56 protein-coding genes and 1 pseudogene (1 of these 57 running past the window's edge) are annotated in these 57,671 nt (G+C 33.1%); 14 read left to right on the top strand and 43 right to left on the bottom strand.

The features are described from left to right. The 4 genes from ACUSJC_RS14000 to ACUSJC_RS13985 all read left to right on the top strand — a co-directional run. Positions 1–374, top strand: the 3' portion of a protein-coding gene (locus ACUSJC_RS14000; RefSeq protein WP_449270184.1) for a CoA transferase subunit A. 328 nt of this gene lie to the left of the window's left edge; only the last 374 of its 702 coding nucleotides appear in the window; the start codon falls outside the window, past its left edge; its stop codon occupies positions 372–374. A gap of 16 nt (positions 375–390) precedes the next feature. Next, positions 391–1,347 carry a hypothetical protein gene (locus tag ACUSJC_RS13995; RefSeq protein WP_449270183.1) on the top strand — a complete coding sequence of 319 codons (957 nt, stop codon included), beginning with the start codon at positions 391–393 and terminating at the stop codon, positions 1,345–1,347. 40 nt (positions 1,348–1,387) lie between these two features. Beyond that, entirely contained in the window at positions 1,388–2,047 is a 660-nt protein-coding gene (locus ACUSJC_RS13990) for a CoA transferase subunit B (protein ID WP_449270182.1), read from the top strand. Positions 2,048–2,182: 135 nt separating this feature from the next. After that, on the top strand, positions 2,183–3,346 hold the full coding sequence (locus ACUSJC_RS13985; RefSeq protein ID WP_449270181.1) for a class I SAM-dependent rRNA methyltransferase: 1,164 nt from the start codon (positions 2,183–2,185) through the stop codon (positions 3,344–3,346). Between the two features lie 137 nt (positions 3,347–3,483). On the opposite strand, the gene ACUSJC_RS13980 is transcribed toward ACUSJC_RS13985, so the two are convergent. The 9 genes from ACUSJC_RS13980 to ACUSJC_RS13940 all read right to left on the bottom strand — a co-directional run bounded on the left by ACUSJC_RS13980 (position 3,484) and on the right by ACUSJC_RS13940 (position 11,844). Further along, positions 3,484–4,149, bottom strand: coding sequence for a hypothetical protein (locus ACUSJC_RS13980; protein ID WP_449270180.1), 666 nt, complete (start codon positions 4,147–4,149; stop codon positions 3,484–3,486). Between the two features lie 216 nt (positions 4,150–4,365). Beyond that, on the bottom strand, positions 4,366–5,970 hold the full coding sequence (locus ACUSJC_RS13975; RefSeq protein WP_449270179.1) for a fumarate hydratase: 1,605 nt from the start codon (positions 5,968–5,970) through the stop codon (positions 4,366–4,368). A gap of 281 nt (positions 5,971–6,251) precedes the next feature. Then, positions 6,252–6,803: a transposase gene (locus tag ACUSJC_RS13970; protein WP_449270178.1), complete on the bottom strand. Its 552-nt coding sequence runs from the start codon at positions 6,801–6,803 to the stop codon at positions 6,252–6,254. A gap of 46 nt (positions 6,804–6,849) precedes the next feature. Beyond that, on the bottom strand, positions 6,850–8,289 hold the full coding sequence (locus ACUSJC_RS13965) for a nucleoside recognition domain-containing protein (protein ID WP_449270177.1): 1,440 nt from the start codon (positions 8,287–8,289) through the stop codon (positions 6,850–6,852). A 136-nt stretch (positions 8,290–8,425) separates the two neighbouring features. After that, a complete protein-coding gene (locus tag ACUSJC_RS13960; RefSeq protein ID WP_449270176.1) occupies positions 8,426–8,749 on the bottom strand; it encodes a GIY-YIG nuclease family protein in 324 nt (107 codons plus the stop codon). Between the two features lie 75 nt (positions 8,750–8,824). Next, on the bottom strand, positions 8,825–9,538 hold the full coding sequence (locus ACUSJC_RS13955) for a 3'-5' exonuclease (RefSeq protein WP_449270175.1): 714 nt from the start codon (positions 9,536–9,538) through the stop codon (positions 8,825–8,827). 58 nt (positions 9,539–9,596) lie between these two features. Continuing rightward, entirely contained in the window at positions 9,597–10,754 is a 1,158-nt protein-coding gene (locus ACUSJC_RS13950; protein WP_449270174.1) for a serine hydrolase domain-containing protein, read from the bottom strand. Between the two features lie 79 nt (positions 10,755–10,833). Then, positions 10,834–11,304, bottom strand: a complete 471-nt coding sequence (locus tag ACUSJC_RS13945; protein WP_449270173.1) for a methylated-DNA--[protein]-cysteine S-methyltransferase — start codon at positions 11,302–11,304, stop codon at positions 10,834–10,836. 66 nt (positions 11,305–11,370) lie between these two features. Next, a complete protein-coding gene (locus ACUSJC_RS13940; RefSeq protein WP_449270172.1) occupies positions 11,371–11,844 on the bottom strand; it encodes a DUF1573 domain-containing protein in 474 nt (157 codons plus the stop codon). A 114-nt stretch (positions 11,845–11,958) separates the two neighbouring features. Between ACUSJC_RS13940 and ACUSJC_RS13935 the strand changes: the two genes are divergently transcribed. Both ACUSJC_RS13935 and ACUSJC_RS13930 read left to right on the top strand, forming a co-directional pair. Next, on the top strand, positions 11,959–13,230 hold the full coding sequence (locus ACUSJC_RS13935) for a sensor histidine kinase (protein ID WP_449270171.1): 1,272 nt from the start codon (positions 11,959–11,961) through the stop codon (positions 13,228–13,230). Further along, complete coding sequence (locus ACUSJC_RS13930; protein WP_449270170.1) at positions 13,223–13,906, top strand: response regulator transcription factor; 684 nt, start codon at positions 13,223–13,225, stop codon at positions 13,904–13,906. Before ACUSJC_RS13935 ends, ACUSJC_RS13930 begins: the two co-directional genes overlap by 8 nt. A gap of 4 nt (positions 13,907–13,910) precedes the next feature. On the opposite strand, the gene ACUSJC_RS13925 is transcribed toward ACUSJC_RS13930, so the two are convergent. Continuing rightward, positions 13,911–14,318 carry a c-type cytochrome gene (locus ACUSJC_RS13925; RefSeq protein WP_449270169.1) on the bottom strand — a complete coding sequence of 136 codons (408 nt, stop codon included), beginning with the start codon at positions 14,316–14,318 and terminating at the stop codon, positions 13,911–13,913. A 152-nt stretch (positions 14,319–14,470) separates the two neighbouring features. On the opposite strand from ACUSJC_RS13925, the gene ACUSJC_RS13920 reads away from it, so the two are divergent. Together ACUSJC_RS13920 and ACUSJC_RS13915 are read left to right on the top strand one after the other, a co-directional pair. Further along, complete coding sequence (locus ACUSJC_RS13920; RefSeq protein ID WP_449270168.1) at positions 14,471–15,463, top strand: HU domain-containing protein; 993 nt, start codon at positions 14,471–14,473, stop codon at positions 15,461–15,463. Positions 15,464–15,581: 118 nt separating this feature from the next. Next, positions 15,582–16,094 (top strand): acyl-CoA thioesterase, encoded by a 513-nt coding sequence (locus ACUSJC_RS13915; RefSeq protein ID WP_449270167.1) that lies wholly within the window; start codon positions 15,582–15,584, stop codon positions 16,092–16,094. Between the two features lie 126 nt (positions 16,095–16,220). Here ACUSJC_RS13915 and ACUSJC_RS13910 read toward each other — a convergent pair whose 3' ends face one another. Next, a complete protein-coding gene (locus tag ACUSJC_RS13910) occupies positions 16,221–16,844 on the bottom strand; it encodes a hypothetical protein (protein WP_449270166.1) in 624 nt (207 codons plus the stop codon). A gap of 1 nt (position 16,845) precedes the next feature. After that, positions 16,846–17,181 carry a PadR family transcriptional regulator gene (locus ACUSJC_RS13905; protein WP_449270165.1) on the bottom strand — a complete coding sequence of 112 codons (336 nt, stop codon included), beginning with the start codon at positions 17,179–17,181 and terminating at the stop codon, positions 16,846–16,848. A gap of 255 nt (positions 17,182–17,436) precedes the next feature. On the opposite strand from ACUSJC_RS13905, the gene ACUSJC_RS13900 reads away from it, so the two are divergent. Beyond that, on the top strand, positions 17,437–18,489 hold the full coding sequence (locus ACUSJC_RS13900; RefSeq protein WP_449270164.1) for a 2Fe-2S iron-sulfur cluster-binding protein: 1,053 nt from the start codon (positions 17,437–17,439) through the stop codon (positions 18,487–18,489). Positions 18,490–18,501: 12 nt separating this feature from the next. On the opposite strand, the gene ACUSJC_RS13895 is transcribed toward ACUSJC_RS13900, so the two are convergent. Next, a complete protein-coding gene (locus ACUSJC_RS13895) occupies positions 18,502–19,539 on the bottom strand; it encodes a glycosyltransferase family 9 protein (RefSeq protein WP_449270163.1) in 1,038 nt (345 codons plus the stop codon). Between the two features lie 7 nt (positions 19,540–19,546). Beyond that, positions 19,547–20,152 carry a DUF4254 domain-containing protein gene (locus ACUSJC_RS13890; RefSeq protein ID WP_449270162.1) on the bottom strand — a complete coding sequence of 202 codons (606 nt, stop codon included), beginning with the start codon at positions 20,150–20,152 and terminating at the stop codon, positions 19,547–19,549. Between the two features lie 70 nt (positions 20,153–20,222). On the opposite strand from ACUSJC_RS13890, the gene upp reads away from it, so the two are divergent. After that, positions 20,223–20,876: a uracil phosphoribosyltransferase gene (upp, locus tag ACUSJC_RS13885; protein WP_449270161.1), complete on the top strand. Its 654-nt coding sequence runs from the start codon at positions 20,223–20,225 to the stop codon at positions 20,874–20,876. Here the strand turns inward: upp and ACUSJC_RS13880 are convergent. Next, the gene (locus tag ACUSJC_RS13880) at positions 20,871–21,800 is read right to left on the bottom strand and encodes a DUF6427 family protein (protein ID WP_449270160.1); all 930 of its coding nucleotides are present in this window, start codon (positions 21,798–21,800) and stop codon (positions 20,871–20,873) included. The genes upp and ACUSJC_RS13880 overlap by 6 nt on opposite strands. A 46-nt stretch (positions 21,801–21,846) precedes the next feature. Between ACUSJC_RS13880 and ACUSJC_RS13875 the strand changes: the two genes are divergently transcribed. Continuing rightward, positions 21,847–22,077 (top strand): DUF6341 family protein, encoded by a 231-nt coding sequence (locus tag ACUSJC_RS13875; protein WP_449270159.1) that lies wholly within the window; start codon positions 21,847–21,849, stop codon positions 22,075–22,077. A 59-nt stretch (positions 22,078–22,136) separates the two neighbouring features. Here ACUSJC_RS13875 and purD read toward each other — a convergent pair whose 3' ends face one another. Then, positions 22,137–23,408 carry a phosphoribosylamine--glycine ligase gene (gene purD / locus ACUSJC_RS13870; RefSeq protein ID WP_449270158.1) on the bottom strand — a complete coding sequence of 424 codons (1,272 nt, stop codon included), beginning with the start codon at positions 23,406–23,408 and terminating at the stop codon, positions 22,137–22,139. A 132-nt stretch (positions 23,409–23,540) separates the two neighbouring features. Here purD and ACUSJC_RS13865 point away from each other — a divergent pair, with 132 nt between their 5' ends. Further along, complete coding sequence (locus tag ACUSJC_RS13865) at positions 23,541–24,851, top strand: phenylacetate--CoA ligase family protein (RefSeq protein WP_449270157.1); 1,311 nt, start codon at positions 23,541–23,543, stop codon at positions 24,849–24,851. A gap of 17 nt (positions 24,852–24,868) precedes the next feature. Here the strand turns inward: ACUSJC_RS13865 and ACUSJC_RS13860 are convergent, their stop codons facing one another. From ACUSJC_RS13860 to ACUSJC_RS13750, 23 genes and pseudogenes are all read right to left on the bottom strand, one after another. Beyond that, on the bottom strand, positions 24,869–25,618 hold the full coding sequence (locus ACUSJC_RS13860) for a glycosyltransferase family 2 protein (protein WP_449270156.1): 750 nt from the start codon (positions 25,616–25,618) through the stop codon (positions 24,869–24,871). After that, positions 25,618–26,976 (bottom strand): undecaprenyl-phosphate glucose phosphotransferase, encoded by a 1,359-nt coding sequence (locus ACUSJC_RS13855; protein ID WP_449270155.1) that lies wholly within the window; start codon positions 26,974–26,976, stop codon positions 25,618–25,620. Before ACUSJC_RS13855 ends, ACUSJC_RS13860 begins: the two co-directional genes overlap by 1 nt. 9 nt (positions 26,977–26,985) lie before the next feature. Then, entirely contained in the window at positions 26,986–27,969 is a 984-nt protein-coding gene (locus ACUSJC_RS13850) for a UDP-glucuronic acid decarboxylase family protein (protein ID WP_449270154.1), read from the bottom strand. After that, positions 27,966–29,294, bottom strand: a complete 1,329-nt coding sequence (locus tag ACUSJC_RS13845; protein WP_449270153.1) for an O-antigen ligase family protein — start codon at positions 29,292–29,294, stop codon at positions 27,966–27,968. The genes ACUSJC_RS13850 and ACUSJC_RS13845 overlap by 4 nt, the downstream gene beginning before the upstream one ends. Continuing rightward, positions 29,230–30,345 carry a DUF1972 domain-containing protein gene (locus tag ACUSJC_RS13840; protein WP_449270152.1) on the bottom strand — a complete coding sequence of 372 codons (1,116 nt, stop codon included), beginning with the start codon at positions 30,343–30,345 and terminating at the stop codon, positions 29,230–29,232. The genes ACUSJC_RS13845 and ACUSJC_RS13840 overlap by 65 nt, the downstream gene beginning before the upstream one ends. Before the next feature lie 50 nt (positions 30,346–30,395). Further along, a complete protein-coding gene (locus tag ACUSJC_RS13835) occupies positions 30,396–31,511 on the bottom strand; it encodes a glycosyltransferase family 4 protein (RefSeq protein WP_449270151.1) in 1,116 nt (371 codons plus the stop codon). Further along, positions 31,508–32,701, bottom strand: a complete 1,194-nt coding sequence (locus ACUSJC_RS13830) for a hypothetical protein (RefSeq protein WP_449270150.1) — start codon at positions 32,699–32,701, stop codon at positions 31,508–31,510. The genes ACUSJC_RS13835 and ACUSJC_RS13830 overlap by 4 nt, the downstream gene beginning before the upstream one ends. A 35-nt stretch (positions 32,702–32,736) precedes the next feature. Then, positions 32,737–33,414 carry an acyltransferase gene (locus ACUSJC_RS13825; RefSeq protein WP_449270149.1) on the bottom strand — a complete coding sequence of 226 codons (678 nt, stop codon included), beginning with the start codon at positions 33,412–33,414 and terminating at the stop codon, positions 32,737–32,739. Between the two features lie 57 nt (positions 33,415–33,471). After that, positions 33,472–34,545 carry a glycosyltransferase family 4 protein gene (locus ACUSJC_RS13820; protein ID WP_449270148.1) on the bottom strand — a complete coding sequence of 358 codons (1,074 nt, stop codon included), beginning with the start codon at positions 34,543–34,545 and terminating at the stop codon, positions 33,472–33,474. Further along, on the bottom strand, positions 34,542–35,801 hold the full coding sequence (locus ACUSJC_RS13815) for an oligosaccharide flippase family protein (RefSeq protein WP_449270147.1): 1,260 nt from the start codon (positions 35,799–35,801) through the stop codon (positions 34,542–34,544). Before ACUSJC_RS13815 ends, ACUSJC_RS13820 begins: the two co-directional genes overlap by 4 nt. A 47-nt stretch (positions 35,802–35,848) precedes the next feature. Beyond that, on the bottom strand, positions 35,849–36,415 hold the full coding sequence (locus tag ACUSJC_RS13810) for a hypothetical protein (protein WP_449270146.1): 567 nt from the start codon (positions 36,413–36,415) through the stop codon (positions 35,849–35,851). A gap of 82 nt (positions 36,416–36,497) precedes the next feature. Continuing rightward, positions 36,498–37,238, bottom strand: coding sequence for a head GIN domain-containing protein (locus ACUSJC_RS13805; protein WP_449270145.1), 741 nt, complete (start codon positions 37,236–37,238; stop codon positions 36,498–36,500). An 81-nt stretch (positions 37,239–37,319) separates the two neighbouring features. Continuing rightward, positions 37,320–38,426 (bottom strand): acyloxyacyl hydrolase, encoded by a 1,107-nt coding sequence (locus ACUSJC_RS13800; protein WP_449270144.1) that lies wholly within the window; start codon positions 38,424–38,426, stop codon positions 37,320–37,322. Between the two features lie 2 nt (positions 38,427–38,428). After that, positions 38,429–39,346, bottom strand: coding sequence for a dTDP-4-dehydrorhamnose reductase (gene rfbD, locus ACUSJC_RS13795; RefSeq protein WP_449270143.1), 918 nt, complete (start codon positions 39,344–39,346; stop codon positions 38,429–38,431). Then, positions 39,340–39,891: a dTDP-4-dehydrorhamnose 3,5-epimerase gene (gene rfbC / locus ACUSJC_RS13790; RefSeq protein WP_449270142.1), complete on the bottom strand. Its 552-nt coding sequence runs from the start codon at positions 39,889–39,891 to the stop codon at positions 39,340–39,342. The genes rfbD and rfbC overlap by 7 nt, the downstream gene beginning before the upstream one ends. A gap of 62 nt (positions 39,892–39,953) precedes the next feature. Further along, entirely contained in the window at positions 39,954–40,811 is an 858-nt protein-coding gene (gene rfbA, locus ACUSJC_RS13785; protein ID WP_449270141.1) for a glucose-1-phosphate thymidylyltransferase RfbA, read from the bottom strand. A 40-nt stretch (positions 40,812–40,851) separates the two neighbouring features. After that, positions 40,852–41,216: pseudogene (locus ACUSJC_RS13780) on the bottom strand (four helix bundle protein). A gap of 57 nt (positions 41,217–41,273) precedes the next feature. Next, positions 41,274–42,287, bottom strand: coding sequence for a dTDP-glucose 4,6-dehydratase (rfbB, locus tag ACUSJC_RS13775; RefSeq protein ID WP_449270140.1), 1,014 nt, complete (start codon positions 42,285–42,287; stop codon positions 41,274–41,276). After that, the gene (locus tag ACUSJC_RS13770) at positions 42,288–43,259 is read right to left on the bottom strand and encodes a hypothetical protein (RefSeq protein ID WP_449270139.1); all 972 of its coding nucleotides are present in this window, start codon (positions 43,257–43,259) and stop codon (positions 42,288–42,290) included. A 9-nt stretch (positions 43,260–43,268) separates the two neighbouring features. Then, complete coding sequence (locus ACUSJC_RS13765; RefSeq protein ID WP_449270138.1) at positions 43,269–44,963, bottom strand: DUF6909 family protein; 1,695 nt, start codon at positions 44,961–44,963, stop codon at positions 43,269–43,271. 141 nt (positions 44,964–45,104) lie between these two features. Next, positions 45,105–49,421: a M43 family zinc metalloprotease gene (locus ACUSJC_RS13760; protein WP_449270137.1), complete on the bottom strand. Its 4,317-nt coding sequence runs from the start codon at positions 49,419–49,421 to the stop codon at positions 45,105–45,107. A 137-nt stretch (positions 49,422–49,558) separates the two neighbouring features. Then, the gene (locus ACUSJC_RS13755) at positions 49,559–51,049 is read right to left on the bottom strand and encodes a GH3 auxin-responsive promoter family protein (protein WP_449270136.1); all 1,491 of its coding nucleotides are present in this window, start codon (positions 51,047–51,049) and stop codon (positions 49,559–49,561) included. 3 nt (positions 51,050–51,052) lie between these two features. Further along, the gene (locus tag ACUSJC_RS13750; protein WP_449270135.1) at positions 51,053–51,919 is read right to left on the bottom strand and encodes a murein hydrolase activator EnvC family protein; all 867 of its coding nucleotides are present in this window, start codon (positions 51,917–51,919) and stop codon (positions 51,053–51,055) included. A gap of 129 nt (positions 51,920–52,048) precedes the next feature. On the opposite strand from ACUSJC_RS13750, the gene tatA reads away from it, so the two are divergent. Continuing rightward, positions 52,049–52,246 (top strand): twin-arginine translocase TatA/TatE family subunit, encoded by a 198-nt coding sequence (gene tatA, locus ACUSJC_RS13745; protein ID WP_449270134.1) that lies wholly within the window; start codon positions 52,049–52,051, stop codon positions 52,244–52,246. A 242-nt stretch (positions 52,247–52,488) separates the two neighbouring features. Here tatA and ACUSJC_RS13740 read toward each other — a convergent pair whose 3' ends face one another. The 4 genes from ACUSJC_RS13740 to rpiB all read right to left on the bottom strand — a co-directional run bounded on the left by ACUSJC_RS13740 (position 52,489) and on the right by rpiB (position 57,398). Continuing rightward, positions 52,489–54,621: a Tex family protein gene (locus tag ACUSJC_RS13740; RefSeq protein WP_449270133.1), complete on the bottom strand. Its 2,133-nt coding sequence runs from the start codon at positions 54,619–54,621 to the stop codon at positions 52,489–52,491. 97 nt (positions 54,622–54,718) lie between these two features. Then, on the bottom strand, positions 54,719–55,855 hold the full coding sequence (locus ACUSJC_RS13735) for an ATP-binding protein (protein ID WP_449270132.1): 1,137 nt from the start codon (positions 55,853–55,855) through the stop codon (positions 54,719–54,721). A 126-nt stretch (positions 55,856–55,981) separates the two neighbouring features. Beyond that, positions 55,982–56,890, bottom strand: a complete 909-nt coding sequence (locus ACUSJC_RS13730; RefSeq protein WP_449270131.1) for a cation diffusion facilitator family transporter — start codon at positions 56,888–56,890, stop codon at positions 55,982–55,984. Positions 56,891–56,966: 76 nt separating this feature from the next. Continuing rightward, positions 56,967–57,398: a ribose 5-phosphate isomerase B gene (gene rpiB, locus ACUSJC_RS13725; RefSeq protein WP_449270130.1), complete on the bottom strand. Its 432-nt coding sequence runs from the start codon at positions 57,396–57,398 to the stop codon at positions 56,967–56,969. A gap of 83 nt (positions 57,399–57,481) precedes the next feature. On the opposite strand from rpiB, the gene ACUSJC_RS13720 reads away from it, so the two are divergent. After that, the coding region (locus ACUSJC_RS13720; protein ID WP_449270129.1) for a hypothetical protein at positions 57,482–57,671 on the top strand (190 nt) is incomplete at its 3' end.

Below are 57,671 nucleotides of genomic sequence, written 5' to 3'. Positions count from 1 at the left end.
CTGCTCAAATGGGAATTCCTGCTTTCTTTACCCCTGCCGGTTACGGAACCGAAGTGGCCGAAGGAAAAGAAACTCGTGAATTCAACGGAAAAATGTACATTATGGAACACGCTTTTCAAGCCGATTTTGCCATCGTTAAAGCTTGGAAAGGTGACGAAGCTGGAAACTTAATTTTTAAAGGAACCGCTCGTAATTTTAATGCGCCTATGGCCGGTGCCGGAAAAATCACTATTGCCGAAGTAGAAGAATTGGTTCCTGCCGGAACTTTGGACCCTAATCAAATTCACATTCCTGGAATTATGGTCAATCGTATTTTCCAAGGCGAGAAATTTGAAAAACGCATTGAACAACGTACAACCCGTAAAAAATATTAATTAATTCTATAAAAAAATGAAAAAAAAATTATTATTAATGATTGCTCTTATGGCAATCACATTACCCTATTCTTGTTCAAAAGACGACGTAAATAATGACGAAAGCAATAATCAAGAAAATAACAATGAAGGAAACAATAACGAGGAATCACAATCACAATGTGCATCTATTCAAAACTTCACAATTTCTCAAAATGGAGAAGACATTAATATAGCCATTTTGAGTACAAACACTCTGGCTATGTATTACGAATTATCAGTAATGCAAACTAATTCCGGTAACAATCCTGACTACGGACAGATTACAGCTGTTACAGAATTAAATAGCGTACAAAACAATCAAGATATAGGTCTTTATGCAGGGAGTACTTATGTAACCTATGTAAGAGCTGTTTGTACAGATGGCTCAAAAAGTAACTGGTCAACGCCAAAAGCTATCACAATAAATGAAATTTGTTATAAACCTTACGACTTACAAGCTTATGCTACTTCATTAACATGGGATAGTAATTACTCTTCAAATTCTTTGTATCAAATGCAATATGGTGTAAGTGGTTTTACTCTTGGTACAGGAACTACTTATCAAACCAATAATGAGTACTATAACGACTTTCCAATGCAAGCGAATACTACTTATGATTTTTATGTACGTGTATTTTGTAGCGACACAAATGGCTGGAGTAGCTGGTCAAATGTAAAAAGCTATTACAACCAAACAGTTCAAAATATGTGTACAACCCCTTCTAATGTTGTTTTTTATAATGAAGGAAGTGGTTATAAAAGAGCTCAATGGAATACAAATGGAGAATATAATTTTGAATATGTTATAGGTAGTTTATCAGGAAATATAAACACAATAAGTTCAGGATATTGGCCTGTATTCTATGCGCCTTCACAGACAAGTTTTTACGTAAGGGCGGTTTGTGCAAATGGAGATAAGACAGCTTGGTCAGGTCCTTGGTACACAAATTAATCAATCGTTAGTAAATTAAGTAATTGATAAACTAATTAAAATGGCACTAGATAAAAATCAAATTGCAAAACGAATTGCGAAAGAAGTAAAAGATGGTTACTACGTAAATCTAGGAATTGGAATCCCTACATTGGTGGCCAACTTTGTTCGTGAAGATATTGCTGTAGAATTTCAATCGGAAAATGGTGTTTTAGGTATGGGTCCATTTCCTTTCGAAGGTGAAGAAGATGCCGACATCATCAATGCTGGAAAACAAACCATCACAACATTACCGGGAGCTAGTTTCTTTGATTCTGCTTTTAGTTTCGGAATGATTCGTTCTCAAAAAGTAGATTTAACCATTTTAGGTGCTATGGAAGTAGCCGAAAACGGAGATATTGCCAACTGGAAAATTCCGGGTAAAATGGTAAAAGGAATGGGTGGTGCTATGGATTTAGTCGCTTCAGCCGAAAATATTATCGTTGCCATGATGCACGTGAATAAAGCAGGCGAATCGAAATTATTAAAACGTTGTTCTTTACCATTAACAGGTGTAGGTTGTGTGAAAAAAATCGTAACCGAATTAGCCGTTATTGAAGTAACACCACAAGGATTCAAACTTTTAGAAAGAGCTCCGGGTGTTTCTGTAGAAGAAATTAAAAAAGCAACTGAAGGAACACTTATCGTAGAAGGTGAAATTCCTGAAATGGTTTTAGACTAAAAAACATTTGTCATTTCGATGAACGTAGTGAAGAAAAATCACATTATGTTTGAAAGGACAAGAAAATAAAACAGCCTACAAGTAATTTAAACCTTGTAGGTTTTTTTCAATTATCAAATTGACATATTTTAAACAATGAATCCAAAAGTAATTTTAAAATCAGGCAAAGAAAAATCAATATTAAGAAGACATCCATGGGTATTTAGTGGTGCTGTTTATGGCGTTACCGAAGAACTTACCGATGGCCAATTAGTAGATGTCGTAGATAGTAACCAAAAACATTTGGGCACTGGTTTCTACAGCGATAGAGGAAGTATTGTTGTTCGATTATTGACTTTTGGAAACGAAAAATACACCGAAAACTTTTGGGCAGAAAAACTACAATCGGCTTGGGAATTACGAACTAAATTATTGAATTTGGACGTAACCAATGCTTTTCGTGTTATTCACGGTGAAGGCGATGGTATCCCCGGATTAATCATCGATTTTTACAACAACTGTTGGGTTATTCAAGCGCATTCTTCCGGGATTTTTCAGGAAATGGAAAAAATAGCAGCCGCTATTCAAGCTAATTTTTCAGATAATTGCGAAACCATTTATTGCAAAAGCTCGGGAACTTTACCGAATACCGGAACCGACTATTTTTTATTTGGAGCCAAAGAAAGCACTGTAGCCAAAGAAAACAACATTCAATTTCACGTGAATTGGGTAGAAGGTCAAAAGACAGGTTTCTTCTTAGATCAGCGCGATAACCGAAAACTATTAGGCAAATTTTCGAAAGACAAAAAAGTACTGAACACTTTTTGTTATACCGGAGGTTTTTCGATTTATGCCATGAGCGCCGGAGCCGAATTGGTAACTTCAGTAGATATTTCACAAAAAGCAGTTGATTTAGCCGCTCAAAATATGGAATTAAACTTTCCGGGAGCCAATCATAAAGCGGTTGCCGATGACGTTTTCAATTTCATGAAAGAAAACCATCAAATTTATGATGTCATTGTGTTAGATCCGCCGGCTTTCGCCAAAAGTATTAAGAGCAAACACACCGCAACGCAAGCCTACAAACGCTTAAACATTGCCGGATTAAAAGCATTAGCACCCAAAGGAATTTTGTTCACGTTTTCGTGCTCGCAAGTTATTGACGACGTCTTGTTTTACAACACCGTTGCTGCTGCTGCCATTGAAACTGGAAGAACCATTCGTGTATTACACAAATTATCACAAGGACCCGATCATCCAACGAATATCTACCATCCGGAAGGACATTATTTGAAAGGATTGGTTTTGTATGTGGAGTAGGCTTTAGTAATCAGTGGTCAGTTAAGAGTGCTTAGCATTTTTAAGATAGTTTGTCACTTCGAGCGGAGTCGAGAAGCCTCATGCATTACTTAATTCTTTATGAGATTCCTCCTCTCGTCGGAATGACAAACATTTCGCTAATTTTTTAATTCATCATCTTTTACAATTTTATCTATTTCCCATTTATCCATTTTTTCAGAATACTTACAAAAGACATGATATGTTCCGTACCATTTTAAAATTGAAAAGAATGAGTTCTGCTTATCAGGTGTGATTAAAACTCTCGTAGGAAATAAAACAGGTTTATGTGTTTCTCTATCTTTTCCTTCAAATGTTTCCGAACTTGAAACAGTTTTAATTTTCAAATTACATTTTAAAAAATCACTATGTTTTATACCTCTATTATCTAAAGAGTCAAACATATAAACATTTGTTTCTATTTTTAACTTTTCTACAAATCGAAGAGTATCAATAACAGATTGTTCATATTTTTTAAATTTATCAATTTCAATCAAAGCAATTTTTATTGCTTCTTTTTGATTTTTTCTATATTCATCCCATTCAATATCAATTTGCCTAGCAATACTATCAACCTGAAGAGAATCATAAATCTTTTCGAGATTTCTCTCGGGTAAAGGTGGTGGAGGTGGAAATAAAAGCCAAAAAGAATTGTTTAGCTCGTATTTTGTAATATCTGGCAAAACATCACTTAAAACTTCAGCTTCAAGTTCTTCATATGTTTTCTCTTTCTTTTCGCAAGAAAAAATAGAAATTGATAGTAGAATGACAAAAATGTTTTTCATAAAAACTCAACATCAAATATAAAGCCAAAATAAAAAATTAGTTTGTCACTTCGAGCATTTGATAGTAAGAGGAGTAAACAAAGTTTACGGTTATAGAAGTCTCAATCTCTTAATGAGATTCCTCCTCTCGTCGGAATGACAAAAAACATAAAAAAACCTGCTAGCTTTCACTAACAGGTTTTTACTCTATATCCTTTTCTCTTTCTTCTGAAAAAATTATTTCAAATCAACAAAGAAGTCGTTTCCTTTATCGTCAGTAATAATGAACGCAGGGAAATCTTTCACTGTAATTTTACGAACTGCTTCCATTCCTAATTCCGGGAAATCAACTACCTCAACATTCAAGATATTTTCTTTAGCTAAAATAGCTGCTGGTCCACCAATTGAACCCAAATAGAATCCTCCATATTTGGTACACGCATCCGAAACTTGTTTAGAACGGTTTCCTTTAGCCAACATCACCATGCTTCCACCGTGTTTTTGGAACTCTTCTACATACACATCCATACGTCCGGCAGTTGTGGGTCCAAAACTTCCCGATGGCATTCCTTCCGGAGTTTTAGCAGGCCCGGCATAATAAACCGGGTGATTTTTGAAGTATTCCGGCATGGGTTGTCCCGCATCCAACATTTCTTTAATCTTAGCATGCGCAATATCACGAGCAACAATCACTGTTCCGTTTAATTTCAAACGAGTTTTAACCGGATATTTAGTCAATTCGGCTAAAATATCTTGCATTGGTCTATCCAAATCAATAGTAATTGGTTCTTCCAAATGTGGTGCAACTTCCGGCATAAATTGTCTTGGATTGGTTTCCAATTGCTCTAAGAAAATACCGTCTTTATTTATTTTCGCTTTGATATTTCTATCAGCAGAACACGAAACGCCTAATCCAACCGGACAAGATGCAGCGTGACGCGGCAAACGAATAACACGAACGTCATGTACAAAATATTTACCACCAAACTGTGCGCCAATTCCGCTTTCGTGACAAATTTGCTTCACTTTCTCTTCCCATTCTAAATCACGGAAAGCCTGACCTCCCATGTTTCCAGAAGTTGGTAAATTATCATAATATCCGGCAGATGCTTTCTTAACCGCAGCTAAAGTCGCCTCAGCAGAAGTTCCTCCAATAACCAAAGCCAAGTGGTACGGCGGACAAGCCGATGTTCCTAAATCTTTGATTTTAGTTTTTACAAATTCCGTTAAGGTTTTATCGTTCAACAACGATTTGGTTTGTTGGTACAAAAATGTTTTGTTGGCAGAACCTCCACCTTTTGCTAAAAACAAAAATTCGTACGAAGCTCCTTTTTTAGTATAAATATCAATTTGAGCCGGTAAGTTTGAACCTGAGTTTTTCTCTTCAAACATACTGATGGGCACAATTTGAGAATAACGTAAATTTTTCTTTTGGTAGGTGTTAAAAATACCTTTCGACAACCACTCGGCATCATCCGTTCCGGTGTACACACTTTCCCCTTTTTTAGCCACAACAATCGCTGTTCCGGTATCTTGACAAGATGGCAATTGCCCTTCTACCGCCACCGAAGCGTTTTCTAATAAATTGTACGCCACAAAACGATCGTTATCCGTCGCTTCCGGATCGTCTAAAATGTTTTGTAAACTTTTCAAGTGTTTGGTACGAAGCATAAACGAAACATCGGTCATTGCTTCTTCGGCTAAAAGCTCTAATCCTTTGGGGTCAACCACTAAAATTTCGCGATCGCCTAATTTTTCAACAGTAACGTAATCTGAAGTAATTTTTTTGTATTGGGTGTCGTCCTTTTCAATAGGAAACGGCTCTTGATATATAAAATCCATTGTGTTTGTGTTTTGTTGCGTAAAGTTAAGGATTCTGTAATTTTGAGAAAAAGTTTTGTGTGGTTATTTGGTATATGTTTTTTAGAAGCACACATTTTAGTTTACAACTCAACAGTCGTCCCGCTATTCGCTATATCTTTTTATTTCCCTCTCGACTCCGCTCGAGGTGACAATAAAAAGGATATCGCTGCTATCGGGGCTATGAAAGACGTATAGGAATTCTAAGTAAAAATTATATTTGGTTTCATACCTGCAAGGTCTGCCTCGACCTTGTTGGTATGTTATTCTAACAAGAATTTGTTTTCTAATACTTTTTGTTTTGCATCGTGACAAAAAATATAATTTTCAACATCCGTAAAAAATACTAAAACCTCATCTTTAGCGACCAGTGTTTCTTCATGTGCTAAAACTGATTGATACGATGAAAAAGGAAATCTTTTAAAATCAATATTCAAATGATTTGCTGGATTTAGATGAACATAAACAATTACATTTTTTAAGTATTCTTCAGAATCCAATTTTATTCTTCTAAAATGTTTTTCAAACAAACTTCCTGTTCTTTTTTGTTGCTTGTTAAAGGCTTTCGCATAAGCATTAAAAAGATTAGAAAAAGCTTGAGTCACTACTTTTTCATCTTCTACAACCTGAATCACAAAGTGGAAATGATTATCCATCAAACAATAAGCATAAATGGCTACTTTATCTTTTAAATGTTTAGCCATTAGCTTTAAGAAATAAGACTTGTTTTCGTTAGAAACAAAAATAGCAGTACTATTAATTCCTCTGTTGTAGATATGATAAAACTTCTCTCTTTGTAATGTTTCTAATTTCATCTTCTCAAGTTACATACCTACAAGGTTCGGGAAACCTTGCAGGAAATCAAAAAAACCAACTTGCCACAAAAATAGCTGTTAACACACAAATTAAATCAACTAGTAACATCATCCAAAGCGTGTAACGCGTATCCTTGATATTTACCGAACCAAAGTAAACTGCAATAACATAAAACGTGGTTTCGGCACTACACTGAAAAATACAACTCAAACGTCCGGCAAAAGAATCGGGACCATACACACGCATAGCATCAATCATAAATCCGCGCGAACCACTAGATGCAAACGGACGCAACATGGCAACCGGCAATGAATCGATAATTTCTTTATGTACGCCTAAATGCGAGAAAACGAAAGCAATTCCGTGACTTATCAATTCAAACAAACCGCTGTTTCTAAACAAAGAAATTGCGACTAACATTCCCATTACATAAGGAAAAATCATCGCTCCGGTTTTTAATCCGTTGTTGGCTCCAACTACAAAAGTGTCGAACAAATTGGTGTTTTTTTCAATAAACTTCTTCTCATTTACAAATGAAAAAACCAACGTAAAACCAATAATTACCAATAATAAAACACCTGATAAATTCGCTGTAAAATAATTTTTACCGATTAAATCTAAAGTATTTACGTAAAATAACAACCCTACAATTGCTCCAATCAACGCCATCAATCCTGCTAATAACGAAGCACTTTTAAAGTTGATACGTTGCTTTATACCGACTAAAATAAATGCAGCAATGGTTCCTACAAAAGACGTAATGATACAAGGTAACATGACATCGGCTGGATTGGCAGCATTTTCGGCAGCGCGATATCCAATAATTGATGTTGGAATTAACGTTAAACCGGCTGCATGCAAACACATAAACATAATTTGTGCATCACTCGCTTTGTCTTTATCGGGATTAATTTCTTGCAGTTTTTCCATGGCTTTTAATCCAAATGGTGTAGCCGCAGAATCGAGCCCTAGAAAGTTGGCCGCAAAATTCAAAGTCATATAAGAAATAGACTCGTGATTTTTTGGAATGGAAGGGAAAATTTTGGCAAATGCCGGACTCAAATAACCAGCTAATTTTTCAGAAGCTCCTGAAATAATAAGCAATTCCATAATTCCGCAGAAAAAAGATAAATAGGCAATCAATGGAAGAATTAAATCCAATAAACTGCTTTTTGCCATAGGCAACAAACCATTAGCTTGCTGTTTTCCGCTGTAGATTTTTACCGTTTGCTTGTTGTAAACATACGTTGTATCAGCATCAGAAGTGACTTTGTTTAAAACATACTCCTTGTTCTCTGAGGCTTGTAAACTGTCTTGAACAAATTTTGGGATTTCGTTTAAATACTTTTCACCAATTAAAAGCGGTTCACCTTGTTCGCCATTTAATACGTAATCAATAGAATAATACTGATTGGTAAACAACCCTGTGATAATAAATGCAATAGAACAAACGAATATAACGAGCCAAAATCTGCTTAAAACCATGTTTTTTTCTTCTCGACTCCGCTCGAGGTGACACTATCACTCGACTAAAGTCTTATTAGATTAATACTTAATTATAAACTTCTCGACTCCGTTCAAAGTGAAAACAAGAACTTATTTATTCTTACTCTATGTCAGGTCAAGCGGAGTCGAGACCCTTATTTTTAAAATGTGAATTATTTTTACATTCTGAAAGCAAAGGTAATAAATCATAATCATCATTAATCAATGCTTCTTTCTTAGCTTTACTCCATTTCTTTATTTTCTTTTCAAAATAAATAGCTTGGTTAGGCTCAACAAAATCTTGATCACAAACTAGTTTAACAGGTCTTCTCCTAAAAGTGTATGCATCAGAATCTGTTCCAATATTATGTTGCATAACTCTTTGTTCTAAATTTGGATGTAAAACCAACAAATAGGTTTCATCTGAACATTTTAGTATGTAAACATAATATAACTTCATAATTTTTGTATTCTCGACTCCATTCGAACTGACAAAGCTCTCTTCATATTGTCACATCGATCTTAATCGAGATATTTAAACATGCGTAATCTCATCTTCAATTAATAAATCTTCTCTACGGAAGCGAAGGAAAATTTGAGCTACAGCAATAACATCTTTTTCGCAATAGGTTATGATGCGATCGATATCTTTTTCAATGTAAAACACTCGGGCAACTTCGCTACCGTCGATATCGTCTTTTGGTGATGGAACGCCTAATACTTTGGTCAACAATTTCAGCGAGGTAAAGTGTTTATAATCACCAAATTTCCACAATTCTAAAGTATCCAAATGAGGAACTTCCCATGGTTTCTTCCCAAATAAATTGAGTTTATCGGGCAAAGCAATTCCGTTGATAATCATTCGGCGCGCAATAAAGGGAATATCAAATTCCTTAGCGTTATGTCCGCATAAAACATGAGCTGCCGAGCCAAAATGATTGTTCAGTGTATTAGAAAAGTCTTGTAAAATTTTGGGTTCTTCTCCCCAAAAACTGGTCACTCTGAAATTTCGGATATCGGCTTTATTGGTAAAATAGCCAACAGAAATACAAATAATTTTTCCAAACTCAGCCCAAATGCCCGCGCGTTCATAAAAATCTTCGGCAGTAACCTCATCCCGACGTTGATATTGCGTTTTTTGCTCCCACAATTTTTGTGTTTCATCATCCATTCCCATATACGAATCGTATTGCGGAACGGTTTCTATATCTAAAAATAGAATGTTGTTGAGTTGAATTTTTTCGAGCATAATTTTTATAGTTGATGTTAATTCTATTCTCTTTCTTCTTTTCTCTATTTTCTGTCGTCTATTTTCTTTCTGCTAACATCTTATACGCTTCGTCTACATAAACATACAAATCATTACTATGTGGATCTTCTTTAGTTTGCAATCCTTTTAAATGTCCTAAACGAACAATAATTACATTGTCTTCCGGAATTACAATAACGAACTGTCCTAAATGTCCACGCATATAATATAATTTCTTACCGCTAACAGTATGCAACCACCAACCGTAACCATATTGCGGACTTTCAGTAAAACGTGGGGTTACACATTTTTGAACAAAAGCAGAATCTAAAATTTGTTTTCCGTTCCAATTTCCATCTTGTTTCATCAGTTTTCCAAAACGTGCAAAATCGCGTGCGTTACTCGCAAAGCAACAATACGCTTTTTCAATTCCGTCGCCTTCATGATCTAATTGCCAAAACGCTTCATTTTCAGCACCTAAAGGTTTCCAAAATTTCTCTGAAACGTAATCCGAAAGATATTTGCCCGTTGCTTTTTCAATACACATGGCTAACAATTCGGTTGCACCGCTTAAATATTCAAACGATTGTCCCGGCTTTTTATTGACTTCTAATCCTAAAATCACTTTCTTTAAATCATCGTCAAAATAGGCACGAGTAACTATTGAAAATGGACTATAATAATGTTCGTCCCAACTTAATCCTGATGCCATTGATGATAAATCACCTACTGTTACTTCTTTGGCAAACTCTCCTTTTAATTCCGGAAAAAAATCAGCTACTTTTTGATCTAAACTGGTAATTTTTCCTTCCATAATTGCTTTTCCTAAAGCCAAGGTTACAATACTTTTGGCCATTGAAAAGGAATTAGATTTTGAATCTTTTCCGTAGCCATCATAATAACTTTCGTGCCAAATACTATCATTTTTAATAATCATATAAGCAACCGTTTGCAATTCCTTATGTGTTTTTTCCAGAGTTTCTGTAACCGGAACCGAATTATAATCTTTGGCTATTGCCCAAGGTTGAGCAGTTCCGTTTTTCACTTCCCTGTTAGGAAAATAATGATAGTCGTCTAAAAAAGCCGTATTATGACCATTAAGATAAACCGTTCGAACCGCTCTAAAAAGATAATCGACATCAAAAATATACATTAGAGCCACTAAAATTAAGATTGGAATAATAGCCCATTTTGTTAGTTTGTTGAGAAACTTCATATTTTAGGAAAGTTATAGGTTCGTTAGTATACGAATGTACTAATTTTTTGATTGAATTGAAATGAGTTGAAATGAGAATTTAGAATAGCGTTTGCTGTTTTTGTCCCAATTCGTGTTCCAATAACCATTGCTTGCGCCAAAGTCCTCCGGCATAACCCGTCAGCGATCCGTCAGAACCAATAACCCGATGACAAGGAACAACAATCCAAAGCGGATTTTTTCCGTTAGCAGAAGCAACTGCTCGAATAGCTTTAACATCACCTAACTTTTTAGAAAGTTCTAAATAAGAAGTTGTTTTTCCATAAGGGATATTCAAAAGTTCTTGCCAAACCTTTTGTTGAAATTCAGTTCCTGAAGGATTCAATTTGAAATCAAAAGTTTTTCTAGTTCCCGCAAAATATTCTTGAAGTTGCATCATTGCCTGAAGTAAACTTTCTGGGATTTTGGAAGAAACAGATTCTTCATAACCAATAGAGATTTCGGAAATTCCATCTTGATCTCCTACTATTTTAGCAATGCCCAATGGTGTTTCAAAAAAAGCGTATTCCATAAAAATAAAAAACCACCTTAAAAACTAAGGTGGCTTTCGTAAAGATATTAAAAAGTTGTTTTTAATTTACTTCAATAAGATTGATTTTTCTTCAGATTCAGGTTTTTTAACTGTTCCTTTGATGATTAACACTTTTGGAGCAGCACCTTCTTCGTTAGTAGTTACTGTAACTGTTTTGTGGAAATTTCCTGGAGCAGCCGCATTGTAAGTTGCTGTAACAGTCCCTTTTTCACCTGGTTTTACAGGAGTTTTTGTATAATTGGTTGCAGTACATCCACAAGAAGCTTTTACATTTGTCAACAAAACTGTTTGTTTTGAAGTGTTCGTAAAAGTAAATTCATAAGAAACTGGTTTTCCTTTTTCAATTTCACCAAATTCATGAGTTTCAGTTTCCCATTTTAATTCAGATGGTTTTGTAGGTTTAGCTGCTGTCGTAGCTGCCGGTTTTTGCTGAACCTCTAATTTTTTAGCCTGTGGTGTTTGAGCAATTGATAATGCTGAAACAAATAAAGCAACAATTGATAATTTTAATGCTTTCATATTTACAATTTTTAGTTATTATTAATTTTGTTTCACAAATTTAAAAAAACAAATAGTAGATTTGTTGTTAATCAAAATGTAATGATTGTTAATGACTTGTTAACAGGTGTGTAAATGAAGTTAAGCAAACTCAATATTGTAATATTTATCGGATTTTTAGCAATAATAGGCGTCCTTATTATGCAACTTTTTTTATTGAGTCAGGCTTTTAGATTTGAAAAAAGAGAACTTGATGATAAAATTCATTTTGCCTTGCAAGATGTAGTCAAAAAAATTTATAGTGATAATCAATCCAATCTTCCGATTACCAACCAGATTAAAAAAGTTTCTGACAACTATTATATTGTAAATGTTAACGATGTTTTTGAAAACAACATTTTAGAACACTATCTAAAAACAGAATTTAATAAAGTAAAACTTGATCAGGATTTTGAATATGCCATTTACAATTGCGCTACCGATGATATGTTGTATGGTAATTACATTTCTGCAAACGGAGAAACGGAAAAGAAATGCAAAGACTGTTTTACTAAAAACAATGAGCTTATCTATTATTTTGCCATTCGTTTTCCCAAACTAAAACAAACCTATGTTCTCAACTTACAACAATATTGGATTTTTACTTTTGTTCTGGTTATTGTTTTAATTATATATGTGTATTCTGTCATTTTACTGCTCAAGCAAAAACATTACACTGCTTTACAAAATGACTTTATCAATAACATGACGCATGAATTCAAAACGCCTTTGTCTTCTATTTTAATTGCTTCCAATTATGCTCATTCTCAAAAAGAAATCATCGAAAACAAAAAACTAAGCCGTTACATTCAAATCATTATTGATCAGAGTAATAAGCTGAACCAACACATAGAACAGATTTTATCATTAGCAAAAGCCGATAGTAATCAAATACAATTGCAAAAAGACTGGGTTGAGATACAAAAAACTCTTGATCTTGTTAAAGAAAATATCGGTTTAAAACATCATAAAAATGTACTGTTTCACTTTAAGGAAACTCAAAATCATAAAATATTTGCTGATGTTTTTCACTTTTATAATTTACTTTTTAATTTAGCGGATAATGCCGTTAAATATGGAAATGACCATCCTGAAATTTCAGTCTCTGTTCAAAAAGAGATTAAAAATTATGTCCTGACGATTTGTGATAACGGACCGGGAATTCCCAAAGAAGATTTGCCTTTTATTTTTGATAAATTTTATCGCGTGAGTCGAAAAAATAACGAAGAGATTGAAGGTTTTGGAATCGGGTTAGCTTATGTTAAAAAAATTTGTGATTTACATCACTGGAAAATAAATGCTGTAAATTCCGGAACCGGACTTTGTATTGAAATAAAAATACCTCTTAAATATCTTAGCAATGGATAAGAAAAAAATACTATATGTAGAAGATGATGAAACTTTAGCTTTTTTAACAGCTGATAATTTGGAACAACATTTTGAAGTAGTTCATTGCAGTAATGGGAAAAAAGCCTTGGATCTTTTTTCTCAACAAGATTTTGATTTATGTGTTTGCGATATTATGCTGCCTGAAATGAACGGTTTTGAGTTGGTTGCTAATATTCGTAAACGAAATGGTGATATTCCTATCATACTTCTTTCTGCTAAAACCATGAAAGAAGATCGAATCAAAGGTTTGAAGTTAGGTGCCGATGATTATTTAGTAAAGCCTTATTCGATTGAAGAATTGATTTTAAAAATAGAGATATTTTTAACCCGAAGTCAAAAAAATAACGAAAAAACCTCTAAAAACTATAGTTTCGGTTCTTTTGATTTTGAACCCGAAAATTATATTCTGCACAAAGGAGAAAAAACTATTTCTTTAACCGAAAGAGAGGCCGCATTATTAAAACTTTTTTTAGACAATCCGAATGCTGTTTTGAAAAGAGAAAAAATATTAACTTCTTTATGGGGTACAGATGATTATTTTTCAGGTAGAAGTCTAGATGTTTTTATTTCGCGTTTGCGAAAAATTATAAAAGAAGAAACCCACGTACGAATTGAAAACATTCCGCGCGTAGGTTTTAAAATGGTTTTGGAATAAAAAATTAAAAACTTTCGATATACGCTTCTAAAGCTTTTAATTCTTCCTCCTTCATTTGTTTTGTAATGGCAAAATTGGCTTTCATCACTTCAAACTGAGTAGGGTCAACTAGAGGCTCAGCTTCTCCTTTTAGAAAAGTAACAATGCTTGCACCTTTTTCTTTATAGGTTGCCGAGATATCTTTTAAACTCGGGCCAACTACTTTAGTCGAAGGTTGATGACAAGCTACACAAGTTCCTTTGCCTTCAAAAATTTCCTTTCCTTGATCTACCAAAGGATTAGTCTCAGTAGTTGTTTCTGTTGTAGCTGATTCTTCAGTTGATTTCCCAAAGGGTTCTGCTTCTTTTTTATCGCCACAACTAACCAATGCCAAAACGGCTATAGCAGCGAATCCTAATTTAACTTTTTTCATTTTGTTTTGTATTTTGCAAACTAACACTCAAAAATAACAACTATTCCTTTAACCGAAAGTGACTTTTGTCACACATTGCACTATTTTAAGATTGTTAATAAAATTTGTTGATAAAATTTTGAAGTGCATATTGTTTGCTTAAATTTGTGTTTATGATGATTGACAAATACATATCCGATTTACTGTATCGCTATCAGTGTGTTACTATTCCCGGTTTTGGTGCATTTATTACAGAAATAGCATCAGCTCAGGTTAGCGGTAGCGCTTCAACTTTTCTTCCGCCAAGAAAATTGGTTTCCTTTAATCCTAACATTAAAAATAATGATGGATTATTAGCCCATCATATTGCGCAACAGGAAAAAATTTCTTTTGAAAAAGCAACTGAAGTTATTGCTCAAAAAGCGGCTTTCTGGACTGGCGAGTTACAACAACGCAATAGTGTTTCTTTTCCAAATGTAGGAACAATTAATGCTATGGGCGAAGAACTAAATTGGGTTTTTACTCCGGTAAATTCAGTCAACTATCTTACGAGTTCTTTTGGATTAACAAGCTTTGTTTCGCCTGAAATTAAACGCGAAGTTTTCAAATCTTTAGAAGAACAACCTGTTATTGCTAAAATTACAGCTGAACCAAAAATTGTTGAAACTAAAGTTGAAGAGCCTAAAGTTGTTCCGTTAGAAACAGTAGCTTCAACACCCAACAAATCTTTTGGTTGGGCAAAATACGCTGTGGCTTCTGTGATGTTGCTTTCCGTAATGGGAACGTATGGTTACAAAATGTATTACGATCAGCAGATAGAAGCACAAACACTTTTAGTACAAAAACAAGTACAAGAAGAAGTTCATAAGAAGATTCAGGAAGCTACTTTTATGATCGATGTTCCTTCGGTAAATGTTGAATTGGCTGTAGCCGAAGAAAAAATGCCGTACCACTTAATCGCCGGAGCTTTTAGAAGTGACGAAAATGCAGACAAGGCAGTAAATCTATTAAAAGAGCAAGGTTTTAAAGCGCATAAATTAGAGCGTAACAAATATGATTTGGTTCCCGTGGCTTATGGAAGTTATAGCACTTTAGAAGAAGCGGAAGCCGAAAAATCAAAGCTTCAGAAAGAAGTTAATGCCGAAGCTTGGTTATTTATTGAGTAAAACCTATCTATATATTTTGTATGTAAAAGAGGCTGACTGAAATATTTTTAGACAGCCTCTTTTATTTTTACTGATTTTAACTATTCAATCCATTTTTTATCTTTGTGCTATGAGAACTATGCAACCTAAAAAACCTTCTGAATCGGTTACTATTTTAACTGATTTAGTTTTACCGGGCGAAACCAACCCTTTCAACAACATGTTTGGTGGTGAGCTTTTGGCACGTATGGATCGTGCGGCAAGTATTACCGCTAGTCGTCATTCAGGACGCGAATGTGTAACGGCTTCTGTAAATCACGTGGCTTTTAACAGACCTATTCCTTTGGGTGACATTGTTTCTGTAGAAGCTAAGGTCTCAAGAACTTTTAATACATCGTTAGAAATTTTTATTGACGTATGGACCGAAGACCGAAAATCAGGTATTAAAGTAAAAGCAAATGAAGCTATTTATACTTTTGTAGCTCTTGATGATGATGGAAAACCTACTCAAATTCCTGTTTTAATTCCCGAAACAGTACTGGAAAAACAACGCTACGAAGCGGCACTAAGACGTAAACAATTAAGTTTGATCCTTTCGGGAAAAATGAAACCAAGCGAAGCAACAGAATTGAAAGCTTTGTTTTCGGAATAAAAAATTGTCATTCTATTTGTTTAAATAAACTAATTTTAGAATGACAATCTCTTTATTTTCACACTCAGGATAAGTTTTCCTTTAAATACTAATTTGTTTCAATAGTATAAAATATATAAAGTATTTTCATTGAAATAACACTTTATTTTTCTTCTTAAATTTTAAAACCTCTTTTACAAAGAAAAGAACATAACCCACAAACAAATAACTAAAAAACAGAACGACAAATAAGCTCGGATTCTTGTCGTCAGCTAAAGGCATCAAAAAAATCTGCAAATAATAAATGAGTGCAAAAACACCACTTAAACGCTCCAATCCATAGTATCTCTTCCTTAAAATCAGATGAAAATACAAAAGCTGAATTACCGCAAAAACAATAACGGCACAATAGAAAAAATGTCGAAAAGTAAAATCTTCCGAAAAGAAAGTAAAAACAGGTATTTTCCTTAGAACCAAATAAATTCCCAAACCAACAATCAGTTGTAACGGATGAATTAAAAACTTTAAAAAGTTCAAAATGGTTTCCTTAGAGTATAAGGACCAAAATTTATCATTTTTCAGTAACTCCTTTTTATTCAACATCATGTATTCCTTAAAAGCCTCGTAAAAATCAAGCGATTCTTCTTCCATTTTTTTCTCCACCGCAGTTGCCACGTGATCCAACATTTCCACACGAACGTCATAATAAAAAACGCCACTATTCTGCAAATATTTATCTATAAAAACTATATTTTCTTTCGTTAACTTCATCTCAATAACTCAATTTAGGATTCACAATAGTTTGCATGTTCCTAATAAATTCTTCCAATTCAGCTAATCGATTGACCGTTTCCTCCGAACCTTTTTCCGTCAACTTGTAATACTTTCGCAAGCGATTATCCACCTTCTCCACTTCCACGTCCAGCAATCCTTCCGCTTCCAGTTTGTGCAACGCCGGATACAAAGCGCCTTCCGTAATATGAAGTTCCCCTTTGGTAATTTCCTTCACCCGTTGCGTAATCTCATATCCATACATTCTGCCGTTTTCCTCCAGCAGCTTCATAATAATGGTGTTCAAACTTCCTTTGTACAATTGCGAATTCTTCATCTCTATTCTCTTTTGGGCGTTCCCCTTCGGGTCGGGCTGTCCGCTATATTTCTGTTTTGTACAACTCTGTCATCTCGAGCGAAGTCGAGAGACAAGAAGCTTCACAAAACAAAAGATGCCGCTTCCATCCCTAACGCGAAACAAATATATACATAAAAAACTTATGTATAATATTCTTAGGTATACTTTTCTGATAATTATCATATAATAAAAAAATAGATTCCTTAATTTTGCGGTTCCAAAAAAAACAACTCAATGTCGTCATTTTATAAACTCAGTATAAAAGAAGTAAGAAGAGAAACGCCTCAAGCAGTTTCTATTTCTTTTAATATTCCTGCCGAATTAAAAGAGCATTACGCTTTTACAGCGGGACAGTATGTAACCGTAAAATTAACACTAGACGGACAAGAAATTCGTCGTGCCTACTCTATTTGTTCATCACCAAAAAGTGGTGAATTGCGTATTGCTGTTAAAGCCATTCCCAACGGATTGTTTTCGTCATTTGCTAACAAAAAATTAGCCGCCGGAAACGTTTTAGAAGTAAGCCAACCCGAAGGTAAATTTACCTTTGAACCTAACGCCGACAAACAACGCAATTTAGCAGCATTTGCAGCCGGTAGTGGAATTACGCCTATTTTGGCTATCATTAAAACGGTTTTAGAAGAAGAACCTCGCAGTTCATTTGTTTTACTATACGGAAACAAAACCTCGGAAGAAACTATTTTCCACGAAGAAATTGCGCAATTACAACAACAATACTTAAGTCGTTTCTTTGTACATTATGTGTACAGTCAGGCTAACATTGAAGGTGAACACTTCGGTCGTATCGATAAACCGAATATCAACTTCATTCTTCGCAACAAACACAGCGAAAAAACCTTTGATAAGTTCTTCCTTTGCGGACCGGAGGAAATGATTAAAACGGCAAACGAAGTTTTAAAAGAAAATCACGTTCCTGAAAAAAGCATCAAATACGAATTATTTACAACTGCCGACACAGGTAACGAAGCCGTAGAAAACTTAGAAGGTAAAACTAAAATCACGGTTTTACTGGACTATGAAGAAACTACTTTTGAAATGGATAAAAGTCAAACGCTTTTAGATGCAGCAGTTAAAAAAGGCTTAGATGCTCCTTATTCTTGTCGTGGGGGTGTTTGCAGTAGCTGTATTGCCCGCATTAAAAAAGGAACAGCCGAAATGAAGAAAAACGAAATCTTAACCGATAAAGAAGTTGCACAGGGGTTAACCTTAACTTGTCAAGCGCATCCAACTTCCAGTGAAATCGAAATTGATTTTGACGATGTATAAAAGAAAAGGAGCTTAATTAAGCTCCTTATTTATTTTATCTATAACTGTTTCTGGTAAAATGCTTCGCATTGCATCTTCATAACCTTCCACTTTTTTATTTCCATAAACAGATGTTGGTAACAACGGATATTGAGTTCTATCAGCAGTGATACAAAAATCATACGGTTGATTAAAAGGCTTAAATCCTGCATACGGATGTGTAGCGCCCCAAAGGGTAATTACTTTTATGCCCAACATAGCTGCAATATGAGCATTACCACTATCCATTGAAAGCATTATATCTAAATTGGAAATCAAATCTAATTCTTGTTGAAACTTCAATTTTCCGGCAACCACCACCACATTTTCATGTTGGTTTCGCAACTGATTTAACTTTTTAATTTCTGCTTCGCCCCCACCAAATAAAAAGACTTTTTGATGGGTATTTTCAGCTAAACCATTAATTACTGTTTGCATTAAGTCTTGCGGATACACTTTGGTTTCATATTGTGCAAAAGGTGCAATTCCAATCCATTTTTGAGCTTTTTCTCCCGTAATTTCAAGAATTTCATTTGAAAGTTGTGCTTTTTGGGGAAAGACTGGATTTTCTAAAGCAATGGGAAAACCTAATTTTTCAAAGGTTTCCACATGTCTTTCAAACATTGATTTCACTAGTGCAAAAACTTTGTTTTCCGCTCGTGTTAACGCTTTTTTATCGGCTCTGCCTTTATCAGTTGCAGCGACTTTCTTTCCGCTTAGTGCAAATAAAGTCCGTACCACTTTTGAGCGTAATACATTGTGCAGATCCGCAACGGCATCAATCTTTAATTGGCACAAATCGAAAAACAAACGCAATAACCCTACAAAACCTTTATGCCGCCCTTTTACATCAACACCGAAAAAAGTGACATTCGAAATTCCATCAAAAAAAGGCGCAAAAAACGGTCGGGAAACCACTGTGATTTTAACTTCGGGATATTGCAAAGAAAAAGCTCTCAACACGGGAACCGTCATTGCGACATCGCCCATAGCTGAGAGCCTGATAACTAAAATATGTTTAGGCTTAGCCATCCAATATTTACTTCTTATTTTGATACAACACCGGATTCAATTCCTCGTCGTTGTACATTTTCATTTGTTTGTACACCTTCATGTATTTGTCTCCGTTCTCAATATCTGTCAACAATTCGTTAATAGAAGTGTACATATCACTTTTTTGCTCCAAAAGAACATTCAGTTTTTCCTGACATTTTGCACGGTGCTCTGCTGTAGCTTCTTCACGATTAGCTTCTTCGCTCATGTGGTAAATCTTTAAAGCCAAAATAGACAAACGGTCAATGGCCCAAGCCGGACTTTCCGTATTGATTTTAGCATTCGGTTTTACCTGAACATCCTTGTATTTTTGAAGAAAGTAGCTGTCAATAAATTCTACCATATCCGTACGAACCTGGTTTGAAGCATCTATCTTGCGTTTTAGGTCTAATGCTGCCACCGGATCAATTTGCGGATCACGAATAATGTCTTCATAATGCCACTGTACTGTATCTACCCAATTTTTAGCATATAATAAATATTCTATAGTGCCTTTTTCATACGGATTCTTAACCGGTTGGTACACATCGTCAATTATATGATAGTCTTTAATAGCTTGTTCAAAGATGGGAAAAGCAAATTCTGCAAACATGATTTTAAATTTTATTTACAAATATAGTTTTTATACTTTTATCCTAGAAACATTTCATAAATTTTGACTTATGCATATCCATTATATTTCAGAACAAAACAGTATTTTAAATCATTTTTTAACGCAATTACGTGATGTTACCATTCAAAAAGACAGCATGCGTTTTCGTAAAAACATAGAACGCATAGGCGAAATTATGGCTTACGAATTGAGTAAAACCTTAGATTATAAAAATATTGATGTTCAAACACCTTTAGGAATTAAAAGTACGACAACTATCGCGGAACCTGTAGTTTTGTGTTCTATTCTAAGAGCTGGTTTGGCCTTACATCAAGGTTTTATGAACTTTTTTGACGATGCAGAAAACGGATTTGTATCGGCTTATCGCCATCATTATAACAACGATGATCAATTTGAAATTTTGGTGGAATATCAAGCGGCTCCATCTTTTGAAGGCAAAAATTTAATTTTAATCGACCCGATGTTGGCAACTGGTCAATCATTAGTGGCTGTTTTAAACCAATTACATTTGGAACAAAAACCGAAAGAAATTCACATTACTGTTGTTATTGCAGCTCCGGAAGGCATTGCTTTTCTTGAAGAAAATCTTCCTGAAAATTGTCATTTGTGGGTAGCAGCTTTGGACGAAAAACTGAACGATAAAAAATATATTGTTCCGGGACTAGGCGATGCCGGCGATTTAGCTTACGGAAGCAAGTTATAAAGACGCTACAAAAAATACAATTCCTAAAAGGAGTAAAACATCAAAAACGACTTCTTTTAGGATTTTGTTCTCTATTCCTTCAAAAAAATTGGCTCCCATAATAGAAAGAGGTGCTAAACTAAAAATCAAACAGCTGTTATTCTTATTAGCCGAAAACACATAAATAGCAATCCCTAATAAAAATGAAAAAATCAATTTTTTAAAGGACGATTTCATGTTTAACGGTTTTCCTTGCAACGTGAAAATCATATTGATGAAAAACAATAAGGCAACCGAAGAAAATAACGCCAACGCAATATTTTGATAAATACTTTCGAAATACGTAAAATCAAAACTAAAAAAAGATTGGTTTAACAAATGCGGTAACAATTGGTTGTCCATCATCAAGTTAACCATCGAAAACAAAACCCCAACAGTAAAAAAAGCAATAAAAGGGATAATCCAATTGCGATAATCACCCGCAGCATGCAAAATAATAGCTATAAACACTAAAGCGATATACAGAATACTCCAAAAGTGAAAAAGAGTTGCCAAAAATATCCAAAAGGACGCATCAAAAATTTTTTCTTTCGTGGCAATTAAAGACTTTATGGAAATCAATCGCCTAAGTGCTAAAAGCAAAAAAAGATTAGAAATTAGAATCTCTCCATTTTCAAAAGTCTTCGGAAAAAATAAGATAAAAATAAAGAAAAGTGCAACGGCATAATTGTTTCCTTTAGTCAAACTATTCTTTACAGCAATAAAATCGACCAACGCAACACTAAAGCCTAACACAAAAAAATACAACACAAAATATCCTATAGAATGTAGTCCGTCAGTAAAAAGTTGATTGAAGAAAAAGTATAAAAATGAGGTTACAAGTAAGGCAGCACCTAGTAATAAATAATTTAACGGCCTAGTTTTATTAAAAATACTTGTAATCATCAGGATATTTTATATTTTTGTGGTGTAAATATAATACATTATCAAGATGAAATCATTATTTGAGGCTATACAATCATTGTTTGTTGATTTTTTACTTAAACCTTATGATGCATTAAGAGCACTAGAATTAGAAAACTGGTGGGCTGCTAACACAATTAACTGGATTTTTATGATCATTTGTTGTGTAGCTTTTGCTTATTGGATGAAACAATTAAGTATTTTCAAAGCAAACAACGAAGACGAGCAAGATACAACTGCTCACTCTTTCTTGAAATAATTATAGAAAAAGTCCCGAATGAATCATTCGGGACTTTTTTTATGGTTTTGGTTTAACCTTTACAAGTCAAAACCAATATCTTTTCTAAAGTACATTTTATCGAAAGCAATTTTGTCAATACTTTGGTATGATTGTGCAATAGCTTCTTGATACGTTTCTCCATAAGAGGTAACCGCTAAAACACGCCCTCCATTAGTCACTACTTCCCCATCTTTTAAAGCAGTTCCTGCATGGAAAACTATTGAATTTGTTACCTTTTCGATTCCTGTAATAACTTTTCCTTTCTCATAATCTTCCGGATATCCACCAGAAACCATCATAATTGTAGTCGCAGCTCTTTCGTCAATTTCTAAAGTAACTTTGTCCAATTCTTGTTTAGCCATTGCTTCAAAAATTTCAACTAAATCACTTTTTAAACGTGGCATTACTACTTCTGTTTCCGGATCACCCATACGAACATTGTATTCAATTACAAACGGATCATCGCCAACTTTAATTAAACCAATGAACACAAATCCTGTGTAATCGATATTGTCTTTTTGCAAACCAGCAACTGTTGGTTTTACAACTCTATCTTCAATTTTAGCTAAAAATTCAGGTGTTGCAAACGGAACCGGAGAAACTGCTCCCATTCCACCGGTATTTAAACCTGTATCACCTTCGCCAATTCTTTTGTAATCTTTCGCTGTTGGTAGAATTTTATACGATTTACCATCCGTTAAAACGAAACAACTTAATTCTATTCCGCTTAAGAATTCTTCGATGACAACTTTAGCACTAGCTGATCCAAATTTAGCATCAACCAACATATTTTTTAATTCCGCTTTTGCTTCTGCCAAATCGTTCAAAATCAAAACGCCTTTTCCAGCGGCTAAACCATCTGCTTTTAAAACATAAGGTGCGCTTAACGTTTCAAGAAAAGCATAGCCTTTTTCAACTGTTTCAGCTGTAAAACTTTCGTAACGAGCGGTTGGAATATTGTGTTTCACCAAAAATTCTTTGGCAAACTCTTTACTTCCTTCTAATTGTGCTCCATATTTTGAAGGTCCGATAACAGGAATTGAAGCCAATTCAGCATCGTTTTTGAAAAAATCATAAACCCCATTTACCAAAGGATCTTCCGGACCTACCACCACCATTTCGATTTTTTCTGTTAAAACCAATTGTTTTACAGCTTCAAAATCGTTTGGGTTAAGGGCTACATTTTTAGCTATTAGTGCTGTTCCTGCATTTCCCGGTGCAACAAAAAGTTGGCTACATTTATCACTTTGTAACATTTTCCAAGCCAATGCATGCTCGCGGCCACCAGAACCTAAAAGAAGAATATTCATATTGTTGTGTTGTTTTTAATCTGAATGGTTCAGATAGTGTTGTTAATTCTCTGCAAAAATACATTTTCTAAAGAAGAAAGAGAAAAGAATTTTTTTGCTATAATTTTTATATTTTTGAACAAATCCAAAGCAATGCTGAAACTATTCGATCTTAGCTTACAATTAAACGGCTTTCCTATTGCCAAAGCACAAGAAGAGTTTGCTTCATTTGTAGCCGTTCCAGCAGCTGAATACCCTGATTTTGTTGAAAACCGAAAACAAGCTATTGTCGATTTTCATCTGAAACACAATCCTTTTTACAAAAATTTAGTGGGCAACAAAACGATTGCTTCTTGGAACGATTTGCCGGTTTTGACTAAAAAACATCTTCAAAAACCTTTAGCAGAAAGACTTTCTGAAGGTTATACAGAAAAAACTGTTTTTGTGAATAAAACTTCGGGTTCAAGCGGCGATCCTTTTATTTTTGCTAAAGATAAACAAGCACATGCTTTAACGTGGTCTTCTATTATTTACCGTTTTAGTTGGTTTGGTGTTGATTTTAATTCATCATATCAAGCTCGGTTTTATGGCATTCCATTAGATAAAATAGGGTATTATAAAGAACGTTTCAAAGATTTTTTGAGCCGAAGATACCGTTTTCCTATTTTTGATTTATCAGATAAAGTTTTGGAAGGTGTTTTGGAACATTTTAAAACCAAAAAATTTGACTACATCAATGGTTATACGAGTTCGATAGTTTTGTTTGCCAAATTTTTACAACAGCACAACATCATTTTAACGGATGTTTGTCCGACCTTAAAAGTCTGTATGGTAACTTCGGAAATGTTGTTTGAAGAAGACAAAAAATTGCTAGAAACGTATTTGGGAATTCCCATCGTCAATGAATATGGCGCTTCGGAATTGGATTTAATTGCGTTTCAAAATCCGCAAGGTGAATGGCAAGTGAACAGCGAAACCTTATTTGTGGAAATTTTGGACGAAAACAATCAACCGGTTCCAAATGGCACGGAAGGGAAAGTAGTTATTACTTCCTTAGACAATAAAGCACATCCTTTTATTCGTTATGAAATTGGCGACGTGGGAATTTTGGACGAAAGAAGCACCGCTAAAAAACCGATTCTAAAAAAATTAGTCGGAAGAACCAGTGATGTTGCTTTACTACCAAGCGGAAAAAAATCGCCCGGACTGACTTTTTACTATGTAACCAAAAGCATTATTGAAGACGACGGCAATGTAAAGGAATTTATTGTGCGCCAAAAAACATTGGATTCTTTTGAAATTGATTATGTAAGCGAAAACGAATTGACGTTAGAACAAATAGCCGAAATTGAAAACGCGATTGCCAAATACTTGGAACCCGGATTGCATTTTACCTATAATAGAAAAGACGTTTTGAAACGAACCGCAAGAGGAAAATTGAAACAATTTCAATCGGATTTATAAATCTTTCGCGACAAATATTAATTTCTATATTTTAAAAATCCTCGATACATCCAATGCAACATATAATAAACAGATTGGAAGATATTTAATTTTTCTACCTGTCGATAGAATTGCCATTGGTATTTAATCAAATCTGATTTTTTACGAGAAAGTGAGTTCTCTCTGATCCTGTAAATAGCTTGTGGTTCTTGAATTCCATAAGCAAATGGAATTTCTTTTAAATATTGGAGCCAAAGTCCCATATCCTGACGTTTCCTAATAACAGGCATAAACTTCTTTCCTAGAGTTTTCACATCTAAAAAAGCGGTCAAACAACTAATCGAATTTGACTTTAAAATATCTGTATATGTTACGTTTTGAGGAACAATAAAATCGGAATATACAAATTCAAGTTGTTCATTGCCTCTTCTATAGGAAGAAAATACAAATGGAATATTTGTTTCTTGAATGGTTGCAATACTGGTTTCTATAAACTTAGGAAACCAGATGTCGTCAGCGTCTAGAAAGGTTATATAATCTCCTTTTGCTTTTTCTATACCTGTATTTCTTGCTATAGCTGGTCCGGAATTCTGATTTAATTTATAAAAATGAATACGTTGATCTTTTTCTTTTAATGAAACAACAATGTTTTCTGTTTCATCAGAAGAACCATCATCAATAATTATCATTTCCCAGTTGTCATGGGTCTGATCCTGAACAGAACGGATTGTTTCAGCAATATACTTAGCTGAATTAAATGTGGGTGTTATGATGGAAACCAATTTCATTAGTATGCTTTTTCTTCGCCTTTAAAAATATTTATCACTGTTTGTATAATAATTTTAATATCTAAAAAAAAAGACCAGTTCTCGATATAAAAAACATCATATTTAATTCTGTTTATCATATCTTCATCAGTTTCAATTTCTCCTCTACAACCTTTTACTTGAGCTAGACCAGTAATACCTGGTTTAACATGGTGTCTTACCATATATTTTTTGATCCGTTTTCCGTAGTTTTTATTCTGCGTCCAAAGATGTGGTCTCGGCCCTACAATAGACATATCTCCCAATAAAACATTAAAGAATTGCGGTAATTCATCAATACTGGTTTTTCGAATAAATTTACCTATCCTTGTCACTCTTGGATCATTTCTTGAAGCCTCTTGCTCTGTCGTTTGATTTAATCTCATCGAACGAAATTTATAACATAAGAATTCATCTTCGTTTAAACCAGGTCGACTTTGTTTAAAAAAAATAGGTCCTTTTGATTCTAATAAAATTAACAATCCTAAAATTGGAGTCAACCAAGATAATAGAAATACTATTACAAATAAGGAAAATGATACATCAAAAAATCTTTTAAAAAGACTAGTATAATAATTGTCTAAAGGTGATTTTTCTAAAGAAAGTACGGGAAACATTTCAAAATGATTCACGCTCATGTTTTTTGAGAAAATCAATTTAGCATCCGGTATAAATTTTATCTCAACTTTATTTTCATCACAAAAATCAATTAATTCTTTTTGCTGCTCGTTTGTGATTTCATCTATAGAACAAAAAATCTCATCAATTTTCTCTTCGAAAACAAAAGTTTTTAATTCCGCTATTTTTCCCTTAATCAAATTATTTGTTTTTCTATCGGAAAAAAAACCTTTAAAAACATATCCATAGTCAGTTCTTGTTTCAAAAATTTTTTTCAAATCAAGAGCCTTACTGTTATACCCCACAATGATAATGTTTCTCAAATTATTACCTGTAATAATTCTGTATTTCTTGAGGTAATAAAAAAAAGCGGTTTTAAAAATCACAACCAGTAATGTAATTGAACTAATATAAAACGCTGTAGCTCTACCGCTAAAAATAGCAGACTTATAAAATGGGAAAAATGCGATTACCAAAAGTAAAAACAAAGCCATTTGCTTAACTATTTTTCCTAAAATTTCTGTATAGGGCGTAAATCTATAGATTTGATAGAACCTTATAAAAAAAGATAATATAGTCCAACTTAAAAACAAATAACAACCAAAAAAAATATCGTTTATCAATAGCTCATCCTTATAGAAAAAAGGAAAAAGTATTAGTATAGAACTAACATCTAACAAATAACTCAAAAGTCTTAAATATTTTGAATATCTTTTTTGCACTATTATAATTTAGTGAATGAAATTAGTAAAATCTTTATGTTCTTCTTTGGCTAACTCTTCTGCAGAAAGCGATTTGAAATAGTCATACGTTATTTTCATTCCTTCTGCACGTCCTACTTTAGGTTCCCAGCCTAATAGTTCTTTAGCTTTAGTAATATCTGGTTGACGTTGCAGTGGATCATTAACCGGCAATTCTTTGTAAATTACTTTTTGAGTTGTCCCTGTCAATTTGATGATCTCGTCTGCAAAGTCTTTAATCGTTATTTCATCCGGATTCCCGATGTTTACCGGCAAATGATAATCTGAATGTAACAAACGGAAGATTCCTTCTACTTGATCGTCTACATAACAAAAAGAACGGGTTTGGCTTCCATCACCAAAAACCGTTAAATCCTCACCGCGTAAAGCTTGACCGATAAATGCCGGAATTACACGTCCGTCATTCAATCGCATTCTTGGTCCGTAGGTATTAAAAATACGAACGATTCTAGTTTCCAACCCGTGAAACGTATGATATGCCATAGTGATAGCTTCTTGATAACGTTTCGCTTCATCATAAACTCCTCTCGGCCCTATGGTATTTACATTTCCATAATAGTCTTCCGTTTGTGGATGTACTAGTGGATCACCATACACTTCAGAAGTAGATGCAATTAAAATTCGTGCTTTTTTTACACGAGCCAATCCTAATAAATTATGTGTTCCCATTGCTCCAACTTTTAGCGTTTGAATAGGAATTTTCAAATAATCAATCGGACTTGCCGGTGAAGCAAAATGTAGTATATAATCTAGTTGACCCGGAACGTGAACAAACTTGGTTATATCGTGATGATAAAATTCGAAATTCTTTTCTTTAAACAGATGTTCAATATTCTTAAGGTCTCCAGTAATCAAATTATCCATTCCTATGACATAATAGCCTTCGGCAATAAAACGATCACATAAGTGAGATCCTAAAAATCCGGCTGCTCCGGTAATTAATATTCTTTTCATCTTGTATTTTTTGTAGTAGTTGATATGGCAAACAAACAATAAAAGGCACTAAAAAACACCACTCCTCTTTGTCGCCACAAAAATGATTCGGTCAAAAATAAGCTTATCATCAGAATTGTAAAAGCAATATGCATAAAATCTTTTGTCCTAATGGCATAATATAGTGACAAAGCTAACATTATAATCAATAATAGAAATCCAATAAACCCTAATTCGGCAAAATTTTGAATGTATTGATTGTGAAAATTTAGATTGCCATATCCCGGATATAAATTATATTTTTTTTCTTTCTCCTGTAATTTGCTAATTGAGGCATTGAGTCCAAAACCTTTCCAGAAAATAGATTTTTCTTTTAAAAGTTCAAAAAACATTCGAACTTGATATACCCTAAAAGCTGTTCCCGGAAAATAATCTCCAAACGAAAACTTTTCATTATTCCAGGCCTCATAAATACTAACAACATGAACACCTTGTGTATTAATTGTAGTGATATCTTCACTCAACCCTTTATCTGTATTCGATTGAAACTCAACCAAAAACCGTTCTCTAATTCTGCTAAAGGACAATAGTATAATAACTCCAAGTACAATTATACTTGCACTTCTCAAACGCACTTTATGAGAAACTTTGGCAAAGAAAAACACGTAGGTAAAAATCAATAATACAAAGATCAATATTATATTTTTGGAAGCCAATAAAAGAATAAAAACAAACAAGAAAGCCGAGCTTACATAATCTACTTTTGTCTTTATTGCTTTAGTGAAAAAATAGAAGAACGCTAAGGCTGCAAAGACAGAAATATGAATGGCATTGAGCAATTTGGGAACCAAACCAAAATCATCTTCATACTCGCCATGGTGAAAAAAGACTCTATTATCGCCTGTTAAAAGATACCTAACTAAAGCTCTCGATATAAAAACAAAAGCTAAAATTACAATTGAAAAACTATAGTATTTTAAAATTTTCTCTTTTATTCTTTGATTAAAAAAAGGAAGAAATAGCGACAGAAAAGGAAGAATTAAAAGCACTATTTCTTTAGGAATAGCTCTCAGTGTCCGCTCTTTGTCAATTGACCAAAAATAAGACAGAAACATCCAAATAAATAGTAGAATGGGAGTCCATAATTCTATTGATTTCTTAAAGGTTAATTTTTTGATGTTAATTAAAAAAAACAGCCCTAAACTAGCTAAAGCTATATTGTTAACTCCTAAAGGCAAAGGAATCGTAACCAATAAAAGCAAAAAAGGAATAAAAAAACTATTAGTTTTCTGACTTTCTTTTAAATCTTGCCAAACATTCTTCAAAAAACTGTAAATACTGTTCATTTATGGTATTCCAATTAAACTGTTTTTCTATTGCTTCATAGTTGGTTTTAACCCATTGCAAGTTATCACTTTTTTTAACAGTACATAAAAGGTTTTTAACTTCTTCGGCATTTTTGAAATAAAAGGCATACTTCTTTAATACTCCTTTATTGAATTCATTGTTATGTGCGGCAATTAAAGCTTTTGATGACATTGCTTCAAGAAGAGAAGGATTTGTTCCTCCTACACTATGTCCGTGAAAGTATATGTTACTAAAATATCTTAAATTATTTAAGTGCTCAATGTTATAGATACCTCCTAAAAATCTAATATTTGAATACTCCTTGAATTTATTTTTTAAATATTCTCCATATTTTGTTTCATGTTTCCCAATGATTAATATAGGTGTTTTATCTGAAGTATTTAAAGCTACTCCTTCTAACACCATCTCAATATTATTCTCCGGCTCAAAACGAGCCATCACCATATTGTATTTCTCTTTTTCTACATTGTAAAGCTTCAGTAAATCTTCATTAGGAGAAGAGAATAAATGCGCACCATAGGCTATATATGTCGAATTTTTCTGATATGTCTTTTTGAGATGCTTTTGAATACCTATTGAATCTGCAATTAGGAAATCTCCAGATTTTGCAGCCAGCCATTCTGCTACTTTTAGAAATTGTTGTACAGGCCAAGAATATTTGGAACGTTTCCACTCTAAACCGTCCATGTTAATAATATTTATGGATTTTTTAGGCATTAAGAAAAACCAAATAGAATTACTGGTATATCCTAATTGTAAGATGATGTCAAAATCACGTTTACGAGAGTCCATGATACAATTATAATCATAAATAAACTGCCCAAAGGTTCCGTATTTATATTCTGGGTCGTATTGGTGAATGATACTTACACCCTGAAAATTTTTCTCTTGAAATTTATGATTATGAGAATTGTAACAATATACCTCGTGACCTTTCTCTACTAAATATACTGAAAAATATTCTGCAAATTGTTCAAAGCCTCCATAATAATTGGGAATACCTCTTGTTCCAAGAATCGCAATCTTCATACCTTAATCTTTAATGAAAGCAAAAGTATAATTTTTTATTTTTTTTGACATTAAACTTTTAGTAATAAATCTTCAATTGTTTTCGCATAATTTTTAACCGAGAAAACATTTATTGCTCTTTGAAGACCATTTTTACCTAATTCTTCTCTTAATTTTTGATTTTCAATTAATTTCTTAAGACAAGACTCTAAATCTTTTTGGTCATTAGGTTTAAATAACAAACCAGTTTCATCAGGTATTATAATTTCTTTTAGTCCTCCATGATTTGCCCCAATAACGGGTTTTCCTGCCATCATTGCTTCAATGGCAACCATTCCGAAAGGCTCGGGTTCAGTAGAAGGTACTACCGCAATATCTATTGATCTCCAAATCGTTTCAATATCTCTTTGAAAAGGAATAATTTTTACTTTATTATCTAAATTTAATCCGCTAATTTTAGTCTGTAAATCCATTAAAAAATGCTCCTGATTAGGAGGAGCAGAGCCTACAAAAAATAATTCTATATCAAATTCATCTTTTTGAAGGTTATAGAATGCATCTAATAACAATTGTTGACCTTTCCAACGACTTATTCGCCCCACTAATGCTATCTTTATACTCTTTTTTGAACTTGACTCTTCAAAAATTAGACTGGAAAAAGGTTCTATTCCATTCCAAACCACAACATTATTTGAGTTAATTTTCCAAAATTCTTGAGTTGCTTTAGAATTAAACAAAACTAATTCATTTGTTTTATTGTTAAGTAAAAGTCTATAAAATGATGTAATAAAACTTGGTGATTCTATAATCTCATGAACATGCCAAGCATGCGGAATTTTCAACCATTTTGAAGCTAAAAAACCTAATAAAACAGCTAATGTATTTGAATAAACCAAATCAATCTTTTTAGTTTTTAATATTTTATTTAAAACCTTTATTCCTTTAAAAAAGTCTTTAATAAATTTAAAAAGATTGCTGGGCTTAAATATATTTCTATGTAATTTTAATACTGGGGCAACTATTACTTCTATTTGTTCCTTTTCTAGTTCTACTGATAAGGGTCCTATTTCAGGCAGTACAACTATTGGCAATATTTTACTTTTATCTAATTCTTTTAAAAGAATTAAAAGCGTTTTATCTGAACCGTAAAGTTCAGCCGATTGATGAATAAAAAGGACATTTATCATTTGTTGTCTTGTGCTAATTTGTGTTTAACGGCAAATAAAAAACCAATGAGTAGAGACTTCGCATCTAATGCGTAATAAAATCCCATAAAAACCCAATATGATAAAAGTAGAAAAACACCCGTTCCTAAAAAAAGATAATTAATGTTTTTATCCAACTCATTATAAGCCTTAAATTTTTTAAAAAAGAATAATATAGACAGTATCAACAAGAACAATCCTATCACACCTGATTTTAGCAAAATAGTCATAAATCCATTGTGTAATATTGAAATTCGTCGTAAAAACATATCATTCAAATGTACTTTTATTTTCAAATCGACTTGTGAACCTATGCCTTCACCAAAAAGTAACGTATTATTAAATGAAAGTTGCTCAATGGTTCGAACATTTTCATATGAACGGTAATGGTCATGAAAATCTCTCCAATCATTTCTATTAATTTTGGTAGAAAAAGCTTCAAAGGGTATTAATTTTATTTTATATAAAAACTCATCTGTAGTACTTCCGCTTCGCTTAGGATTATATTGATAAATTGCTGCATAGGATAAAATACTAATCGTAAATAATGATGCAAATATTACAATAGTTTTTTTGTTGAGGATTAACCAACCTTTTACAGCAAAAAACAAAATGAAAAATTGAATAAAATTAGTTCTAGCTAAATAAAAGAAACTCGAAAGTAAAAAGATTAAAAGATATAAATAATAACGTTTTTTAGGTAAATCGATACCAAATTTCTTATGGAACAATAAGATGATAAAAGTATAAATTTCATAGTCATTCAAATAACCCCCATAATACCGAATATCAGCTACGCTTCTAGATCCTTGAAAAACAACACCATAACCCACTAAAACAAGATGTACAACAGCCATAATAATACCTGCTTTCATTAAAAAAGCAAGTGGGTTTATTACAAGTCTTTCTTTATAAAACTGATAGCCTAAAAGTAAACCCATTATAGGTTTTAATAAATAAGTAATATCACGAACAATAAAATAAGTTTTATATTTGAAAAAAAAACTCGTCAAAATCGCAACAACTAAGATTAAAATATATAAAAGCAAATGGACTGAGAATAACGTTGAAAAACGTTTTTTCAGTGTTAAAATAATTGCGATTCCCCAACACAAAAATGACAATTCATAACTGTTAAAAAATGGAATGACAACGCAAAATGCAAAGAACAATTGATAAAAAAAAGATTTGTTTAGTACCAATTTCATTACGTAATTGTTTTTAGAATTTTAGCCGGAACACCTCCTATCACGACTTTATCAGGAAAGACCCCTTTTATTACTGAACCTGCAGCTACCACACAATTATTTCCGACAACACTTCCGTCTAAAAAAGTAGCTTTTGCACCCACCCACACGTTATTTCCAATGGAAATTCCTTTTGAAGTGACTCCTTGCTCACGGATAAGTTGTGTCATATCATTAAAATTATGATTTTCAGAATGAAAACTAATGTAAGAGCCCATAATAACATCATTACCTATAGTTACTCCTCCTGCTGCACCAAATTCACAAAATTTTCCACAAGCAGAATTATTTCCAATGGTAAAACCTTGTCCATATTTTGAAAAATGGCTTGTACAAGACACCCATGAATGTTCACCTATCTTCACATTGTTACCAAAAACAAGTTTGTTTTTAGCATATCCATCAATACTTACATGATTTTCAAAAGTTATATTCCTTCCGAAAATGATATTTTTTTTATTTAATATCTTGCTACCTCTCCCTAAAAAAATTCGCTTTTGTAAACATATAAAACCACGTAACAACATTATACCTCTAACATATAACGAACGTATAAGTAACGATTTTGGTATATTGTCATCTATCTGATAATTTTTTCCAGTTTTCGCAATTAGTTTTTGAAAAAGCAAATGTATCATAGTTTGTTCGATTATTATTTAATTTTTAAAGGTAACAAATGAACACAAAATGAAAAGTTAGTTTCTAAATAAGTTATCCCACATTGAAATTATATGGCTTTCATCATAGTTTTGAGAATCTTTTATCGCTTTTTTGCTCATTTTTTGTCTTTTCTCCGTATTATTTATTAGCTGCAGCATTTGATTTGCAAATTCATCGGTATTGAATCTTGGCACTAAAAATCCATTTTCACAGTCCTTAATAATACTTTTTGGACCATCACAATCAAAAGAAACTACAGGTAATCCACTATTCATAGCTTCTAAAATAACCAGTCCAAAACTTTCCCAACGTGACGTAAGTACAAAAATACTATTTTCCGCATACTTATCTGCTATATTTTGCGTTGATCCTTTTAAATGTACAATATGAGTTAATTCTTCAGCTTCTACTTGGTACTGTAACGCATTAAAATCTTCTCCTTCTCCATAAATGTTCAACTTCCAATCGGGTGCTTGTTGATGCACTTTTTTCATAATTTCTATCAGTATATCAAATCCTTTCTGATAGGTAAGTCTTCCTACAGCAATTATTTGCTTTGCGGTTCCATTAGATTTTTTATTGGAAACAAAAGGCAACGAATTAGGAATAATAACCGCATTTTTTAAAAATGAAAATTTGTTTTTTTCCGCTTGTGTTAATAGCACTACTTTGTCAAATTTTGCATAAACTTGATTACGAACAATTTGCGCAAATTTGGAAGGATACTCATATATTTCGTGTTCACATGCAATAGTTTTGGTTTGACTTCCTCTTGTAATTAACGATAACAATACATTAAAAACATAAACCGTACCTAATAAATAATCAAATTTTTCTTTTTCGTTTATTTTTTTAACTTTTTGTATCAAATCAGAATACCAAAATATTTTGGTAAGGCTATTATACTGAAAAGGCTTATTAAGATGAGTAATTTTTACTTTTGAATTTAACGGATAAAAGGGTTTATCCTCGAAATTTGAAAACACGCTAATAATTGTTATTTCATAATCCGAAGGAAAATATGTTAACAACCCATTACAAAGACTAGAAACAGCACGTTCTGTACCTGCTTTTTGGGTAATATCTCCTATAATAATACATATTTTCATTTTGTAGTTGCTTTTAAGGCCTTCTGAGCGGAAAGATACATTCCTAGAGCGAAAGTAAATTGAATGACTGTACTTGCTATTGCTGTGCCAATATAACCTAACTTATACGAAAATACTATATTTATCAACATCCCCATAATAGATATAACCGAAAGTACCTTAAAAAACAAAGCCGATTTACCAAGTGTAACCAAAACAAGTTTACCATACAATTGGTCTAAAAATGAAAATAATGGAAACAAAATCATAATACGGAAGGCTAAAACACTCTCGGAGTTCTCCGTTCCAAAAATAACTAGAAAAATATAATCTGCAAGAAAAAACACAACAATTGTAGTTGCGACAATTAATAAAATACCCCAGTTTTTAATCTTTTCTAAAAACAATTTTCCTTTTCTGGGTTCTTCGTGCATCATTTTAGAGACGTGTGGAAATAGTGCACTAATAATTGGTGAAAGCATGCTTCCTGCTGTGCGAATAACTTTTTCGGCAGTAGCATAAATACCCACGATGCTATTATTACTAAAAAAACCTAAAATAAGAACGCCTGAATAAGCAATAACAGCCATATAAATTTCAGACATAAACAGATGATAGGCACTTTTCAATTGTTCTTTTACACTATTAAAACTAGTTAAATATAATGAAATGCCAAATTTATAATGTGCCACAAATAGTGATGCTATACCAGAAGTAATTGCTCCTAAAGATAAAAAAAAAGGCACCACCCAAATATTTGAATTATCTTTTAAAAAAAGAAAAATACAAAACGTAAAAATGCTTTTAAAAAACACATTAATATAAGTAATGTATTTCATTTTTTGCAAGCCTTGAAATAACCATAATGGGAAAAAAGCATTTCCTATAACAATTCCAAAGTACAAAAAGTGAATGCCTAGGTGCGCTCTAAACTTTTCCACCGTGCACACAAAAACAGAAAATACTAAAAAAGATATGCCTAATAAAACCATTTTTGACGTGAACACTTCTCCATAAATTTGCTCTACTTTCTGCTTATTTTCAGAATGTATCGAAATTTCTCGCGTTGTAGTAGTGTTAAAACCAAATTCTACCACTACTACAAATAACAATGCGAGTGTATGAGCATAACTTAACAATCCAAAAGACGCAATTCCTGCTTTTTGAATAATAAAAGGTATCGTAAGAAATGGTAATAAAATATTTAATCCCTGCAACACAGAAAGTGCCAAAAAATTGATTAATAATATTTTGTTTGTTTTCTGTGCAAAACCCATGAATTAATTTTTAAAATGACCTATTAGAAAATAGGATTATCCAATTTCTATTGTTGAACATTTTGAGTTTTTGCAGGAACTCCTGTTAACTCTCTTAATTTGACAACTAAATTTTCATTTGGATAATAAAAAGGAGTTTTGTATTCTATCCCTTCTCTATAAATAATAAATGTATTATTAACAGAATCTATTTTTGTTTTTATTTCGTCGTTTTTTAAAAAATAATTTAAGAATTCAGAACCTTTGATTTCAAAACTATTCTTTAAATAGTTTAATTTAATATTCTTAATTACAACTGAATCTTGTTCTTTATTAAAACCAAAATCAAGACGAATATGTGTAGGCAAACGCTCCTCTGGAATTTCAAAATAAGCTTTTGCCGCTTGTGTTTTAGGCTTAATATCGCACCAAACTACATTTTCTGGAGTAAAATTAACCGTATTATCTTCAGAAAAATACAAACCAAAACCATCTTTCTTTGCAACATATGCATCTACCTCTACATTGAAATTAGGGTTTATAGATTCTTTCATAATTATTGCTTCTTTTTCCCCATTTTTACAAGCAATTAATAAAACCACTGCAGCAAAGGCAGTTAAAAAAGATTTTTTCATATATCGTTTTTTATACAAAAATAATTTATTTTTCTTCATCACAAACGCTTAATTATAATTTTTAGAGACCTACATCAATTTTCTACTCATATATTAAATGACCTGTATATAATTCCTCCACCTCAACTTCTGGAGGTGTATTTTTTAAAATTACATTTCCTGTCGCTACAATTTGTCCTTCTATGCGCTGCATAGGCTTTACAATCATATCGTTTGAACCTCTATGGTAGAATTTTATCGTTTCCGCTTCAAAATTTTCACCGTAAAAACGTCCATCACCAAAATAAAAATTCAGTAGCATTTCACCAACTGAACCATTGATATAAAAATTGGCTACCATATTGCTTTCCACCACTAATTGTCCTGTTGATTCCAGATTAATATAATAATCGCCTATTCCTGCTCCATCACCATCTTCGCCCATAGCAAAGAGTCGCAGTAAACCATAATGCAACATGCCATCGCTTTCAATTCTCTGTTCGGTTTTACTGTGTATTTCTTCTAAATTTGGAGCCGTTACATACACTTTAGTCAAACCATAATCGCGTGCTAAATTACAAGACGAATTGTCTTTGACTACTAACATGTCGTCTTGTAACGTAACTTCAATATCATCAATAATATGTTCACTGGTTACAATTTTAACCTCATATTCTGGACCTTCTTTAACCACTAAACCCACGCCAGCATATACTTTCACCTTAGTAAAATCGGTAAAAGGATACGTTTGCGTTACGCTATTTCCATTACCTTTAAAACAATCTTCAGAAATACCGCAACTAACCGTTAGTATTAAAAGTAATAGGTAAATTATTTTGTTCATATTAAATTTGATAAGATGTTTTGTTATGCAGAGCATGACAAGTCTTTCTTCTAGATTCTTTTCTCTATTTTCTTTCTTTGACTACAATCTAATCCCAACCGTCGCTTCAATAGCTTCGGCTCTTCCTCCGTGTGTTTTTAGTCCTACTCCGGTAAACCAATTCTTATACACATAGTATTTTAATCCAACACGCTGATAAACACTCGTTTCATAGTCAAATGGTTTGTACACATAATATCCAAACTGTGTTTCAACTGATAATTTATTGATAAACAATTCGTGCCCTACAAATATGCCTATTCGTTTATAATCCGTATTGGGATCTTCATACTCCTTATGATCTTTTGGAAAAGCTACTGAAACAAATTTAATATAATCTCTTAGATATCTTGAAAAGAAAACATCGGTTCCTAACTGAATGGCACTTTTTCTCCCAACTCGTTTATCAGCATATAATCCGATATGATAAAACTGTCGTTGCCCTAATCCCGGCACTGGTGCTTCTGAGCGTCCGGTTCTGAAAGCAATATTATATTTTATTCGTTCTTTATAAATACTGCTTGGTGGTAAACTATCATGTATAAATGTTTTTTCTTCTTCTAAATTATAATTTAATCCTACATTAAAAGCAATTGTATTGATACCACTGTTAGGCGCTTTAAATCTTCCGTTTGAGAAGTGTGTTAAAAAAAATCCGGCTTGGATACCTATTTTTCCGAATAGATTTTGCTTTTGATATTGTAATAAAAAGTAATTGTTGTCTAATATTTTAGTACCAAAAGCATTGTTTTTATTATTGGTTTCTCTATTATAAGGATGAGAAGTCATTCCGATTCCCTGAGAAATTCGGAACATCAAATGTCTGTTGAAAAAATAAAAATTATAATGGATACCTATGGCTTGGTTGTAACCTAAATAGGGATTTTTAAAATCGATATATTGATATGAAATACCATAATCAGGATAATCATATACTTGCTCCCATTCGTTTTTTCCATGGGTTTTCCAATTGAATCCTAGCAAAAAACCATCGGGATGTCCGGTAATTAAATGTCCAACATAATCCGCGTGTTTTATGATATTTCCTCTAAAAAATTGAGCATCAATGTAGATTGCATTTTTGTCCTTTTCTTGCGAATGTAACAAACTAAGGCTAAATAAAAGTAAAAGGGCAAAAATTCTTCGCATAACTATGTTTTTGAAAGGCAAACACTTAAACTCTCTTTCCAATCTTTGATAGATACATCAAATATAGTTTTTATTTTGGTCTTATCTAATACACTATAGCCCGGTCTTTTAGCAGGCGTTGGATATGCGGAAGTGGGAATAGGTTTTAAATCGATGGTAATTCCTTTTTGAGTAAATATTTCTGCGGCAAATTCGTACCAAGAACATTGACCTTCGTTGCTGAAGTTGTAAATTCCGAAATGAGATTCTGAAACAAGTTCAGAATGACAAGTATTTATAATTTTTATTAAAGCATGGGCTAAATCAACGGCGTAGGTTGGTGTTCCAATTTGATCATCAACTACCGAAAGTGTATCGCGTTCAGAAGCCAATCGTAACATGGTTTTCATAAAATTATTGGCAAACTCAGAATACACCCAAGATGTTCTTATGATAAAATGTTTTTTCCAAGAGTTTTGAATCACTTGTTCTCCTTGTAATTTGGTCAACCCATACATACCGCTTGGAAACGGAACATCGGTTTCTTGTAAACCCGATTCGCTTTTTAAAGGCAAACGCAATTCTCTGTCATAAAATGACTTTCCATTAGAAAAATAGGCATCAAAAACAAAATCGGTTGAAACGTGAAGCAAAATGGTATCCCATTCTTTGCATACTAAAGCTAAATTTTCGGATCCGTTTGTATTGATGTCAAATGCCTTTTCGGGCTCGCTTTCGGCTTTATCCACTGCGGTATAAGCCGCCGCATTGATGCAAAAATTAGGCTTGTATCGGTTAAAAACCGTTTTGCATTGTTCAAAATTAGTAATATCTAATGCTAATGAATCACAAAACACAAAATCGATTGAAGGATATTGTCCTGCAACCGATTGTAAAGCTTGTCCTAATTGGCCATTGCCACCCGTGACTAAAACTACCATACTTTTTTAGCGTTTTCTAGTGTGGGTAAAATAGTATCTTTTTCGGAAATAAGTAATTCCGATTCTTGAAAATTCCAATCAATGTTTAGTGTCGGATCATTATAGATCAATCCGCCTTCACTTTCTTTATTATAGAAATTATCGCATTTATAAAAGAAAGTTGCCGTTTCACTTAACACTAAAAATCCGTGAGCAAAACCTCTTGGAACGAAAAATTGTTTTTGGTTTTCACCCGATAATAGAACCGATTCATATTGCCCGTAAGTTGGGGAATTGGGACGTAAATCGACTGCAACATCTAATACTTCTCCTTGTAAAACACGAACCAATTTAGCTTGAGCATGCTCGCCTGTTTGATAATGCAATCCGCGCAAAACACCTTTTGAAGAAAACGATTGGTTGTCTTGTACAAAATGAACTTCTTGACCTATTCCGTTGGCAAATGTTTTTTCGTTAAAACTTTCCATGAAATAGCCTCTTTCGTCCTTAATTATTTTGGGTTCAAGGATAAAACATCCTTGTAATTTGGTTTCTATAAATTCCATCAACAATGTCCAATTTCAATCTCAAATTCAACAACAAAGAATCTGAAACTTAAAACAATTTTTTAAATTAAACTGATTAAATGTTTTCCGTAACCGCTCTTTAACAAAGGTTCTGCTAACATTTTTAATTGTTCCGCATTAATATAGCCCATCTCGAAAGCGGCTTCTTCAATGGCCCCGATTTTTAATCCTTGACGCTCTTCTATAACCTGAACAAACTGTCCGGCTTGCATCAAAGATTTAAATGTTCCAGTATCTAGCCAAGCCGTTCCTCTATCCAAAATAGAAACTTGCAATTTCCCTTTTTCTAAATAGGCTTTGTTCACATCTGTTATTTCTAGTTCGCCACGCGGACTCGGCTTAATATTAGCTGCAATTTCTAAAACTTCGTTATCATAGAAATAAATTCCGGGAACAGCATAATTGGATTTAGGCTGTAGCGGTTTTTCTTCAATAGAAAGTGCTTTTCCTTCTTTATCGAATTCAACTACACCATAGCGTTCCGGATCGTGAACATGATAGGCGTAAACAATTCCTCCTTCGGGATTATTGTTGGCTTGTAACAACTCTGCTAAACCTGTTCCGTAGAAAATATTATCTCCAAGAATAAGCGCGACTTTATCATTACCTACAAATTCTTTTCCGATGATAAAAGCTTCTGCTAATCCGTTAGGATGCTCTTGCACTGCATATTCAAATCGGCATCCTAATTGAGAACCATCACCTAATAATTTTTCGAATAAAGGCAAGTCTTGAGGTGTTGAAATAATTAATATTTCGCGAATTCCTGCCCACATCAACGTTGATAACGGGTAATAAATCATGGGTTTATCGTAAATAGGCATCAATTGTTTACTCACCGCTAATGTTAACGGATGCAAACGTGTACCTGAACCTCCTGCTAATATTATTCCTTTCATGTTTTTAATACGGCAATTAGACTATACGTCAATGTGCCAATTATTTATTATTCATATTTTTTGTAGAAGCAATTATTTTATTAGATATCTTAAGTATTTCAAAAATATCATTTAATAATTCTTCAGTATTAGGATAATTTTCTAATTCGTTACAAAGAAATAACCAAAATTCAGTTTCATCAGCTTCTTTCATAGCAATTTTAATCTTATGAATAAAATCGGCTCTGAACTTTGAGCTTCTTTAATATTCGCACCAATTGATGTTCCAGATTTTAATAATTGATTTGCAATAACAAATTTTTTATTTTCTTCTAACCTCTCAGTATATTGAACAATCTTTTTAGCAAACTCAAAACTTTTCAACAAAATTAAATTGTCTTTGTACTTTTCATTAAATGTTATCATGCTTATAATTTTTATTTCACTTGATACATTGTAAACATCGGCACATTGACTTATTGTTTAATTGACAAATTTATCAAGATACCATTCAATGGTTTTTACAATTCCGGTTTCAAAATTTTCATCGGCTTTCCAGCCCAACTCATTTTCTATTTTAGTAGCATCAATAGCATAACGCATATCGTGTCCCGGACGATCTTTTACAAAAGTAATTTGTTCTTTATAACTTCCGGTTTGTTTGGGTTTTATTTCGTCTAAAATAGCACAAACTTTATCTACAATATAGAGATTATTTCTTTCATTTCTTCCGCCAATATTATAGGTCTCACCTGATTTTCCGGTTTTGAACGCTAATTCAATTCCTTTGCAATGATCCAAGACATACAACCAATCGCGAACGTTTTTACCATCGCCATAAATTGGAATGTTTTCTCCGGTTAATGCTTTTCTGATGATGGTTGGAATTAGCTTTTCATTGTGCTGTTTTGGTCCATAATTATTTGAACAGTTTGTGGTCACCACATTCATTCCATACGTATGGAAATAGCTTCGAACAATCATATCAGAACCCGCTTTTGATGCTGAATAAGGGCTGTTTGGCGCATAAGGCGTTGTCTCTTCAAACAAACCGGTTTCGCCTAAAGTTCCGTATACCTCATCGGTTGACACATGATGAAAACGAGAGTTTTGAAATTCAGTTTTGTATTCATTGGGTCCATTCATCCATAATTTTCGGGCTGCATCCAATAAATTAAATGTTCCTAAAACATTGGTTTTAATAAATGCTTCCGGTCCTGAAATAGAATTATCTACGTGACTCTCGGCAGCAAAGTGAATCACATCGTGAAATTGATACTTGTGAAACAAATTGTCAATAAAATCTCTGTCGCAAATATTTCCTTTTACAAAAGTATAACGCGGATGTCCTTCAACTTCTTTAACGTTCTCTAAATTTCCTGCATACGTTAAAGCATCTAAATTGACTAAGTAATAGTCTTCGTTATTTTCTACAAAATAAGGAACAAAGTTAGAACCAATGAATCCGGCTCCTCCTGTTACTAAAATATTTTTCATTTAAGCTAAATTTCTTTTGGCTAACTGATTTTTATAAAAATTCTTTACTGAAACAAAAACAAAAAATAAAAACAAAAATACTATCGGAACTACCAATTTCATTTTTCCATTTAATCCTTTTGTAGCTTTTATGTTTAGTGTTGAGCTTACTTCTTTAATTATTTCGTCATTATTTAATAAACTAATTTTAATATCGCCTTGGTCTTTTATCAAATTATTTTTTGTGTTAATAATTTCATTAATCTGATTATTGTCACTAATATAAACCATTTTATCAGTTCTTGAAGCACTAGAAGCAGATTTTGAAAAACCTTCAACCAACTTATCTATTTGTTTGATAATACTATCATTAGTATTAAATTTATTTTTTTGATTTTCTAAATATTGTGTCTTAATGGACGAGTAATACTCTGAGTCATTTAAGAATTTCAATAATGGCTTTACTGTACTTTCTAAACTAGTATTTTCTTTTGTTGAAAAGGTGATTGAATGATACGGATAATTTTTACTGGTTACTTCATTTTCAATGATCTTAGTCAGATCTCCATCTTCTGCCATTAATTTAATCAAATCGAAATTTTCCGGATTACCATCAATAAATTTATAAATATCAATTATAGGTTCAATTTTTATACTACCTAGTTTTTTAATATTTTTAAAACCTAACTCTTTAAAGAACAATGTGTCATTTTCTATTTTCTTAGCATTAAGCAATGCTATTTTTGAGTACAAATAATCAACGCTACTATAATTTGGAGTTACAATTACTTCATGAGTATACGTTTTATTTGTCTTATCCATATAATATCCTAGACCTAGACCTATTATTAAAATCAGCCCTATGTAGATACTATTGCGTTTAATAAAAAGAATTACGTCAAAGATTTTATTTACCAATGATTGAAATAAACCATTGATCTTTTGAAATACTTGTCCTAAATCGATTTCTTGGTCTTGAGAATTTGTACTCATTTTTTAAGGTTAATTTATATTAAAGATTTGTTCCAAAATTTTAATAGTAATCAAATAGGTTGGTTTAACACCCGTTGTTCCCAATCCGCCAGAAGCCAATGTACTTCCTGTTTCTAATGGATTATCAGAGGCATAATAAGCATAACGTACTTTTACATTTGGATTGATACTTTTTCTGATTTTTGAGGCTGACTGAATGGCTTTTTGATAATACGCTCCTTCCATTTCTAATCCAATGGCTTGCCAAGTCGATTCGTGGAAAAACTTCAATAAATCTTTGTTTTGAAGTGATGTTCCTAAAACGGTAATCATTGGTCCGGCAAAAACCGGAATTCCATTTCCTTCAAACATATCAGCTGTTAATTCATTATCAAAAGGATAATTATCGGCTGTACCTTCATTCACATGAGCGGAAGGAATCATAATATCTCCTTTTCCTCCTTGTAAAATACCGGCTTTACCCATGATAGAAACGGATTCTACATTTAGAAATATCTTATTTTTTTTATCTGCTTTATATGGCTTCAATAATTCATCTATAGTTTCAAAAGCTTGCTCTCCAAAAGCATAATCCATCACAATTAACACAGGTTCTTTTCCTGGTTCTAATTTAGCTTCTGGAAAAATAGTTTTTTTGAAGTCTACTTTAGCGGTATCAAAAATTTGAACATCGATATTGGTTCCGGAAGCATCAGGTAAAAATACCATTCCTTGTTTTAAAGCATATTCTTCTACTTTATTTCTCAAATCATTACTTCCTGATTTACTCAAATCTTCAAAAATTTGAAAATCGGCTGCATCTTTATACTTTTTACCTAAAACGGGTTCTGCAAAAACCGAATTCATTACACTGTGCATATTGGCACTAATAATGTGAATAGGTCTTTCTATTAAATGGTTTTCTACTAATACTTTTTTAATAGCATCAGCCCAAATTTCTCCATAAATATGATGCCCTAAACGTTCTCTTAATATTGGACTAAACGTAATGGTTCTTTTATTATTATCTACCACTTCTTCAATGGCAATTTTTCCTAACCAATAGATAACATGTAAAAAACGATCCGGTTGTTCGGCTATTGCAAATTTATCGTAGATTTCCTGAACCTCAGCAAATGTACGTCCTAGAACATTAGCTGCATGCGAAATAGCAACTTCTCTTTCTTCTAATGAAAGTTCTTCTTTTTCCTGTACTACTTGCTCAATTTTTTCCCAATCACGAGAAACTTTTCCTTCGTCATCAATTAAAACACGATCCATAATTTTATGCGATTCCACAAAAATAAAGGTCAAATGTGTTAAAATATCATAAATGTCTGAACGTCCGCGAGTGATTTCTACGTTCATTTGTTCCTCATCAATACGATAACAATTACGTCTCCTCTTAGGTGGAACAATAGCTTTGAAATGCGATTTTGAATAGCCTTCGTCTGAAGTTAAATTGATATAACGACATTGTTCGATTCCGATAGGAAGACGCTCGATAACGTATAACAATCCGTTTAATTCTACCTTTTCTTCTGCAATTGATCCGTAAATTTCTGGTCGCAATTGCAATAAGGCTTCTCTTAATGTATCACCGGAAACTCCCATGGGTTTGTAAAAACCTCTGTTGAACAAGTGTCTCATTGTAATATACAGTCTCTCAATAGCTGCCGAGGACTCTTGCGCTCTTGAGCGCGAAATGTTTTTAATGTCTTTCATTAATATTTTTTTACTTTCTAACCTACAAATGTAATGTTTTTTTATTTGTCAGAGTTAGGATAAATTTAAGATTAGGCTATAAAAAAAGAGCTACTATTACAAGTAGCTCTTTTAAAATTCTGTTTTTCTAGCTTTTAGGCTCTAATAAATTACTTTTTTTGTGATTACTTTCCCATCTTCTAACGTAATTTGAAGAATTAATAGTGAATTATTTTTTTGCACTTTGTTCAGCTCTATTTGAATTGAAGATTGATTAGTTTCTTGAGCAACTGTTCTCCCTAACACGTCATAAACCATTACTTCTGAAATATTTTCTTTAACCGAATTAATCGTTAAGTAAGATTTTGTATTAACCCAAATGTTAGTTTCTGAATTACTTACACTTTCTTCTTTTAAATATGAAGTATAACGTAATGCAAATCGATTATCTATAGTTCCCATTGATGTGTTAAAACTATAGGGAGAATTTCTTAAATTATGAACAACATCAAGAGCATAATCTTCTAAATAAATATTTTGATTTGTTCCTTCAAATAATCCTTCTACTGCTCCGATTGCAAAAACATAATTACCGTCTTGAGGAATTTTAATTCCTAAAGGAACTACATCTGTATCTTGAAAAGGAAGACCTTTTCCTTGAATAATCATCTTTTGATCATTAACCAATGAATATAGATTAAATTCTTTTTTATTATCTGCAGGTGCATCATACAATCTGTCTATTCCTTCTTCAGCTCCCTCAATATATCCTATTAATGCTCGTCTTACTTTTCCTGTATTAACAGAAACTAAATCTATCCAAATATTATTTTTTTCTTCGCTTACAACCAAATCCTGAGTAGTTCTAAAAAATTGGTTATTCAAATACGTCATATCTCTCATTGAGTTAGTAAATGTAACACTCTCTGTAGTTGAAACACTTGAATCACTCATTTTAACGAAAAAACCTTGAGCAGAAGCTATATTTCCATTAAACGTTGCCGGACCTGAAGAGGCTCCTAAAGCATTATAAGTAATATAATCACTTACAGAATAATTATAAAGATACGTTCCATAAAAAGGAGTTGAAGTAGTATTTGCAGGCGCTGTACTATGCGTCCAAATATTAATAAAACCATCGATATTTGTATTTGCATTTAAGAACCTAATTGCATTAACTGCGCTTGGATAAGGATTACCTATTAAATTCCAGTTGTCATCATTGTTAGTTGCTAACGTGCTTGAGTTTCCTGTATTGTAATCCGCTCCCGTATAAGTACCTCTGGAAACAGCCATTGTAATAGTACCATTATTAGGCGCACCTACAAAGTCAGCAGTAAATGTTTGAGATAAAGTACCGAAAGTATTTGGCCCTCTAACTATATATCCTTTTCCGTTTACCATTGTTTCATTTCCATTAACCCAAATACCATATCCATTTGTATTTGAAACAACCGTTGGAACCCATTTCCAAATGAAATCAGTTGGTGTATCAGTAGAAATAGTAGCGGCATTAAAATTAGCAACAGGTGTTGACCAAAACACATAATCAGACTGAGCAATTGAAACATCTCTTTTTACGGTAATATCTCCTGTATTAGCCACCTCTTGTTTTTGAATTAAACTGGCACTATTTTCTATTGTTAACATGGAACCTGTAACTACATCAACTGTTCCTGTAACTACCAAAGAATGTCCGGGATTGAATACTACTCCCGCCCCACTATTAACAGTAACCGTACAGGCTTCAAGATCAGTTGTAGATGAATAATTTGCACTAAAAACTGCAGCTGTAAATTTAGTAGGCACACCATTGTCCCAAGTTGTTCCATCCCAAGTTGAAACCAAATCTCCACAAACCGTTCCCGTTGTAGGTCCTATTGCATAACCTCCTCCTAATTTAGAAGAAAATGTTGCACTAAAAATAACATTAGCTCCAAAAGCTCCTATTGTTACCGGAATTTCTTCAATTGTATAGTTTTCAAAATTGGTAGCATTAATCAAACTTATTGGATTTTCTATGACTTTAATTATTTTTAGTTCAGAACGTGTTTTCCCTGTTACTGTTTCCCAAGCAGCAACTTCTGCTTCTGTAAAATAAAAACTGATCGTATAATTTCCTGAATTGGTATCATTAGCAGGATCTACAAAATATGTTTTTGACAACAAATAGTTTTGCGTATTGGGATCTACAAAAACAGCTGAAGGTGCTCCAACTGAAGTCTGACTTCGATCTACTTCAACAGTTACACAACCATAATCAAACGCATTACTTGAATTAATTCCGGTCATAATTTTACTTGTTGCACTGTCTGAAGCATACACTTGCCCTGAAGTAGGAATAGTTGCTAAATATCGGGTAGCATTGTTAACTTCTGTTTGAACATCTGTAGAAATTTCGGCCTCAATCAACATTGTGTCTACCAATAATAATCCAATATTTGTAGTATTTGAAGTATTTACATGTCTAAAAACAATATAGCCTGTTTGTCCAGATAAAGCGGTTAAATTATGAATATTTAAAACTGAAGTCCCTTCATTAATAATTAAATTGCTAGCCAAAACAGTTCCTGCTAATATTGTTGTTTCTGAAGATGCATCAGTAGTGAAGTATACATTTAAATTACCTGCATTCCTTGTTTGAGCAGCGTCATCGTAACCCGCTAAAATATAAGACAAGCTTATACTATTAACTCCAGCTGGAAGCGTAATTTGAGGGCTGATTAAATAATTATTAGGTTTAACATTTGTATTTGAGCCTCTTAAATAGCTCAATGATTTTTCAGAGAATGCACTCTTTCCTGTTATTGTATTTGGGGCTGTTCCATAACCATCAAGACCTGTTACCAATCCCCAGTTATAAGAATCTCCATCCTGATCAATTCTTGTCCAACCCGTTATATCTTCAAAATCTTCTTCAAAAACTGTAATGGTTTGTAAAGGATTGGGAGCAAAATCATCATTAAACAATGTAATATCCATGGTTGTTGAACCTGAATTAACCAAAGCATCTCCTCCATTTGCGTTGACACTTAGTTGTACTTGAATTGTTTCATCGGTTTCTACTAAACCATCATTATAAACTCTTATAGTAAGGTATTGATCTGTTGTAGTTCCTTCAGGAAAAGTTACCGTTGAATTAACAATACTATAATCTATATTTTGAGTAGCTGTTCCTCCTGTTACTGTAAAAGTAACATCAGCATTCGCTGTTGCAACTCTTGCGATAGTCACCGGAAAATTATAATCTGAATAATTGCAATTTGTTCCTTCGTTAATAGATCCTGTTGGTTGACCAAACTTGATATATGGCGCTGGTGCTTGACAAGCTGTTGAAGCATTGAGTGTATTTCTTCTAGGCGAATTGGTCATAACAGCAACCATCCTATCTTTTTGATTCTGTGTAAAAGTATCCATACAGGCATCATTTGTATAATCCATATAATTTTGAATCATATCATTACCCGGATCCGTAGGACAAGAATCGACCGTACTACAAGAATAATTTGCTTGACCGGCAACAGGAGTATCTGGACAAAAATCATCAACTGTACATCCTCCGTCACCCCAAATGTGTCGTAGTCCTAACCAATGCCCTACTTCGTGAGTCATTGTTCTTCCTAAATTATAAGTAGCATTCAATATAAATGTACCATCATTTTCAGCTATTGTTCCCATTGCATTAAAAGCTGCAACTACACCATCAGTATTTGCAGCACCCCCTGTAGTTGCTAAACCAGGTAAACCTGAAGCATCCGGAAATTGAGCATAACCCAGTAATCCTGACATCCCTCCTAGTTCTAAACTTCTTCCTCCCGGTCTAATCGTCCACATATTCAAATAATTATCAGGATTCCAAATGGTTGCTGCTTTCATTGCATCTGCATCTGCAAATGTTTCCCAATCCGGACCGCCAGCTCCATCTGCAACATTATTACTATAAGGAGTAATTACATGTCTTACTATACCTGTCGTTGGATTACCATTTGGATCTGTCTGCGCCAAACAAAAATTAATTTCACAATCAACTGCTAATCCTGTACTGTTCACACCACCAGGAGTACCTGCTAATCTTCTGTAATCTTCATTCATTACATTAATCTGAGATATTGCTTGCGCATCTGTAATATTTTCTCCAGTTCCTAAAGCATCTCCGTTATGAATAATATGTATAACTACAGGTATATTATATACTTGTTGAATATTTCTTCCTGCTGCTCTATCCGCTTTAATTTGGGCTATTTTAGGTACTAACCAAGCTTCAAATTGTTCCGTTGTTGCTCTTTTAGGATATTTAGTTTTTAAAAAAGATTCATATTCTGTTGAATGGCAACGAATATGTCCACTTGGTGTTAAGTTTTGACCAAATGTAACAGGTTGTTTAATACTAGTTGTGTTGTTTAAACTTACCAGGTTCTGGTTTTGTCCTATTAAAAAAACAGAATATAGTAAACCAGAGATAATTAAAAAATTTCTCATAACAGTAGAGGATTTGTTAAAAAACGACCTAAAGTATGAGATTTTATATTATAAATCAAAATTTATTTAAAAAAATGTTATTTTTTAGTTAAATCTTAAGAAAAGTAAGTAGTAATTAACATGTTTGAAAATTATTTTCAAAGTGAAACATTCAATTTATCTACAATAGAACGATCATTACTTAAACGTGGTAATTTGTTCTGTCCTCCAAGTTTACCTATAGATTTCATATAGTACTGAAAACCATTATCTTGTACTTTAGTAATCACCAAAGTTCTCAAAACACTACCCGAAATCAAATCGTCATAATACACGTTTTGTTTTCGCATGGCTTCATCTATTTTAAGTGAAAAAGCAACTAAATCTTCCGGTTCGTTTTCAAATTCAATAAACCATTCGTGATATGGCAAACCGTCTTTAGGTGTAATTTGTGGCGCTACGGTAAATTCGTTCACACGAACATTAGTTCCTTCCATAGCTTCTTGCAAAGCCGCTTCCACTTCTTTACCAATAACATGTTCGCCAAAAGCAGAAATATAATGTTTGATTCTTCCTGAAACAATCACTCGGTAAGGTTTTAAACTCGTGAACTGAACCGTATCTCCAATATTATAACCCCAAAGTCCGGCATTAGTTGACAGAATTAAAACATAATTGGTACCCAATTCTACTTCACCTATCGTATATCGTTTGGGATTTTCGTTGAAAAATTCATCTGCTTTTACAAATTCGTAGAATATTCCCGAATTCAAAAGCAATAACATTCCTTTTTCTTTTTGAGAATCCTGATACGCAAAAAATCCTTCGGAAGCCGGAAACAATTCTATAGCATCTACTTTTCTACCAATTAAGTTTTCAAATTTGGCACGATAGGGTTCATAATTCACACCGCCGTAAATAAACAAATCGAAGTTTTTGAAGATTTCGCCCACTGGCTTATTCGCTTTTTCCTTTAGTTTTTCAAAATACATTTGCACCCAAGAAGGAATTCCCGAAATCACCGTCATGTTTTCATGTATCGTTTCTTCAACAATAGCATCTACTTTGGTTTCCCAATCTTCAATGCAATTGGTTTCCCAACTGGGCATGCGGTTTTTTTGTAAATATTGCGGAACATAATGTGCTACAATTCCGGAAAGTCGCCCCAATTTTACACCGTTTTTCTCTTCTAAAATAGGACTTCCTTGTAAAAAAATCATTTGACCATCTACAAAATCAGCTTTTCCGGTTTCGTGAATGTAACTCAAAATCGCATTTCGAGCCGCTTCAATATGAAAAGGCATTGATTCTTTGGTTAACGGAATATATTTGGCGCCAGAAGTGGTTCCGGAAGTTTTGGCAAAATAAATAGGTTTTCCGGGCCAAAGAATGTTTTCTTTTCCTTTTACCACCTCATCAACATAGGAACGCAATTGTTCGTAATCGCGAATAGGAACTTGCTTTTGAAAATCTTCGTAAGAATGAATGGCATCAAAATGATGATCTTTCCCAAATTGCGTTTCCTTAGCTTTTTGAATTAAATCTTTGAAAACTTTTTGTTGGGTTTCAATAGGATTTTGAGCCCATTTTTGGGTGGTATTGTGAATGTATTGCGCAAATAATTTTGCGGCAAATGACTTTACAGACATAACTTATTCAAAATTGATAAATTGAGTTGGATCGATAGGGAAACCATCTTTCCAAAGTTCAAAATGTAGTGTTATTCCCGAATTAGGATTAGTAATTCCGGCCAAAGCAATTACTTCGCCCGAACGTACCGTATCTCCTTGTTTCTTAGTAATGGATGCCAAGTTTTTGTAAACCGATAAAATTCCGTCTTGGTGACGCATAATAACTACGTATCCGTTAGATGGTGTCCAATCAGCAAAAACGATGGTTCCGGTTGCCACTGCCTTGATCGGCGTATTATTCATTAACGTCAACGTTACCGCCAAATGCTTGTTGGCCGCACTATACTTCTGAATGATTTTTCCTTGTGCCGGTGGAAATAATACAAAACTTACTTTTGGCTTTGCCGATTCAAAAACATTGAATTTATCTTCCTGCATTACTTCGTCACGCAATTGCTGTTCCGCTTCTGACGAAACCAATTTAGATTCGTCTACGACTTGTTTTTCGGAAGCAATAAGTGAATCTTTATTAAATTTGGCGTAATCGACTTCTCCGGTTAACACCTTTTTAATGGAATTGATATAGGCTCGATTGTCTTGAACCAAAGCTTCTAGCGAATCAGACTTAATGGCTAAGTTAGTGGCTTCTTTCTTTAAAGTGGTAGAAGCATAGCCAGGAATATATTCGCGAAGTGGCGTAAACGCAATGATATACGTAGTAATTCCGATCAAAAAAATAGCACCTAAAGTAGCCACTAAAAACACGTTCATCAAGTTTAGTTTCAATGAAAACGTTTCTTCAAAAGTATCTTCGTTCAGAATAATTAATCTTCTTTTATTGAAGAGTTTTTTAATCAGTAACTTTCTTTTGAGGCGTTTTTTAGACATTTTTTTGTATTTAGCACTACAAATATAGTAAATACACAAAAGCTGTTTGAACAGAGATAATAATAATTCGTTAAAAAATATGAATTTGCTATTTTCTTATTATCTTTGTCTAATAAATTTTTTTTAAAGATGAACGCATTAGCTATATTTTTAGGAGTTGTAGGAGCACCGCAAGTTATCTTGATTATTGCAATTGTTTTGTTGCTTTTTGGTGGTAAAAAAATTCCAGAATTAATGAAAGGTTTAGGTGGTGGTGTTAAAGAATTTAAAAACGCCATGAAAGATGACGAACCTAAAAATTCTAAAGAAGAAGATAAAAAAGAATAGTAGTTATGATAACTCTTGGTGTAATTGGTCCCCCTCAATTAATTTTTCTTTCAATTTTTTTATTCATTCCAATAATAGTTTTTTTTATTGGATATAAAATTGGACAAAAATCTGGATATATAAAAAGAGTTAAAGAAGAAGATAAAAAAGAGTAATTTTTACTAATTACAATATTTAAAAATCCCAAACTTTCTGTCATTCTGAATTTATTTCAGAATCTAAAAGTTTGGGATTTTTCTGTTTTATATAATCATTGACAATTGAATGCGTTTTCTGGCTTCGTCAACCTCAACTACTTTTACTTGAACGTGTTGATGTAATTTTACCACTTCGTTTACATCGGAAACAAAGCCTTCTTTTAATTGTGAAATGTGAACCAATCCGCTTTCTTTAATTCCGATATCAACAAAACAACCAAAAGCCGTAATGTTGTTCACAATTCCGGGAACAATCATACCAGGTTTTACATTCGCAATCGAGCGAACATTAGGATCAAATTCGAACACTTTTGCGGCTTTTCGTGGATCTAATCCCGGTTTTTCTAATTCTTTGACAATATCTTGAATTCCTAAAATACCCACGTTTTCTGTAATGTATTTATCGGTTTTAATTTTACTAATTTGTTCTTTGTTACCAATGAGTTCCGAAACTTGAATTCCTAAATCTTTTGCCATTTTTTCCACCATTTTATACGATTCAGGATGCACAGCCGAATTATCCAACGGATTTTTCCCATCTTTAATTCGGATGAATGCGGCGGCTTGTTGAAACGCTTTATCGCCTAAACGCGGTACTTTTTTCAATTGGTTGCGGTCTTCAAACGGACCATTTTCGGAACGGAAAGCGACAATGTTCTCCGCCATTTTTTCGCCAATTCCCGAAACATAACTCAACAACGATTTACTCGCCGTATTCAAATTAATTCCAACTTTGTTAACACAACTAATAACAGCAGAATCTAACTCTTCTTTTAATTTGGTTTGGTCTACATCATGTTGGTATTGCCCTACTCCTATTGATTTTGGATCAATTTTTACCAATTCGGCCAACGGATCACTCAATCGTCTCCCGATAGAAACCGCTCCACGAACGGTTACATCATAACTTGGAAATTCTTCTCGGGCAATTTTACTCGCCGAATATACTGACGCACCCGCTTCGGAAACTACAAAAACCTGAACTGGCTTGTCAAAAGCAATTTTCTTAATGAAAAATTCAGTTTCACGACTCGCCGTTCCGTTACCAATTGAAATGGCTTCAATGTTATAAGCGTTGACCATCGAACGGATTTTTTTCATCGCCATGGCACTTTCGTTTTGTGGCGCATGCGGATAAATATTTTCGTTGTACAGTAAATCGCCTTTTTCGTCTAAACAAACCACTTTACAACCGGTTTTGTATCCCGGATCGATGGCTAAAATTCGTTTTTCACCTAATGGTGGCGCTAACAACAATTGGCGTAAATTTTCTGAGAAAACATCAATCGCTTTGATATCTGCTTTTTCTTTGGCTTCTTGTAAAACTTCATTTGAAATAGCGGGTTCCAACAAACGTTTGTAACTGTCGTCAATTGCCTTTTCAATATGAGTTGCACTTTCGCCTTCGTTTTTAATCACCGTTTTGTCAATGAAACGCAAAGTTTCGTCTTTATCTTCATTAGAAAGAGTAATTTTAAACTTCACAAAACCTTCTGCTTCCGCACGCAACATCGCTAATAATCGATGCGAAGGCGCTTTCATCAAGTTTTCACTCCACTCGAAATATTGTTTGAATTTTTGTGCTTCTTCTTCGTCTTTTTTGGTTTTTATCACTTTGGTTTCTACCATTGCTTTTCTTTGAAACGTGCGACGCAGATTTTTACGAATAAAGATATTTTCGTTAATCCATTCGGCAATAATATCGCGAGCGCCTTGCAAGGCTTCATCTTCATTGGCTACTTTTTCGTTGATATATTTGGATGCCAAATACTCTAAATCATCATTTTTTTGACTCATGATGATTTTTGCCAACGGTTCTAATCCGTTTTCGCGAGCAGTATCAGCTTTGGTTTTGCGTTTCTTTTTATAAGGCAAATACAAATCTTCTAATTCCTGTAAATCGAAGCTGGATTCAATTTTAGCTTTTAAATCAGTCGTTAACGCGTTTTGCTCTTCGATAGATTTTAGAATCGAATCTTTGCGTTTTACAATTTCATCGAATTGTTTACTGAGTTTTGCAATTGCTTCAATTTGAACCTCATCTAAATTTCCGGTTCTATCTTTTCGATAACGCGAAATAAACGGAATGGTACAATCTTCCGACAGTAATTGCAAGGTATTTTCGATTCCTTTAACAGGAAGTTGGGTCGTGATTTGTATGAATTGGATGTTATTCATTTATTGTTCTTTAAAATATGATAATGAGATTTAGCTACGCTGAACAAAATTTTCTCCCTTTGATCGAAATGACAACATAGTAAAATCTCTTCTTTTATTACATTATAAAATCTAAATAATTCTTTTTTGTAATTACTTCAAATGTAGCATTTGGATAGGCTTTTGCAAAAGCAACAGGAATTTTTGATTTTTTATTTTCATTCCATTTAAATTCAAAACCAGCCAAATCATCAGCATTTTCTTCTAACCAATCTAACTCTTGTTGGTCATAAGTTCGCCAAAAATAATTCTTTCGAAACATTTTATGATACTGCTGTTTTTTCATTCGTTCCGAAGCTAAATAATTTTCCCATAAATCACCTATATCTGTTCTATTTTGCAACGTATTAAAATTATTAATGATTCCGTTTCGAATTCCATTATCAAAAAAATACCAACGCGAAGATTTCGTAATTTCTTTTCTCAAATTTCTTGAAAAACCTTCTACTTTAAATAAAATAAATACTTTTGTTAACAAATCAAGATAGCGCTCTACTGTATTTTTAGACAATTGTAATTGATTGCCTAATTCTTGTAATGAAACTTCTTTTCCTACTTGAAAAGCAATTAAACGAAGCAAATCATAAATTTTATTAGCATTTTTAATTCCGTCGAAAACCAAAATATCTTTCAACAAATAAGAATTTACAATTTCGCGTAAATAGGTTTGTTTGTCATACCAACTTTCATAATGAGTTAATTCCGGATAACCCCCATAAATTAACCTTTCTTCAATATTTTCAATAGTTTCTTTAAAATTTTCATATTGTGAAAACTCCATTTGAGCCAAAGGAAACAAAAACAATGTATTTTTTCTACCAACCAAAGGTTCGCCTAATTTATTATTCAAATCGAACATAGAAGAACCTGTTGCAATAACTTTAATCCCATCTATAGTATCAACAATAAATTTTAAAATTAATCCAATGTCATCAATATTTTGTGCTTCATCAATAATTAATAAATCAATATTTTCGAGTAGTCTTTTATAGTTTTCAAGTGTTCGTTCTTCCAGCAAACGTGTGTCATTTAAATCTTCACCATTTAATTGTAAAACTTTTTCATTAGCTGAAGCTACATATTTTTTAATCAACTGTGTTTTACCAACACGTCTTGCTCCTAATAAAATAAGCACTTTATTAGGCTTTAATTGATTTTTTAAATCATCAAAGACTGCTCTTTTATAATAATTCATACCAACTATTTTTTGATAAAACTTGATACAAATATAATAAAAAATATAAATTCAGTCAGTTTATTGACGTAATTTAGCTAAATTCAGTCAGTTTATTGACGCAATTTAGCTAAATTCAATCAGTATCTAATCTTGAACAATAAAATCTTTAGTGTCTTCTTTTTTAAATTCGGGTTGAATGTTGATGTGATTGATATTGAATTTTTCTAGTAATACTTCTTCAATTTCATGCAACAATTCGTTGAATTCACTCATTTTTATATCTTCCGAACAATCGAGATGTGCTTCTAAATGCAATTCGTCTTCATTTAAATTCCACAAATGAATATGATGCAATTTTTTAACTCCTTTTATTTGGTGAACCTCCTTAATTATATCTTTGATATCAATTTCTTCTGGTGTAAACAACATGAGCATTTTGGTGGCACTTTTTAACAAATCCCAACCTACCACTAATAAATATAGTGCAATACAAAGCGTTAAAACACTATCAATCCAATAAATTTGGTAAAACATCATAAGCAATCCACCAACCAAAACCGCTACAGAAGCTAACATATCAGTTAATAAATGCAAATAAGCCGATTTCATATTTAAGTTGTGATCGGCATCTTTGTGCAATAACAAAACCGATAAACCATTAACTACAATTCCTAAAACTGCCAACCAAATAACTAAATTAGGTTGAATATCATGTGGATGAAAAAATCGGTTTACCGCTTCAAAAATCAAATAAATAGCCACTATCACTAAGGTAGAAGCATTAACAAAAGCAGCAATTAGTTCGGCACGCTTGTAACCAAAAGTATGATTAAAAGAAGCTTTTTTATAAGAAAGTTTATGAGCTACATAACTGAAAACTAAAGATAAGACATCGGAAAAATTATGTAAAGCATCGGAAATTAGCGCTAAACTTCCGGAAATTAAACCGCCTACAACTTGAGCTAAAGTGATAACCACATTTAGAATAATAGAAAACAAAAGATTTTTCCCTTCTACTTTATGCGTGTGATTATGACTGTGGCTGTGCGACATGAGTAATCAATCTAGTGTTTATTTTGAGATTATTAGAAAGCTGGAAAAAATTCCAGCTTTCTAATGTATACTGTTTTTATTTGCACGCAATTTTATGCACACGTCTTTCGTGACGACCTGCTTCGAATTCCGTTGTTAAAAAAGTATGCACCATTTCAACTGCTTGTTCAATTGAAGTAAAACGAGCCGGAATACTAATAACGTTAGCATCATTGTGTTGGCGCGCTAGCGCCGCGATTTCTTTGATCCAACATAAAGCGGCACGAATTCCTTGGTGTTTGTTAACCGTCATGGCAATTCCGTTACCGGAACCACAAATTACAATACCAAAATCAGCTTTCTTAGATTCCACATCATAGGCCACCGGATGACCAAAATCAGGGTAATCTACACTTTCAAAAGTATCGGTTCCGTGATTAATAACTGTGTGTTCGTTAAGTTCTAAATATTTAACAATTGCTTTTTTGTATTCTGGACCGGCATGGTCGTTTCCTATTGAAATAATCATGAGAATGTGTTTGTGTTGTTTATGAGTACAAAAATAAAGATAATCTTGTATCTTGCTTAAGGAATAAGATAATTTTAGCAAAAATGACGTTTAAAGGTACAATTTCTTCTTTTGGTGAAAATAGTTTAGGACATGGACCTTATATAGCAATTCCAAATTCTGTTTTTGAAGAAATGCTAAAAATTGCTCCTGACAAAAGAGTAAAATGTACTTTAAATAATTTGTTAACGGTAAGCAGAGCCATGTCACCTAAAGGTTATTTTCATTATATCT

It is taken from the genome of Flavobacterium sp. U410 (assembly GCF_053570605.1).
The sequence above is the reverse complement of the archived record's forward strand: the minus strand, read 5'-3'. Positions and strand labels throughout refer to the sequence as shown.

Excerpts from the sequence above, each read along its gene's own strand:
- ACUSJC_RS13835 (WP_449270151.1), bottom strand. The coding sequence starts at position 31,511 with ATGATAAATGTCCTTTTTATTCATCAATCGGCTGAACTTTACGGTTCA.
- ACUSJC_RS13750 (WP_449270135.1), bottom strand. The coding sequence starts at position 51,919 with ATGTCTAAAAAACGCCTCAAAAGAAAGTTACTGATTAAAAAACTCTTC.
- ACUSJC_RS13960 (WP_449270176.1), bottom strand. The coding sequence starts at position 8,749 with ATGAAGTTATATTATGTTTACATACTAAAATGTTCAGATGAAACCTAT.
- ACUSJC_RS13985 (WP_449270181.1), top strand. The coding sequence starts at position 2,183 with ATGAATCCAAAAGTAATTTTAAAATCAGGCAAAGAAAAATCAATATTA.
- ACUSJC_RS13755 (WP_449270136.1), bottom strand. The coding sequence starts at position 51,049 with ATGTCTGTAAAGTCATTTGCCGCAAAATTATTTGCGCAATACATTCAC.
- ACUSJC_RS13900 (WP_449270164.1), top strand. The coding sequence starts at position 17,437 with ATGTCGTCATTTTATAAACTCAGTATAAAAGAAGTAAGAAGAGAAACG.
- ACUSJC_RS13980 (WP_449270180.1), bottom strand. The coding sequence starts at position 4,149 with ATGAAAAACATTTTTGTCATTCTACTATCAATTTCTATTTTTTCTTGC.
- rfbB (WP_449270140.1), bottom strand. The coding sequence starts at position 42,287 with ATGAAAAATATTTTAGTAACAGGAGGAGCCGGATTCATTGGTTCTAAC.
- ACUSJC_RS13935 (WP_449270171.1), top strand. The coding sequence starts at position 11,959 with ATGAAGTTAAGCAAACTCAATATTGTAATATTTATCGGATTTTTAGCA.
- ACUSJC_RS13820 (WP_449270148.1), bottom strand. The coding sequence starts at position 34,545 with ATGAAAATATGTATTATTATAGGAGATATTACCCAAAAAGCAGGTACA.
- ACUSJC_RS13760 (WP_449270137.1), bottom strand. The coding sequence starts at position 49,421 with ATGAGAAATTTTTTAATTATCTCTGGTTTACTATATTCTGTTTTTTTA.
- ACUSJC_RS13895 (WP_449270163.1), bottom strand. The coding sequence starts at position 19,539 with ATGGCTAAGCCTAAACATATTTTAGTTATCAGGCTCTCAGCTATGGGC.
- ACUSJC_RS13770 (WP_449270139.1), bottom strand. The coding sequence starts at position 43,259 with ATGAGTACAAATTCTCAAGACCAAGAAATCGATTTAGGACAAGTATTT.
- ACUSJC_RS13840 (WP_449270152.1), bottom strand. The coding sequence starts at position 30,345 with ATGAAGATTGCGATTCTTGGAACAAGAGGTATTCCCAATTATTATGGA.
- ACUSJC_RS13945 (WP_449270173.1), bottom strand. The coding sequence starts at position 11,304 with ATGGAATACGCTTTTTTTGAAACACCATTGGGCATTGCTAAAATAGTA.
- ACUSJC_RS13990 (WP_449270182.1), top strand. The coding sequence starts at position 1,388 with ATGGCACTAGATAAAAATCAAATTGCAAAACGAATTGCGAAAGAAGTA.
- ACUSJC_RS13915 (WP_449270167.1), top strand. The coding sequence starts at position 15,582 with ATGCAACCTAAAAAACCTTCTGAATCGGTTACTATTTTAACTGATTTA.
- ACUSJC_RS13880 (WP_449270160.1), bottom strand. The coding sequence starts at position 21,800 with ATGATTACAAGTATTTTTAATAAAACTAGGCCGTTAAATTATTTATTA.
- ACUSJC_RS13825 (WP_449270149.1), bottom strand. The coding sequence starts at position 33,414 with ATGATACATTTGCTTTTTCAAAAACTAATTGCGAAAACTGGAAAAAAT.
- ACUSJC_RS13845 (WP_449270153.1), bottom strand. The coding sequence starts at position 29,294 with ATGAACAGTATTTACAGTTTTTTGAAGAATGTTTGGCAAGATTTAAAA.
- tatA (WP_449270134.1), top strand. The coding sequence starts at position 52,049 with ATGAACGCATTAGCTATATTTTTAGGAGTTGTAGGAGCACCGCAAGTT.
- ACUSJC_RS13865 (WP_449270157.1), top strand. The coding sequence starts at position 23,541 with ATGCTGAAACTATTCGATCTTAGCTTACAATTAAACGGCTTTCCTATT.
- ACUSJC_RS13860 (WP_449270156.1), bottom strand. The coding sequence starts at position 25,618 with ATGAAATTGGTTTCCATCATAACACCCACATTTAATTCAGCTAAGTAT.
- ACUSJC_RS13995 (WP_449270183.1), top strand. The coding sequence starts at position 391 with ATGAAAAAAAAATTATTATTAATGATTGCTCTTATGGCAATCACATTA.
- ACUSJC_RS13730 (WP_449270131.1), bottom strand. The coding sequence starts at position 56,890 with ATGTCGCACAGCCACAGTCATAATCACACGCATAAAGTAGAAGGGAAA.
- ACUSJC_RS13940 (WP_449270172.1), bottom strand. The coding sequence starts at position 11,844 with ATGAAAGCATTAAAATTATCAATTGTTGCTTTATTTGTTTCAGCATTA.
- ACUSJC_RS13910 (WP_449270166.1), bottom strand. The coding sequence starts at position 16,844 with ATGAAGTTAACGAAAGAAAATATAGTTTTTATAGATAAATATTTGCAG.
- rfbD (WP_449270143.1), bottom strand. The coding sequence starts at position 39,346 with ATGGTAGTTTTAGTCACGGGTGGCAATGGCCAATTAGGACAAGCTTTA.
- ACUSJC_RS13890 (WP_449270162.1), bottom strand. The coding sequence starts at position 20,152 with ATGTTTGCAGAATTTGCTTTTCCCATCTTTGAACAAGCTATTAAAGAC.
- ACUSJC_RS13805 (WP_449270145.1), bottom strand. The coding sequence starts at position 37,238 with ATGAACAAAATAATTTACCTATTACTTTTAATACTAACGGTTAGTTGC.
- ACUSJC_RS13850 (WP_449270154.1), bottom strand. The coding sequence starts at position 27,969 with ATGAAAAGAATATTAATTACCGGAGCAGCCGGATTTTTAGGATCTCAC.
- ACUSJC_RS13920 (WP_449270168.1), top strand. The coding sequence starts at position 14,471 with ATGATGATTGACAAATACATATCCGATTTACTGTATCGCTATCAGTGT.
- ACUSJC_RS13950 (WP_449270174.1), bottom strand. The coding sequence starts at position 10,754 with ATGAAGTTTCTCAACAAACTAACAAAATGGGCTATTATTCCAATCTTA.
- ACUSJC_RS13975 (WP_449270179.1), bottom strand. The coding sequence starts at position 5,970 with ATGGATTTTATATATCAAGAGCCGTTTCCTATTGAAAAGGACGACACC.
- ACUSJC_RS13765 (WP_449270138.1), bottom strand. The coding sequence starts at position 44,963 with ATGAAAGACATTAAAAACATTTCGCGCTCAAGAGCGCAAGAGTCCTCG.
- ACUSJC_RS13735 (WP_449270132.1), bottom strand. The coding sequence starts at position 55,855 with ATGAATTATTATAAAAGAGCAGTCTTTGATGATTTAAAAAATCAATTA.
- upp (WP_449270161.1), top strand. The coding sequence starts at position 20,223 with ATGCATATCCATTATATTTCAGAACAAAACAGTATTTTAAATCATTTT.
- ACUSJC_RS13930 (WP_449270170.1), top strand. The coding sequence starts at position 13,223 with ATGGATAAGAAAAAAATACTATATGTAGAAGATGATGAAACTTTAGCT.
- ACUSJC_RS13800 (WP_449270144.1), bottom strand. The coding sequence starts at position 38,426 with ATGCGAAGAATTTTTGCCCTTTTACTTTTATTTAGCCTTAGTTTGTTA.
- ACUSJC_RS13740 (WP_449270133.1), bottom strand. The coding sequence starts at position 54,621 with ATGAATAACATCCAATTCATACAAATCACGACCCAACTTCCTGTTAAA.
- ACUSJC_RS13810 (WP_449270146.1), bottom strand. The coding sequence starts at position 36,415 with ATGAAAAAATCTTTTTTAACTGCCTTTGCTGCAGTGGTTTTATTAATT.
- rfbA (WP_449270141.1), bottom strand. The coding sequence starts at position 40,811 with ATGAAAGGAATAATATTAGCAGGAGGTTCAGGTACACGTTTGCATCCG.
- ACUSJC_RS13905 (WP_449270165.1), bottom strand. The coding sequence starts at position 17,181 with ATGAAGAATTCGCAATTGTACAAAGGAAGTTTGAACACCATTATTATG.
- purD (WP_449270158.1), bottom strand. The coding sequence starts at position 23,408 with ATGAATATTCTTCTTTTAGGTTCTGGTGGCCGCGAGCATGCATTGGCT.
- rpiB (WP_449270130.1), bottom strand. The coding sequence starts at position 57,398 with ATGATTATTTCAATAGGAAACGACCATGCCGGTCCAGAATACAAAAAA.
- ACUSJC_RS13970 (WP_449270178.1), bottom strand. The coding sequence starts at position 6,803 with ATGAAATTAGAAACATTACAAAGAGAGAAGTTTTATCATATCTACAAC.
- ACUSJC_RS13965 (WP_449270177.1), bottom strand. The coding sequence starts at position 8,289 with ATGGTTTTAAGCAGATTTTGGCTCGTTATATTCGTTTGTTCTATTGCA.
- rfbC (WP_449270142.1), bottom strand. The coding sequence starts at position 39,891 with ATGGAATTTATAGAAACCAAATTACAAGGATGTTTTATCCTTGAACCC.
- ACUSJC_RS13875 (WP_449270159.1), top strand. The coding sequence starts at position 21,847 with ATGAAATCATTATTTGAGGCTATACAATCATTGTTTGTTGATTTTTTA.
- ACUSJC_RS13925 (WP_449270169.1), bottom strand. The coding sequence starts at position 14,318 with ATGAAAAAAGTTAAATTAGGATTCGCTGCTATAGCCGTTTTGGCATTG.
- ACUSJC_RS13815 (WP_449270147.1), bottom strand. The coding sequence starts at position 35,801 with ATGGGTTTTGCACAGAAAACAAACAAAATATTATTAATCAATTTTTTG.
- ACUSJC_RS13955 (WP_449270175.1), bottom strand. The coding sequence starts at position 9,538 with ATGCTCGAAAAAATTCAACTCAACAACATTCTATTTTTAGATATAGAA.